Annotated in this window: 60 protein-coding genes (1 of these 60 running past the window's edge); 27 read left to right on the top strand and 33 right to left on the bottom strand. The window is 42.2% G+C overall.

The genetic code is table 11. The features are described from left to right. Positions 1-1,058, bottom strand: partial view of an oxygen-independent coproporphyrinogen III oxidase gene (gene hemN, locus H3V11_RS01445; protein WP_100125823.1) — the 5' portion only. 328 nt of this gene lie to the left of the window's left edge; 1,058 of the gene's 1,386 nt are visible here — the first part of the coding sequence; it begins with the start codon at positions 1,056-1,058; its stop codon lies beyond the left edge, outside the window. 263 nt (positions 1,059-1,321) lie between these two features. Between hemN and fnr the strand changes: the two genes are divergently transcribed. Continuing rightward, entirely contained in the window at positions 1,322-2,062 is a 741-nt protein-coding gene (gene fnr, locus H3V11_RS01440) for a fumarate/nitrate reduction transcriptional regulator Fnr (RefSeq protein ID WP_025331198.1), read from the top strand. 125 nt (positions 2,063-2,187) lie between these two features. On the opposite strand, the gene H3V11_RS01435 is transcribed toward fnr, so the two are convergent. The 5 genes from H3V11_RS01435 to H3V11_RS01415 form a co-directional block, all read right to left on the bottom strand. Beyond that, positions 2,188-2,970: a hypothetical protein gene (locus H3V11_RS01435; RefSeq protein ID WP_198223450.1), complete on the bottom strand. Its 783-nt coding sequence runs from the start codon at positions 2,968-2,970 to the stop codon at positions 2,188-2,190. 67 nt (positions 2,971-3,037) lie between these two features. Continuing rightward, complete coding sequence (locus tag H3V11_RS01430; protein WP_232335732.1) at positions 3,038-4,354, bottom strand: FAD-binding oxidoreductase; 1,317 nt, start codon at positions 4,352-4,354, stop codon at positions 3,038-3,040. Positions 4,355-4,432: 78 nt separating this feature from the next. Continuing rightward, positions 4,433-5,314: an ABC transporter permease subunit gene (locus tag H3V11_RS01425; protein WP_025331195.1), complete on the bottom strand. Its 882-nt coding sequence runs from the start codon at positions 5,312-5,314 to the stop codon at positions 4,433-4,435. After that, positions 5,307-6,275: an ABC transporter permease subunit gene (locus tag H3V11_RS01420; RefSeq protein WP_078475665.1), complete on the bottom strand. Its 969-nt coding sequence runs from the start codon at positions 6,273-6,275 to the stop codon at positions 5,307-5,309. The genes H3V11_RS01425 and H3V11_RS01420 overlap by 8 nt, the downstream gene beginning before the upstream one ends. A 19-nt stretch (positions 6,276-6,294) precedes the next feature. Continuing rightward, positions 6,295-7,425, bottom strand: coding sequence for an ABC transporter ATP-binding protein (locus H3V11_RS01415; RefSeq protein WP_198223449.1), 1,131 nt, complete (start codon positions 7,423-7,425; stop codon positions 6,295-6,297). A gap of 538 nt (positions 7,426-7,963) precedes the next feature. On the opposite strand from H3V11_RS01415, the gene coaBC reads away from it, so the two are divergent. Together coaBC and dut are read left to right on the top strand one after the other, a co-directional pair. Next, entirely contained in the window at positions 7,964-9,145 is a 1,182-nt protein-coding gene (coaBC, locus tag H3V11_RS01410) for a bifunctional phosphopantothenoylcysteine decarboxylase/phosphopantothenate--cysteine ligase CoaBC (RefSeq protein ID WP_198223448.1), read from the top strand. 82 nt (positions 9,146-9,227) lie between these two features. Further along, entirely contained in the window at positions 9,228-9,689 is a 462-nt protein-coding gene (gene dut, locus H3V11_RS01405; RefSeq protein ID WP_174830522.1) for a dUTP diphosphatase, read from the top strand. A gap of 145 nt (positions 9,690-9,834) precedes the next feature. Here dut and ppk1 read toward each other — a convergent pair whose 3' ends face one another. From ppk1 to aroQ, 9 genes are all read right to left on the bottom strand, one after another. Continuing rightward, positions 9,835-11,895 (bottom strand): polyphosphate kinase 1, encoded by a 2,061-nt coding sequence (ppk1, locus tag H3V11_RS01400; protein WP_198223447.1) that lies wholly within the window; start codon positions 11,893-11,895, stop codon positions 9,835-9,837. A gap of 86 nt (positions 11,896-11,981) precedes the next feature. After that, positions 11,982-12,596 (bottom strand): serine acetyltransferase, encoded by a 615-nt coding sequence (locus H3V11_RS01395; RefSeq protein WP_198208791.1) that lies wholly within the window; start codon positions 12,594-12,596, stop codon positions 11,982-11,984. Positions 12,597-12,602: 6 nt separating this feature from the next. Further along, the gene (locus H3V11_RS01390; protein ID WP_078475662.1) at positions 12,603-12,875 is read right to left on the bottom strand and encodes an oxidative damage protection protein; all 273 of its coding nucleotides are present in this window, start codon (positions 12,873-12,875) and stop codon (positions 12,603-12,605) included. 62 nt (positions 12,876-12,937) lie between these two features. Then, positions 12,938-14,275, bottom strand: a complete 1,338-nt coding sequence (argA, locus tag H3V11_RS01385; RefSeq protein ID WP_198223446.1) for an amino-acid N-acetyltransferase — start codon at positions 14,273-14,275, stop codon at positions 12,938-12,940. Further along, positions 14,272-15,072 carry a hypothetical protein gene (locus H3V11_RS01380; protein ID WP_198223445.1) on the bottom strand — a complete coding sequence of 267 codons (801 nt, stop codon included), beginning with the start codon at positions 15,070-15,072 and terminating at the stop codon, positions 14,272-14,274. The genes argA and H3V11_RS01380 overlap by 4 nt, the downstream gene beginning before the upstream one ends. Before the next feature lie 121 nt (positions 15,073-15,193). Further along, entirely contained in the window at positions 15,194-16,090 is an 897-nt protein-coding gene (gene prmA / locus H3V11_RS01375) for a 50S ribosomal protein L11 methyltransferase (RefSeq protein WP_198223444.1), read from the bottom strand. Positions 16,091-16,181: 91 nt separating this feature from the next. Continuing rightward, the gene (gene accC, locus H3V11_RS01370; protein ID WP_025331184.1) at positions 16,182-17,540 is read right to left on the bottom strand and encodes an acetyl-CoA carboxylase biotin carboxylase subunit; all 1,359 of its coding nucleotides are present in this window, start codon (positions 17,538-17,540) and stop codon (positions 16,182-16,184) included. Positions 17,541-17,585: 45 nt separating this feature from the next. Beyond that, positions 17,586-18,047 carry an acetyl-CoA carboxylase biotin carboxyl carrier protein gene (gene accB / locus H3V11_RS01365; protein ID WP_078475658.1) on the bottom strand — a complete coding sequence of 154 codons (462 nt, stop codon included), beginning with the start codon at positions 18,045-18,047 and terminating at the stop codon, positions 17,586-17,588. A 41-nt stretch (positions 18,048-18,088) separates the two neighbouring features. Next, the gene (gene aroQ / locus H3V11_RS01360; RefSeq protein ID WP_025331182.1) at positions 18,089-18,547 is read right to left on the bottom strand and encodes a type II 3-dehydroquinate dehydratase; all 459 of its coding nucleotides are present in this window, start codon (positions 18,545-18,547) and stop codon (positions 18,089-18,091) included. Between the two features lie 253 nt (positions 18,548-18,800). On the opposite strand from aroQ, the gene queA reads away from it, so the two are divergent. The 6 genes from queA to pntB all read left to right on the top strand — a co-directional run bounded on the left by queA (position 18,801) and on the right by pntB (position 25,166). Beyond that, positions 18,801-19,847 (top strand): tRNA preQ1(34) S-adenosylmethionine ribosyltransferase-isomerase QueA, encoded by a 1,047-nt coding sequence (gene queA / locus H3V11_RS01355; RefSeq protein WP_198223443.1) that lies wholly within the window; start codon positions 18,801-18,803, stop codon positions 19,845-19,847. Positions 19,848-19,864: 17 nt separating this feature from the next. Continuing rightward, complete coding sequence (gene gloA / locus H3V11_RS01350) at positions 19,865-20,251, top strand: lactoylglutathione lyase (protein WP_078475657.1); 387 nt, start codon at positions 19,865-19,867, stop codon at positions 20,249-20,251. A 239-nt stretch (positions 20,252-20,490) separates the two neighbouring features. Continuing rightward, positions 20,491-20,808: a quaternary ammonium compound efflux SMR transporter SugE gene (sugE, locus tag H3V11_RS01345; protein ID WP_025331179.1), complete on the top strand. Its 318-nt coding sequence runs from the start codon at positions 20,491-20,493 to the stop codon at positions 20,806-20,808. A 142-nt stretch (positions 20,809-20,950) separates the two neighbouring features. Next, entirely contained in the window at positions 20,951-21,892 is a 942-nt protein-coding gene (locus H3V11_RS01340) for a siderophore ABC transporter substrate-binding protein (RefSeq protein WP_198223442.1), read from the top strand. Positions 21,893-22,238: 346 nt separating this feature from the next. After that, entirely contained in the window at positions 22,239-23,774 is a 1,536-nt protein-coding gene (locus tag H3V11_RS01335) for a Re/Si-specific NAD(P)(+) transhydrogenase subunit alpha (protein WP_198223441.1), read from the top strand. 12 nt (positions 23,775-23,786) lie between these two features. Next, positions 23,787-25,166: a Re/Si-specific NAD(P)(+) transhydrogenase subunit beta gene (gene pntB / locus H3V11_RS01330; RefSeq protein WP_198223440.1), complete on the top strand. Its 1,380-nt coding sequence runs from the start codon at positions 23,787-23,789 to the stop codon at positions 25,164-25,166. Between the two features lie 212 nt (positions 25,167-25,378). Here pntB and mog read toward each other — a convergent pair whose 3' ends face one another. Next, entirely contained in the window at positions 25,379-25,954 is a 576-nt protein-coding gene (gene mog / locus H3V11_RS01325; RefSeq protein ID WP_025331175.1) for a molybdopterin adenylyltransferase, read from the bottom strand. A gap of 71 nt (positions 25,955-26,025) precedes the next feature. Here mog and moaC point away from each other — a divergent pair, with 71 nt between their 5' ends. After that, on the top strand, positions 26,026-26,511 hold the full coding sequence (moaC, locus tag H3V11_RS01320; RefSeq protein ID WP_198223439.1) for a cyclic pyranopterin monophosphate synthase MoaC: 486 nt from the start codon (positions 26,026-26,028) through the stop codon (positions 26,509-26,511). Positions 26,512-27,786: 1,275 nt separating this feature from the next. Further along, on the top strand, positions 27,787-28,548 hold the full coding sequence (locus H3V11_RS01315; RefSeq protein ID WP_198223438.1) for a S24 family peptidase: 762 nt from the start codon (positions 27,787-27,789) through the stop codon (positions 28,546-28,548). Between the two features lie 223 nt (positions 28,549-28,771). Here the strand turns inward: H3V11_RS01315 and H3V11_RS01310 are convergent, their stop codons facing one another. After that, a complete protein-coding gene (locus H3V11_RS01310; RefSeq protein ID WP_037391531.1) occupies positions 28,772-29,044 on the bottom strand; it encodes a DksA/TraR family C4-type zinc finger protein in 273 nt (90 codons plus the stop codon). A 449-nt stretch (positions 29,045-29,493) separates the two neighbouring features. Here H3V11_RS01310 and H3V11_RS01305 point away from each other — a divergent pair, with 449 nt between their 5' ends. Further along, positions 29,494-29,823, top strand: a complete 330-nt coding sequence (locus tag H3V11_RS01305) for a four-helix bundle copper-binding protein (RefSeq protein WP_025331171.1) — start codon at positions 29,494-29,496, stop codon at positions 29,821-29,823. A gap of 186 nt (positions 29,824-30,009) precedes the next feature. Here the strand turns inward: H3V11_RS01305 and dapB are convergent, their stop codons facing one another. Both dapB and H3V11_RS01295 read right to left on the bottom strand, forming a co-directional pair. Further along, positions 30,010-30,822: a 4-hydroxy-tetrahydrodipicolinate reductase gene (dapB, locus tag H3V11_RS01300; RefSeq protein WP_025331170.1), complete on the bottom strand. Its 813-nt coding sequence runs from the start codon at positions 30,820-30,822 to the stop codon at positions 30,010-30,012. Positions 30,823-30,825: 3 nt separating this feature from the next. After that, positions 30,826-31,185, bottom strand: a complete 360-nt coding sequence (locus tag H3V11_RS01295; RefSeq protein WP_025331169.1) for an outer membrane protein assembly factor BamE — start codon at positions 31,183-31,185, stop codon at positions 30,826-30,828. 129 nt (positions 31,186-31,314) lie between these two features. On the opposite strand from H3V11_RS01295, the gene fur reads away from it, so the two are divergent. The 3 genes from fur to dapD are packed head-to-tail and all read left to right on the top strand — an operon-like array spanning position 31,315 to position 33,394. Then, positions 31,315-31,749, top strand: a complete 435-nt coding sequence (gene fur, locus H3V11_RS01290; RefSeq protein ID WP_025331168.1) for a ferric iron uptake transcriptional regulator — start codon at positions 31,315-31,317, stop codon at positions 31,747-31,749. Positions 31,750-31,778: 29 nt separating this feature from the next. Next, positions 31,779-32,552, top strand: coding sequence for a leucyl/phenylalanyl-tRNA--protein transferase (aat, locus tag H3V11_RS01285; RefSeq protein ID WP_198223437.1), 774 nt, complete (start codon positions 31,779-31,781; stop codon positions 32,550-32,552). A gap of 23 nt (positions 32,553-32,575) precedes the next feature. Next, complete coding sequence (dapD, locus tag H3V11_RS01280; protein WP_084547880.1) at positions 32,576-33,394, top strand: 2,3,4,5-tetrahydropyridine-2,6-dicarboxylate N-succinyltransferase; 819 nt, start codon at positions 32,576-32,578, stop codon at positions 33,392-33,394. A gap of 73 nt (positions 33,395-33,467) precedes the next feature. Here dapD and H3V11_RS01275 read toward each other — a convergent pair whose 3' ends face one another. The 3 genes from H3V11_RS01275 to H3V11_RS01265 all read right to left on the bottom strand — a co-directional run bounded on the left by H3V11_RS01275 (position 33,468) and on the right by H3V11_RS01265 (position 34,569). After that, positions 33,468-33,755, bottom strand: a complete 288-nt coding sequence (locus H3V11_RS01275; protein WP_084553029.1) for a hypothetical protein — start codon at positions 33,753-33,755, stop codon at positions 33,468-33,470. After that, positions 33,752-34,168, bottom strand: coding sequence for a phage holin family protein (locus H3V11_RS01270; protein ID WP_025331164.1), 417 nt, complete (start codon positions 34,166-34,168; stop codon positions 33,752-33,754). The genes H3V11_RS01275 and H3V11_RS01270 overlap by 4 nt, the downstream gene beginning before the upstream one ends. 86 nt (positions 34,169-34,254) lie before the next feature. Continuing rightward, entirely contained in the window at positions 34,255-34,569 is a 315-nt protein-coding gene (locus tag H3V11_RS01265; RefSeq protein WP_025331163.1) for a YqjD family protein, read from the bottom strand. 222 nt (positions 34,570-34,791) lie between these two features. Between H3V11_RS01265 and H3V11_RS01260 the strand changes: the two genes are divergently transcribed. The 5 genes from H3V11_RS01260 (at position 34,792) to H3V11_RS01240 (ending at position 38,520) form a co-directional block, all read left to right on the top strand. Next, positions 34,792-35,655 carry a phosphoribosylaminoimidazolesuccinocarboxamide synthase gene (locus H3V11_RS01260; RefSeq protein ID WP_198223676.1) on the top strand — a complete coding sequence of 288 codons (864 nt, stop codon included), beginning with the start codon at positions 34,792-34,794 and terminating at the stop codon, positions 35,653-35,655. 577 nt (positions 35,656-36,232) lie between these two features. Beyond that, positions 36,233-37,030: a polyamine aminopropyltransferase gene (locus H3V11_RS01255; protein ID WP_198223436.1), complete on the top strand. Its 798-nt coding sequence runs from the start codon at positions 36,233-36,235 to the stop codon at positions 37,028-37,030. 64 nt (positions 37,031-37,094) lie between these two features. Next, positions 37,095-37,430: a ferredoxin gene (locus H3V11_RS01250; RefSeq protein ID WP_110414424.1), complete on the top strand. Its 336-nt coding sequence runs from the start codon at positions 37,095-37,097 to the stop codon at positions 37,428-37,430. A gap of 5 nt (positions 37,431-37,435) precedes the next feature. Further along, complete coding sequence (locus H3V11_RS01245) at positions 37,436-38,071, top strand: alpha/beta hydrolase (RefSeq protein WP_198223435.1); 636 nt, start codon at positions 37,436-37,438, stop codon at positions 38,069-38,071. A gap of 266 nt (positions 38,072-38,337) precedes the next feature. Continuing rightward, positions 38,338-38,520: a hypothetical protein gene (locus H3V11_RS01240; protein ID WP_025331158.1), complete on the top strand. Its 183-nt coding sequence runs from the start codon at positions 38,338-38,340 to the stop codon at positions 38,518-38,520. Between the two features lie 141 nt (positions 38,521-38,661). On the opposite strand, the gene purM is transcribed toward H3V11_RS01240, so the two are convergent. The 5 genes from purM to rpsP all read right to left on the bottom strand — a co-directional run bounded on the left by purM (position 38,662) and on the right by rpsP (position 41,982). Next, complete coding sequence (gene purM / locus H3V11_RS01235; RefSeq protein ID WP_198223434.1) at positions 38,662-39,696, bottom strand: phosphoribosylformylglycinamidine cyclo-ligase; 1,035 nt, start codon at positions 39,694-39,696, stop codon at positions 38,662-38,664. Positions 39,697-40,079: 383 nt separating this feature from the next. Continuing rightward, positions 40,080-40,445, bottom strand: coding sequence for a 50S ribosomal protein L19 (gene rplS / locus H3V11_RS01230; RefSeq protein ID WP_025331156.1), 366 nt, complete (start codon positions 40,443-40,445; stop codon positions 40,080-40,082). A 13-nt stretch (positions 40,446-40,458) separates the two neighbouring features. Beyond that, positions 40,459-41,205: a tRNA (guanosine(37)-N1)-methyltransferase TrmD gene (gene trmD / locus H3V11_RS01225; RefSeq protein WP_025331155.1), complete on the bottom strand. Its 747-nt coding sequence runs from the start codon at positions 41,203-41,205 to the stop codon at positions 40,459-40,461. Beyond that, entirely contained in the window at positions 41,205-41,717 is a 513-nt protein-coding gene (rimM, locus tag H3V11_RS01220) for a ribosome maturation factor RimM (protein ID WP_078475139.1), read from the bottom strand. Before rimM ends, trmD begins: the two co-directional genes overlap by 1 nt. Positions 41,718-41,733: 16 nt before the next feature. Beyond that, positions 41,734-41,982, bottom strand: coding sequence for a 30S ribosomal protein S16 (gene rpsP, locus H3V11_RS01215; RefSeq protein WP_025331153.1), 249 nt, complete (start codon positions 41,980-41,982; stop codon positions 41,734-41,736). Positions 41,983-42,387: 405 nt separating this feature from the next. Between rpsP and H3V11_RS01210 the strand changes: the two genes are divergently transcribed. The 5 genes from H3V11_RS01210 to groL all read left to right on the top strand — a co-directional run bounded on the left by H3V11_RS01210 (position 42,388) and on the right by groL (position 47,799). Then, positions 42,388-43,347 (top strand): acetyl-CoA carboxylase carboxyltransferase subunit alpha, encoded by a 960-nt coding sequence (locus H3V11_RS01210; protein WP_025331152.1) that lies wholly within the window; start codon positions 42,388-42,390, stop codon positions 43,345-43,347. Continuing rightward, a complete protein-coding gene (gene tilS, locus H3V11_RS01205) occupies positions 43,325-44,638 on the top strand; it encodes a tRNA lysidine(34) synthetase TilS (protein WP_198186286.1) in 1,314 nt (437 codons plus the stop codon). The genes H3V11_RS01210 and tilS overlap by 23 nt, the downstream gene beginning before the upstream one ends. Before the next feature lie 80 nt (positions 44,639-44,718). Beyond that, positions 44,719-45,315: a sigma-70 family RNA polymerase sigma factor gene (locus H3V11_RS01200; RefSeq protein ID WP_025331150.1), complete on the top strand. Its 597-nt coding sequence runs from the start codon at positions 44,719-44,721 to the stop codon at positions 45,313-45,315. 497 nt (positions 45,316-45,812) lie between these two features. Next, positions 45,813-46,100 (top strand): co-chaperone GroES, encoded by a 288-nt coding sequence (gene groES / locus H3V11_RS01195; RefSeq protein WP_025331149.1) that lies wholly within the window; start codon positions 45,813-45,815, stop codon positions 46,098-46,100. 61 nt (positions 46,101-46,161) lie between these two features. Next, positions 46,162-47,799 (top strand): chaperonin GroEL, encoded by a 1,638-nt coding sequence (groL, locus tag H3V11_RS01190; protein ID WP_198223433.1) that lies wholly within the window; start codon positions 46,162-46,164, stop codon positions 47,797-47,799. Positions 47,800-48,422: 623 nt separating this feature from the next. Here groL and H3V11_RS01185 read toward each other — a convergent pair. Beyond that, positions 48,423-49,691 carry an MFS transporter gene (locus H3V11_RS01185; RefSeq protein WP_198223432.1) on the bottom strand — a complete coding sequence of 423 codons (1,269 nt, stop codon included), beginning with the start codon at positions 49,689-49,691 and terminating at the stop codon, positions 48,423-48,425. A 139-nt stretch (positions 49,692-49,830) separates the two neighbouring features. Between H3V11_RS01185 and H3V11_RS01180 the strand changes: the two genes are divergently transcribed. Then, complete coding sequence (locus H3V11_RS01180) at positions 49,831-50,712, top strand: LysR family transcriptional regulator (RefSeq protein WP_198223431.1); 882 nt, start codon at positions 49,831-49,833, stop codon at positions 50,710-50,712. Between the two features lie 51 nt (positions 50,713-50,763). On the opposite strand, the gene H3V11_RS01175 is transcribed toward H3V11_RS01180, so the two are convergent. From H3V11_RS01175 to H3V11_RS01165, 3 genes are all read right to left on the bottom strand, one after another. Further along, positions 50,764-52,293, bottom strand: a complete 1,530-nt coding sequence (locus tag H3V11_RS01175) for a class I adenylate-forming enzyme family protein (protein ID WP_198223430.1) — start codon at positions 52,291-52,293, stop codon at positions 50,764-50,766. After that, positions 52,293-53,120, bottom strand: coding sequence for an SDR family NAD(P)-dependent oxidoreductase (locus H3V11_RS01170; protein WP_100116085.1), 828 nt, complete (start codon positions 53,118-53,120; stop codon positions 52,293-52,295). Before H3V11_RS01170 ends, H3V11_RS01175 begins: the two co-directional genes overlap by 1 nt. Before the next feature lie 309 nt (positions 53,121-53,429). Next, on the bottom strand, positions 53,430-53,891 hold the full coding sequence (locus H3V11_RS01165) for a hypothetical protein (protein ID WP_025331143.1): 462 nt from the start codon (positions 53,889-53,891) through the stop codon (positions 53,430-53,432). 651 nt (positions 53,892-54,542) lie between these two features. On the opposite strand from H3V11_RS01165, the gene H3V11_RS01160 reads away from it, so the two are divergent. Continuing rightward, positions 54,543-54,707: a hypothetical protein gene (locus H3V11_RS01160; protein ID WP_198223429.1), complete on the top strand. Its 165-nt coding sequence runs from the start codon at positions 54,543-54,545 to the stop codon at positions 54,705-54,707. A gap of 624 nt (positions 54,708-55,331) precedes the next feature. Here H3V11_RS01160 and rnhA read toward each other — a convergent pair. Next, the gene (gene rnhA, locus H3V11_RS01155; RefSeq protein WP_078475184.1) at positions 55,332-55,766 is read right to left on the bottom strand and encodes a ribonuclease HI; all 435 of its coding nucleotides are present in this window, start codon (positions 55,764-55,766) and stop codon (positions 55,332-55,334) included. A gap of 31 nt (positions 55,767-55,797) precedes the next feature. Then, positions 55,798-57,204 (bottom strand): FAD-binding oxidoreductase, encoded by a 1,407-nt coding sequence (locus H3V11_RS01150; protein WP_198223428.1) that lies wholly within the window; start codon positions 57,202-57,204, stop codon positions 55,798-55,800. Between the last annotated feature and the right edge of the window lie 95 nt (positions 57,205-57,299).

Genomic DNA, 57,299 nt, shown 5'->3' with positions numbered 1-57,299 from the left:
GCCTGATAGTAGGCAGACAGTTCTTTTTCATTCTGGCTGTAGATATTGTTGATTTTGCCGATGCTGGATACGCCGATGGCGATTAAGTCACAGTCTGCATGGGTTGAATAACCCTGAAAATTGCGTTGCAGGCGGCCTTCAGATAAGGCAATGGCCAGTTCGTCATCAGGTTTGGCAAAATGATCCATGCCGATGAAGATATAGCCCTGCTGTAACAGATATTGAACGGTGTTTTGCAGAATATCCAGTTTAACACTGCTGTTGGGTACGGCTGATGTATCAATACGCCGCTGTGGTTTGAACAGATGTGGCAGATGTGCATAGTGATACATGGCAATGCGATCCGGCTGCAGAGTCAGTACGTGATCCAGTGTGCAGCGCATAGAGGCTTCAGTCTGGTGCGGTAAGCCATAGATTAAGTCGACACTGACAGAGTGAAAACCATTAGCTCTGGCTGCCTCAATAACTGTCCGGGTTTCAGCTTCGCTCTGGATGCGGTTAACGGCCTGTTGTACCGCCGGATTGAAATCCTGAATACCGACGCTCATCCGGTTAAAACCGAGTCTGCCCAGATGAGCTACAGTTTCAGCTGTCACTTTACGCGGGTCGATTTCAATTGAATATTCACCCTGTTCTGACAGGGTAAAGTAGCGGCTGATACTGGCAAAGATATGACTGAGCTGGTCATCATTCAGAAAGGTTGGTGTACCGCCGCCGAAATGTAATTGTGCCAGCAGCGGTTTACTCTGCCAGTTTTTTGCCAGCAGTGCCATTTCTTTATCCAGATACCGGATATATATATCGGCACGGCTGGTATCTTTGGTAATAATTTTATTACAGCCGCAATAGTAACAGATGGTATTACAGAAAGGCACATGTACGTACAGGGAGACTGGTTTGTCACCAATATTTTGCTGTAAAGCAGTTTGTAACTGAGTTGCGGTGAATGAAGTATTAAAACGGTCTGCTGTAGGGTAGGAAGTATAACGCGGGCCGGAAGACGGTAAGGAAGCAATAAGGGTACGGTCGAATTCTATGTTGATGCGTGGTGTGTTCATTGGATAATGATGGTTATTCTTGTGTTGGTCTGGTGAAATAGATAGGAGTGATAACTATTTATGGTAGAATACATCCGGCAGTAAAGTAAAGCAGTGAAAACATAATAAGCCAATTTTTTTATTAAATCAGGGTCTGAAGGAAATTCAATTCACTTTGTCTATAACAATACTATATTGGATAGTTTTTAAAAAATTGATTTATATCAATATGTTTTTTATATGATGTTCTGGGCAAAGTGTAATCAGTAATTATTAAATATATTATGATTAGATTGTATAAACAGGGTGAAATAGTACAGAAATTATGCGAAAAATGTTCTTTGCATATTCTCTGTATGCCGGTAATGCTTAAAGAGCGGGAACTAACCGATTTAGGAGCGATTATTCGTCAGAGTCGTCGTTTAAAAAAAGGGGAGTATCTGTTTCGTGCCGGTGAACCGTTTGATGCAATATTTGCCATACGAACCGGTTTTTTTAAAACCATGGTTAATAGCCGGGACGGACGAGATCAGGTAACTGGTTTTTTTATGTCAGGTGAATTGTTGGGGCTGGACGGTATTTGTCATAATGTTCATGGCTGTGATGCAGTAGCTCTGGAAGATAGTGAGGTATGTGAGCTACCATTCACTAATATGGAAGATGCCGGTAATATTTTGCCTTCATTACAAATACATTTTTATCGTCTGATGAGTCAGGAAATTCTGCGTACTCAGGAGCTGATGCTGATGCTGGGTAATATGCGTGCAGAAGAGCGTCTGGCTGCGTTTCTGGTGAATTTATCTCATCGTCTGAGTTTTCGTGGTTTTGCTGCAAATGATTTTATTTTGCGTATGTCACGTGAAGAAATTGGCAGCTATCTGGGGCTAAAGCTGGAAACAGTAAGCCGTACTTTGTCTAAATTTCAGCATGAAGGCTGGATAAAAGTTGAGCACAAGCATATTCAGTTATTAGAACCATGGATGTTGCAGAAAATGGTGATGCATTGTCAGCGGGCTGCAAGCTGAATTCAGTTAATGCTTAAAAAAGCTGTAGCATGTTATTGTTGCTACAGCTTTTTTGCTTGATGAGAAAAATTATTTTATATACCTGAATTTGCAATATCGATCATGATTGTGTTAGCCGGGCTGTTTCAGGCATATCCGGCCATCGCGGCAAGCTTAAGTGTATCTTTACCATAAAATTTAGCCTTTAGATGACGCATCCAGCGGATTTTATGTAAGCTTTTGTTGACAATACTACTTACTTCATCAGGTTGATTATGCAGTACGCTATGCCATAATTCTTTAGCCTGAATAGTTACGCCGAATTCCTGCATTAAACGTGCACCTGAGTGCAGATAGCATAGCCAGTCGCGGGAATGGCATTGCGTTAATGTCATCGCGGATAAAGGATCATCTTCGAAATCGATAAAGCCTATGCTGTTCTGATTAATGTAAATCATATTGCGCGCAAAAGTTTCACTCAGGTATTGCTTGCGTTTATGTACATCTTCGATGGCGTTAAGACCAAGCTGCCAGCGTTGCAACAGAAGTTCAGGCTGATGCTTACAGTGTTTCCATTCTTTTTCCAGATTGTGATCGCCAATATGACTAATCATCAGTGCATCCGGTTGTTGCGCCAGAATGGCAGGAACCCGCACTCCTGCTGAGGTCAGAGCCCGCAGACGGGATGCTTCGGTTTGCAGTGCAGGTATTCCACCCAAATTGGGTACAGGTTGCAGCATGTGAATACCACTTATTTTCTGAGCTATTTTTAATAAGTGATAGCGCCAGGCACTATTGCGTGCACCAGCTTGCCGTACCCATACTTTTTCGCCGTTAGTCAGTATATGGCTTTGCATCAGGCCGGTTTGTATGAGCAGGCACTGTTGTAATGCATGCTGATAAAAGGCAGAAGAGTCGGAAGCGGTCATGAAGCCTGTTGCTTGAATTCAAAAACGGGTATTGATTGTACTATAGTTAAGTTTATAACTCTTAAAATTAAGGTAATAAATCTTTTAGACGGTAATAACCTGTTCCTGCCCATTGTATGGGCAGGCGCAGTAAACTGCCACCGGGAAAGTTGTGATGTATAATTTTTTCAAACATGCACAGGCGGCTGTCATCGCCGCTGATTGCCTCAGCAATAATTTGCCCGCCCATACCGGCAGCAGCCACGCCATGTCCTGAAAATCCTTGTAAAAAATAGAGTTGCGGGTTAAGACGCCCGAAATGGGGCAGGCGGTTCATGCTGATATCAACCAGACCACCCCAGGCATAATCAATTTCTGCATCAGCCAGTTGTGGAAATACTTTAAGCATGTCACGGCGCATACTCTGAATGAGTTGCAGCCGGCCGGGTTCACGACCGGAATAATTGACTTTTCCGCCGAATAACAGACGTTTGTCTGCACTCAGGCGATAATAATCAAGTACAAAACGGGTATCACATACTGCCATGTTATTTTTGATAAGTTGCTGAGCACGTTTCCCAAGCGGCTGGGTGGCAATCATGTATGTACCTACCGGCAGGATTTTGGCTTCGAGTGCCTTTATAGGTGCCTGCCGGAGGCTGCGGGTAAAGGCATTGACGGCAATCACGAGGTTTTTGGCAATGATATTTCCGTTTGGTGTGGTAATCCGGTATCCGTGCTGCCACGTTTTCAGCGAAAGCATAGGGGAATGTTCAAACAGCAATGCTCCGGCACGGGCAGCTGCACGAGCCAGTCCAAGTAAGTAGTTTAGTGGATGTAAATGTCCGGCCTGATGGTCAAAAATCGCGCCGGTATAGCGTTCGCTGGCCAGTTGCTGTTGCAGCTGGTTTGAATTCCATACTTCATAATCATGAAAATGGTAGTGTTCGACAGCTTCTTTCACCCATTCAGTTAAGGCACGCAGCTGGCGCGGCCGGATGGCTGCATGAGCGTAACCGCGTTGCCAGTCACAGCTGATTTGGTAGGTTTGAATCTGTTGTTCAATCAGAGTGACAGCTTCACGGCTCCACTGCCAGAGTGTTTGTGCGTTTTTCAGTCCGATCATGCCGGCCATATTGCTCATTTCTGCAGCGTAACCATAAATGACCTGACCGCCGTTACGGCCGGAGGCGCCATAACCGATTCGGGCGGCTTCGATAAGTGCTACACTATGCTGCTGTTGTGCCAATGGCAATGCAGTACCGATTCCGCTCAGTCCGCCACCAATGATGCAGGTTTCAACTTCAACAGTACCTGTTAAACTTGGATAGTGGCTGTGGTCATTACAGCTGGCTGTATAGTAGCTGTCAATGCGTTCTGTATCTGGTGGCATGTGTGTAGACATAGTTACAATGATTAAACTGATTAGGAAGATGAAAAATTGGCAGCTAACCGAAATCAGATAGCTGCCATGTATGCATTTTTATTTGTTAGCCTCAAGTAACTGGCTCTGTCGATAGGCTTCTGCCATTTCCCGTTCACGTCGGGTATTTTGCCGCATCATGAAGTAATTAATACCTATAACCAATGTACCTACCAGTGCAATGATGATGGTGGCCAGTACATTCATTTGCGGATCCAGCCCCAGTTTGATTTTTGAAAATATAATCATTGGTAAAGTGGAAGAACCCGGACCGGACAGGAATGATGTAATGACTAAATCATCCAGCGACAGCGTAATGGACAGCAGAAAGCCGGATGCAATAGCCGGAGCAATTGAAGGCAGTGTAATCAGAAAAAATACCTTTAATGGCCTCGCACCAAGATCCTTGGCTGCTTCTTCCAGTGACTGATTAAGTTCAGACAAACGTGAGCGGATAATAACAGTTACATAGGCCATACACAGGGTGGTATGACCAAGCCAGATAGTAAAAAAGCCGCGTTCAAAATACAGAAAGCTAAAAACACTGTTTTGCAGCAATATCTGTACCTGAATAATTAACAGCAGCATGGACAAACCGGTAATGATGTCCGGCATAACCATTGGTGCAGAAACCATACCGGCAAACAAGGTATTACCACGGAAACGTTTGATGCGGGCTAGTGCATAGCCGGCAAGTGTTCCCAGAATGACTGCGGCTGCCGCCGAGCACAGAGCAATGCGTACTGAAAGCCACGCAGCATCAAGTATCTGTTCATTCTGTAATAATTTACTGTACCACTGAGTGGAAAAACCTCCCCAGACAGTGACCAGTCGCGAATTGTTGAATGAGTAGATAATCAGGACAACCAAGGGTATATACAGAAATGCCAGCCCCAGAAACAGCATTACTCTGAGAAACCAGGATGATATGTTTTTATGCATGGCTGGCTCCTTCTTCAATTTCCCGGTTTTCATAACGATGGAACAAGGTAATCGGAATCACCAGTAACAGCACCATAATAACAGCAACTGCTGACGCCAGCGGCCAGTTATTCTGATCGAAGAAAGCCTGCCACAGTACTTTACCAATCATCAGATTTTTTGGTCCGCCTATCAGTTCGGGTATCACAAACTCACCAACTGCCGGAATAAAGACCAGCATCGAACCGGAGATAATCCCGGCTTTGGATAGTGGCAGAGTAATGGAAACAAACGCTTTAATAGGACCGGCACCGAGATCGGCAGCGGCTTCCAGCAGGCGGTTGTCCAGTTTTACCAGCTGAGTGTACAGAGGCAGAATCATAAAGGGCAGATAGGTATATACCATAACCAGATTCAGTGAGAATGAGTTGTATAGCATATTCATCGGGTTGTTGATGAGTCCCCATTTGATCAGATAAGTATTAATAATACCGTTATGGCCGAGCAGGCTCATCCATGCATATACGCGCAGCAGAAATGATGTCCAGAAAGGCAGCATAATGGTAAGCAGCAGACCGTTACGGATTTTTTCCGGTGCCCGGGCGATGGCATAGGCTATCGGATAACCCGCCAGCAAACAGATAAGTGTCGTAGTGAAAGCTGTTTTAATTGATAACCAGTAAGTCAGCAGGTAAATATTATCGCCTAGATTGCCAATAAACATTTGTCCGAGAGAATGCCAGAAATCATTGAAAATGTCGGCATAATTCTGGTAGCTGACCAGAATATTTACCCGTCCCATTTCAGCATCTACATGATACAGCGGAGTATAGGGCGGGATAGCAATATCCTGTTCGGCAAAGCTGATTTTAAGTACGATAAAAAACGGGATAAGGAAAAGTACCAGTAGCCAGATATAAGGGATGCCGACAACCAGTCCCTGTGTCGGGCGCAAGCCTTTGAGGCGGTTAAACCAGTTCATGTTTAAGCTCCCGCGCCAATTAATAGGTCAGAGGACTGACCTGATTATCCGGCCAGCTGATGTAAACTTTTTCTTCCCAGGTGGGCATAGGAATGCTGTATTGTTCCCAGTATGAGGATAACACCTGACTTTTAATAATTTTGCCGGAAGGCAGCTGGATATGAAAAATACCAAAACTGCCCAGATAAGCAATTTCTTTGACAATTCCGGCTGACCAGTTATATTCCTGCTGAGGTTGCTCGCGATAGATGTTGATATCTTCAGGACGAATAGACAGCCAGATTTTCTGATCTTCCGGTCCGCTGATACCGTGACCAAGATAAACCAGTTGCTGCATTTCGGGGCAGTGAATAATGGTATGGTCGGCACCGTCTTCAGTTACTTTGCCTTCCAGAATATTGGTTTCGCCCATGAATTCAGCTGTAAAGCGGCTATTTGGATAGTCGTAAATATCAGAAGGTGTGCCAACCTGTTGCAACTGTCCGTCAGACATGATGGCAATACGTGAAGCCATTGTCATGGCTTCTTCCTGATCATGGGTAACCATAATACAGGTAGCGCCTACTTTTTCCAGAGTATTCACCAGTTCCAGCTGGGTTTGCTGACGCAGTTTTTTGTCTAAGGCGCCCAGAGGTTCATCCAGTAACAGCAATTTAGGTCGTTTTGCCAGACTGCGTGCCAGCGCAACGCGTTGCTGCTGACCACCGGAAAGCTGGTGTGGTTTGCGTTTGGCGTATTTGCTCATTTGTACCAGACGCAGCATTTCTTCCACCCGCGCACTGATTTCATCTTTGGGCAGTTTGTCCTGCTTTAGTCCGAAAGCGATGTTTTGTTCGACCGTCATATGCGGAAACAGGGCATAGCTCTGAAACATCATATTGATAGGGCGGTCGTAGGGTTGCAGTTTAGTAATATCTTCACCATCAAGGATAATCTGTCCCTGAGTTGGTGTTTCCATACCGGCGAGCATGCGTAATAAAGTCGATTTACCGCTGCCGGAGCTGCCGAGCAAGGCGAATATTTCGTTTTTTTTGATGGTCAGATTAATATGGTCTACAGCGTAATTATCGCCATAGGTCTTGACGATGTCTTTAATCTGTAAGTAATGTGCTGGATCGGCACCTAGTCTGGTGATTGCGTTTTCGCTCATAATTAAAGGTTACTCCAGAAAAATCGTTCCAGCCAATGCTCGGCATATGGATGTTTACTGTAATGTTTAAAGAACGGTGCAAAAACGATTCTGCTCCTGCTTTAGGGGACGCATTGTATGCAAGCATTTAGTATGGGGCAATGAAATTTAAGTGTTAATACGTTTAAATTCTCCACTTAGAGTATAACTTTGTATGTAAACAGGGATTTAGCGGTACTTTTTAAATTGAATAAAATTTTGTTAGGATTGAGCTAAAGTACGGTCTGACAGAGAACATGCTGTCTGGCAGGCTGAATATTGCCTAGTGTATCATGTAATTATTGGCTGCTATATTCATTTAAATCTGATCTACTCAGCGGTTGTATCTGATAATGAGATTGTACTGATTTCAATTATAAAATGTGAATGTGAGTATAAATGGATTATGCAAAAAATTTTCCTTATAATCAAATAGTTTGTTTTATTTTTTCTGACTGGGTTAAATGAAAATTCGGTAGATGTCTGTTAACGGCCGGTCATGACGATGGATGTATAAGTAATGAAGAAAAAGGTGTTATTGGGTATTTGTGGTGGTATTGCTGCATATAAATGTTGTGAACTGGTGCGATTGCTTAAAAAAGCAGGACATCAGGTTAATGTTGTGATGACACAGGCAGCTACTGATTTTGTCAGTCCCACTACTTTTCAGGCACTGAGCGGAGAACCGGTATTACTGGATACACATGATGCTGCCGGCGGCAACGGGATGGCTCATATCAATCTGAGTCGTCAGGCAGATGTGATGCTGATTGCACCGGCTTCTGCCAATACGCTGGCGAAAATAGCGCACGGAATGGCTGATAATCTGCTGACAACTCTGGTAGCAGCCCGTACCTGTCCGCTGGCTGTTGCGCCGGCAATGAATGTACAGATGTGGAATAATCCGGCTAATCAGCGCAATCTGGCTTTATTACGTCAGGATCAGATAAAAATACTCGGACCGGCAGTTGGTGAGCAGGCTTGTGGCGAAACTGGCAGCGGACGGATGCTGGAAGTGGCTGAACTGGCGGAATTGCTGGCAGATGTCTGGACACTGCCGGTGCTGGCTGGTAAACGGGTACTGATTACGACAGGGGCAACCTTTGAAGCCATTGATCCGGTACGCGGTATTACCAATATTTCCAGCGGACAGATGGGTATGGCTCTGGCGCGTGCCTGTCGTGCGGCCGGAGCAAGTGTATCTTTGGTATACGGACAGATTAATACCTCAATGGCAGCAGGGCTGGCTTATTCTGAACAGGCTGTCAGCGCAGATTCTATGCTGAATGCAGTCGAGCGTTTATTGCCACAGCAGGATGTGTTTATTTCTGTAGCAGCAGTGGCTGATTACAAAGTAAAAAACCGCAGTGTGCAAAAACTGAAAAAACAGCCGGGGCAGGCTGTTCCTGTAATCGAACTGACTGAAAATGCCGATATACTGGCAACCGTAGCCAGCCGGCCGGATGCTCCTTTCTGTGTTGGCTTTGCTGCAGAAAGTGAGCATGTTCTGGAACATGCGCGTGTTAAACGGCTGAAAAAAGGTGTACCGTTACTGGTAGCCAATGATGTGAGTCAGGCTATGGGTAAAACGACCAATCAGGTAATTTTACTTGATGACGAGCAGGAAACGGCTTTACCGCAAATGAGTAAAGCGGATACGGCTGCGGCTATTGTTGAACGGCTGGCACAATTATTGCCGTGACAGTAAAAGGCTGTTACTGATGTGTTATAAGGGCGTGCTGTCCTGATATTTTTAATGATCTATTATTTAAAGACTGGTTTTTATGAGTGCTTCTGAGTTATCTGTACAAATTAAAATATTACATCCGTCAATGGCAGAACAATTACCTGAATATGCGACGATTGGTTCGGCCGGGCTGGATTTACGTGCCTGTATTGAAGCACCGGTTACTTTGCAGCCGGGAGAAAGCTTTCTGCTACCGACCGGACTGGCCATACATCTGGCTGATCCGGGATATGCAGCTCTGATATTGCCGCGTTCCGGTCTGGGGCATAAACATGGGATTGTACTGGGTAATCTGGTTGGTTTAATTGATTCGGATTATCAGGGAGAATTAAAAGTATCGTTGTGGAATCGCAGTCATGAAGCGTATGTGATTGAACCTCTGGCACGGATTGCTCAGATGATTATTGTGCCGGTTATGCAGGCAGCTTTTACCGTGGTTGATGAATTTGCGCAAACCAGCCGCGGAGAAGGCGGTTTTGGTAGTACCGGACATCAGTAATTTTTATGTATTCAAACGAAAAGCAAGGTATCCGGATGGATAACCTTGCTTTTTTTGCCATGGCACTGGCTAAAACTGCTTACTACACAATTAATTCAGCATTCTGACCGGCCATTCGGTAGTTTTAGGTTTGAAACCAGTATTATTACTGGCGATAACGCTCAATAAGCATATTCTGCATATTGGTTATTGACTCTTTCTCTGCTGGTTTAATGCGCTCATACTGGCCATCCGGCTGCATCAGCCATGCACACTGATTATCAGCCAGCGCAAGCATCAGAGTTTCCTTGATTATACGTTGTTTTAGCTCAGGTGTTTCAATCGGTGTACAAATTTCTACACGACGGAACAGATTTCGCCCCATCCAGTCGGCGCTGGATATCCATAGTTTAGAATCACCGCCATTTTCAAAATAAAATACTCGCGCATGTTCCAGCAGCCGGCCGACTATAGAACGTACACGGATATTTTCTGATAAGCCTTTAACACCCGGACGCAGCACACATATTCCGCGTACTATCAGCTCAATTTGTACACCGGCCTGGCTGGCTGTATATAGGGCATCGACAATAGAAGGCTCAACCAGTGCGTTCATTTTAGCAATAATACGAGCTGTTTTGCCGGCTTTTGCCTGCTCAATTTCGTTATTAATGCTGTTGAGAAGCATTTTGTGCAGAGTAAACGGGCTTTGTGCTATTTTATGCAGATTATTGGGTTGTCCCAGACCGGTGATTTCCATAAATACGGTATTAACATCCACGCTGATATCCTGATTGCAGGTCATCAGACCCAGATCAGTATAAATACGGCTGGTGCCCTGATGATAATTACCCGTACTGACATGAGCGTAGCGTTTCAGCCTGCCGTCTTCACGACGGACTATCAGTGCCATTTTGGCATGAACTTTATAACCGAAGACTCCGTATACGACATGGGCACCGGCAGCTTCAAGCTGACCTGCCCAGTTCAGATTGGTTTCTTCATCAAAACGGGCCATCAGTTCAACCACCACAGTAACCTGTTTGCCTGTCAGTGCTGCTTTCATCAGTGCTTTTACCAGGTCAGAGTTACTGCCAGTGCGGTAAATGGTCATTTTTATCGCAATAACCTGAGGGTCATCAGCCGCCTGCTGAATCAGACGAACTGTAGGTTCGAAAGACTGATAGGGATGATAGAGTAAGATATCGCGCTGGCTGATGATGCTGAACATATCGCGATTTTTATTCAGAATGGCCGGTGTGCCGGGAATAAATGGCGGAAATTTTAAATCATTGCGTTCAACCATATCCGGTACGGCCATCAGTCGTACCAGATTTACCGGACCGTTTACCCGGTACAATTCATCGCGTCCCAGATGAAAATGGCTAAGCAGGAAATCGTAAACGTGTGCCGGACAATTATCGGCTACTTCCAGCCGGACACCATCTCCATATTGTCTTCCCTGTAATTCACCAGCAATTGCCGTGCGCAGATTTTCCAGATCTTCTTCATCAACACTTAGGTCACTGTCGCGGGTAAGGCGAAACTGATAGCAGCCTTTAACGCTCATTCCGGTGAAGAGTGTATGCACATGAGCATGCAGGATTGACGACAGAAATACAAAACCATCATGCCCGTCACATAATTCTTTAGGCATTTTCAGTACTCTTGGCAAAATACGCGGAGCCTGAACGATGGCCATGCCGCCGGTACGCCCAAAAGCATCTTTACCTTCCAGTTCTACTGCAAAATTCAGTGATTTATTCAGTAAGCGCGGAAAAGGGTGCGAAGGATCGAGTCCGATAGGGGTCAGAATAGGTAACAATTCATGCCGGAAGTAATCAGCCACCCACTGGCGTTGTGCCTCACTCCATTCACTGCGCGGATAAAAAGATATGCCTTCACTACGCAGTGCCGGAATCAGCTCATCGTTAAACAATCTGTATTGCTCGGCAATAATGGCGTGAGCTTCTTCGGTTACATTGGCAATGACTGTATCCGGTAGTTCGCCATTGGCCAGAGGAATATGTGGCGAAAGTTCACGGGTACGCCGCAGCCATGCCATCCGTACTTCAAAAAATTCATCCAGATTGGAAGAAACGATACATAAAAACCGTAAACGTTCGAGTAAGGGCACCTGTACATCCTGCGCCTGTGCCAGAACGCGACGATTGAAAGCCAGCAGGCTAAGTTCACGGCAAAGTAGATGTGGCTGAATTTCGGACATTGGCTATACCTGTAACTGTCATTAAGGGTAAGAATTTGTCAGTCTGGTGTTAATGTTACTAACATTGGCACTGTTTTGCTGGCAGGTCAAGCTTCATTTGTATTTTCTGGCGGCCAGCGGTTGTGGATATATTGTCCCGGGTTCTGGTAGTTCAGTACTTTAGCGTAATTGCCGGCAGCAGTGGCATTTGCCGGAATATTTTTAGTCACAACACTGCCGGCGCCAATAGTGGCATTGTCACCAATCTGTACATTTTCAATCAGATTACAGTTGGGTCCGATGTAGACGTTATTACCGATACAGGCTGCGGGTCCGTTGTTAGCGCCAATTACTGTGTAGGGAGAAAGATTGACATTGTTACCCAGTCGGGCACTGCTATTGATAATCAGCGGGCCGCCATGACCAATGTACAAACCATAACCCACTGCTGTGCGCGGGCTGATAATGATGCCGCTGCGGCGTTTTTGCCATGCATACATGGGATAGGCAAGTTTGCGCCATATTCCCGGTACGGAGGCCAGCCTGAGCCAGAAAGTAAAGCGGAAACCCCGGTTGAACAGATAATGACGAATAAAACTAGACCAGTCTGTACGGCCGCTATAACGAAACAAATCACTTTTAATAAGCTGGATAACCATAAAACAGTGCAAAAATGTCGGGAAAATAAAAGGCTGTTCGTCTCTGTGAAATCGAACAGCCATTAGTTTTTATTCCTGAGGCGGTGTATAACCACTGATTTGGTCGGCACCCTCGCCGAAGAAATAATTTTCCATTTGCTGAGTAATGTACTGACGGGCGCGGGGGTCGGCCAGACTAAGGCGGTTTTCATTAATAATCATGGTTTGATAACGTAACCAGCCATCCCATGCTTCCTGTGATACGTTATCGTATATGCGTTTACCCAGTTCATTGGGAAATGGCGGAAATTTTAATCCGGGCGCTTCTTTGCCCAGTTTAACGCAATGCACCATATGGCTCATGTGTTTTCCTTCGTGTCATTCAGGGAAAAATACAGATTGTAAAATATTTTGCAGGAGTTGGTTTAAAGCTGGCGGCAAAATATTTTCGACTGGCGTTTGTTACTGGTGTACTGTTGCTGCCGCTCTGATGGTAATTGTTCCAGATGAGCACTGATAAATCCGCGTTCGACAAACCAGTCACCAGTATGTGTGCTCAGAGCAAACAGTTCTTTTAGCTGTAATTGCTGTGCCTGTTTAATAACATGAGTCAGCAGCAGTTCTCCGTAGCCGCGGGCGCGGGCATTCGGTGAAACAATCAGACAGGCCAGCTCACCGGCATTTGCTTCAGGATAAACATGTAAAGCGACACAGCCATAGACATAACAATCCTGCTCCAGCACAGAAAATTCATGAATATGGTTTTCCATGTACTCACTGTCACGCGGTAATAAAATACCGGCGGCTTCCAGTGGCGCAATCAGTTGCAGGATATCACCGATATCTTTATTGGCAGCCGGCCGGATACGCATAAAGGGCGCTTTAGCCATGGCTGTGCCGCTGCCTTCACGGGTAAATAATTCCTGTAACAGGCTGCCATCCTGCAGACCGGATAGTACATGCACCCGCTGAACACCGTGTTCAAGTACATGTGCTGCTGTCTGTAACAGCTCTGTCTGGCGTCTGCTTCCGGTGTTTTGTGCCAGCAGACTGGCAATTTCAACACAGTTCAGTTCACTGATGGTTTGTTGCTGTTCATCCAGTAAACCCTGCTGTGTGCCCAGAAAGATGAGTTTTTCTGCGCTGATGGCTTCTGCCACAGCTTGGGCAACTTCATTTACCTGCAAACGATATGACTGACCGCTAAGCGAATGGCCGATCGGGCTAATTAATACCAGCTGATTGTGAGTCAGACGCTCTTCGATAGCGGCCGAATCTACTTTGCGAACACAGCCGCTGTAGCCCATATCTGTTCCGTTAATTACGCCCAGAGGCTTGGCGCGCAGGAAATTGCCGGCAGCAATACGCAGGTTCGGAGTGCTGTGCTCCATAACCTGTGTAGGTATCATAGATAGAGCTGCTTCCAGATTGAAGCGTGCAATTCCGCTGGCCTGTTTGACTAATTCCAGAGCAGCATTATCCGTAACCGGATTTTCATCTATGCTGATTGCAGTATCACTGCCGGCTATGGCCTGAATATACTGGCTGCACCCGTGAATAAGAACCAGCCTCATACCGAGGCTGGTTAATAAAAGTATATCGGCGGCCAGTGCTGCGAGTTTGTCGCTTACCAGAACATGGCTACTGATTGCTAAAACAAGCGTTTTACCATTCAGATGGTGGATATAGGGTGAAGCCTGACGAAAATCGTGAACAAACTGGTTACTTTTAAAAATTTCTTGATTACCTGCATGAATGTTCATTTTACTGCCATTAAATAAAATAACTGCATCATCAGTACAGTTAACGCAACAATGGTTGCCAGAGTCCAGTTAAATTCTTTGGACAGTTTATCCTGCTGATGATGTAAAAATTCGGTTTTGGCATGGATGGCATCGGTTTTTTCGATTGCATCATTAAGGAGTAATGGTACATCTGCCTGATTTGGATTGTCATTAGGCAGTAAGGTAAAAACAAGATTATTCAGGTTATTCACATTACTGTTCATGGAGATGCTGGTGGTGTTTTCTTCAGGCACATGGACTGGTGTATTGACTATTGGCGGAGCTTCTTTTACCTGCTCTGCTACAGGTGGCGGGTTGCGCAGTAATTCACTGCTGGCCAGCTGCGGCTGCGGCGCAGACGAGTGTTCCGGTTCCGGTTCAATTACCGTTGGCACGCGGATTTCAACTTTATTAGCTACTTGATTTAATAAAGTATTCAGATTCGGTCTTTTATCAATAACCGCAGTATTTTTTGGTGTTGGTGCACTGGTAAATATCTGACTCTGGGCATTTCTGCTGTTGGTCTGATTTAAATTCAGAGCATTTTGCAGTAAATCCATTACTTCACTGGCACTGGGTACCTGTTGTCCGGATGCAGCCGTATTATATTTGCTTCCGACCGGCGGGGTGACATTTTTATTCGTACGGATTTTGGATACAACAGTAAATCTGTGCCGGCATTGTTCACACACAACACGTCCTCCGTCACGTGGCGGTGTTGCTACGATATTTTCTGCATGGCATTTAGGACAAATAACAGTAATTGTTTTAGACATGATTTTTCTGCAAACCAAAGAGTTAAAAAGGAGGCAATTAAGTACTGTCAGAAGCGGATAGCCGTGTTAGCGCATTAGTATGTCATGCCGGTATTTTCAGATAAATAGCAGAACCGGACAATTATGCTCTTTTACGGCCACTAATACATACCCACCCGTCCAGTGTTTTAGGTGAGTTCAAATCAAACCACTGACGATATATTCCACTGAGCTCTTCTGTTTGTTCTGCCAGAATACCTGACAGGACAATTTCACCACCGGTACGGGTACGTTCTGCCAGCATTTGAGCCAGCATGCGTAACGGATTAGCCAGAATATTTGCAACAACGACGTCAAATTTCTGACCGGCTGGCAAATTATCCGGAAGATAAAATTCAGCACTGACCTGATTTTGTGCAGCATTATCCTGACTGGCACGGATTGCCTGCGGATCAATGTCTACACCACAGGCACGGCCGACACCCAGTTTCAGTGCGGCAATCGTCAGAATACCTGAACCACAGCCATAATCCAGCAGAGTTTCACCGCTGCGCACATGCTTATCCAGCCATTGCAGACACAGCCGGGTAGTGGGGTGACTCCCGGTACCGAAAGCCAGTCCCGGATCCAGTTGCAGATTGATGACCCCCGGTTCAGTTGGCTGGTTATGCCATGATGGCGTAATCCATAAGCGCGAAGAAATCTGAATCGGGTCGAACTGAGACTGGGTCAGCCGTACCCAGTCCTGCTCAGGAATGGTTTCAAGATAGTACTGTGGTTTGGCAATCGCACATTCCTGTGCCGCTGCAGAGACAACGGAATCAATATCAGTATTTTCATCAAACAGTGCCACAATGTTACTTTGCTGCCACACCTGTTCAGTGGGCATATCAGGTTCGCCGAAAATCGGCTGTTCATTATCATTGCCTGCATTGGCATCTTCAATGGCTGTACTTAATGCGCCGTTTTCAATCAGTGCATCGGAGAGCTTATCCACCTGATCTTGTGTAACTGTAATAACAACTTGTTGGTAGTGCATGGCTTTTTTACCGTAACTGGATGTTTTATAAAACTTCAGGCAGCCACCGCGGCTGCCTGCAAACAAAAGCGCAATGTATGCTTATTGTAAATTATTTTTGTGATTCTTTGTGTTTTTGTAACCATTGTTCAAGATAATGAATACTTTCACCACCATGAATGAAACCCGGATCAGCAAAAATATCACGGTGCAGGTTGGTATTGGTTTTAATACCGGTGATGGCCAGCTCCTGCAGGGCAACACGCATTTTGGCGATAGCTTCATTACGATCACGCCCGTGGGTACACACCTTACCAATCATGCTATCGTAATAAGGAGGTACGGTATAGCCCTGATAAATATGGCTGTCAATGCGTACTCCGTTACCACCTGGCTGGTGGCAGCTGGTAATCAGCCCGGGGCTGGGAACAAAAGTATACGGGTCTTCGGCATTAATCCGGCATTCAAAAGCATGTCCTTGTAAACGGATATCTGCCTGAGTGTAGGATAGAGGCAGACCGGAAGCTACACGGATTTGCTCCTGCACAATATCCACACCGGTAATCAGCTCAGTAATAGCATGCTCAACCTGTACACGGGTATTCATTTCAATGAAGAAGAACTCACCATCTTCATACAGAAATTCAAATGTACCTGCACCACGGTAGCCGATGCGCTGACATGCAGCCACACACGCGCTACCAATACGTTCGCGTTCTTCCGCAGTGATAAATGGCGCCGGTGCTTCTTCAATGACTTTCTGATGGCGGCGCTGCATAGAGCAGTCACGCTCACCCAGATAAATGGCATTGCCATGTTCATCACACAGTACCTGAATTTCAATATGGCGCGGTTTTTGCAGATAGCGCTCCATATACACGGCAGGATTACCAAAAGCAGCACCGGCTTCAGTACGGGTCATTTCTACTGCGGCCAGTAAATCCTCAGCCTTTTCAACTACGCGCATACCGCGACCGCCGCCGCCGCCTGATGCTTTAATAATGACCGGATAGCCTACCGCAGCACCGATTTTTTCAATTTCCTGCGGATCTTCCGGTAATGCACCATCTGAACCGGGTACACAGGGAACACCGGCAGCCTGCATTGCCTTTTTCGCAGAAACTTTGTCGCCCATCTGACGTATGGTTTCCGGACGCGGACCGATAAAAACGAAACCGGACTGCTCCACCTGTTCTGCAAAACCATCATTTTCTGCCAGAAATCCATAACCAGGGTGAATGGCATCAGCATCAGTAACTTCAGCAGCGGAAATCAGAGCAGGGATATTTAGGTAACTTTGGGCGGAACTGGCCGGACCAATACAAACAGATTCATCAGCCAGCTTAACGTGCAGAGCATCACTGTCGGCTTCTGAATGCACAGCCACGGTTGCAATACCCATTTCATGGCAGGCGCGCAGAATGCGCAGCGCAATTTCGCCACGATTGGCAATAAGAACTTTTTTTAACATGAGGCAGTACCTTGTAAAAAAGGGGAGTTATGACTGATATTAAGATTACTCAATAATAAACAGCGGTTCACCAAACTCCACAGGCTGCCCGTTGGATACGAGAATTTCTTTGACCACACCACTGTGATCAGCTTCAATTTCATTCATCAGTTTCATGGCTTCGATGATACACAGAGTGTCGCCGGCATTAACGGTTTGCCCCACTTCAACAAACGGTGCAGAAGTCGGACTTGCTGCCCGGTAAAAAGTTCCGACCATCGGTGATTTCATCGCTTTGCTCAGATCAGGACCGGCTGCCGGTACTGCTGCTGCCGGAGCAGCTTCTGCCGGAGCAGCTGCTGGTGCAGCCATAACAGCCGGCTGTTGCTGTACTGGTGCAGAATATACTGGCTGAGCAGCAGTAGTGCGGGTAATGCGTACCTTTTCCTCACCTTCGGTCACTTCGATTTCAGCAATGCCTGACTCTTCTACCAGATCAATGAGTTTTTTAAGTTTACGTAAATCCATATTATGAACCCTTGTGTGATTGGACCTGATCGCAATAGGTATTAGTGTTGGCGATCTGTCTCTTGAATGTATTCAATTGCACGGTGTAACGCTGCCTCGTAACCATATACGCCCAGACCACAGATTACCCCCATGGCAATATCGGACAGATAGGAATGGCGCCGGAAAGCTTCGCGTGCATGTACATTTGAAATGTGTATCTCAATAAATGGTTTGCCGGCAGCTGCAAAAGCATCACGAATGGCTACGCTGGTATGAGTAAATGCACCCGGATTAATAATAATAAACCGGGTATCATCAGTTAATGCAGCCTGAATGCGTTCTGTCAGAACATGTTCGGCATTGCTTTGCAGTGTTTCCAGCGTTAGGCCTGCAGCTTGTGCCTGTACAAGCAGTTTCTGATTAATGTCTGCCAGTGTGGTATGGCCATATATATGCGGCTCCCGTAACCCTAGAAGATTCAGATTGGGGCCGTTTAAAACCAGAATTGAGGCACTCATAAATTAATTGTTTATCGCAAAATTGCGCCATTTTTGCCGAAAATGCGCGCAAATGTCCAGTATTTTCGTAAAAATTCACTATATAAACTACAACTGTTTTCCCGTATAACAGTCTGGCAGCCTTATTTTGCGTGCTTAATAAACTGATAAGCCGGATATTTAAACTGTGGCTGATAAGGGTAATATGCTACTGCTTCGCAGTCTGTGCAAGCCGGCTTATAATACGTCTTTTGCCTTTTTCGGGCACATATACATGCATATTAATGATTTTGATTTTGATTTGCCACCGGAACTGATTGCCCAACATCCTCCGGCTGAGCGCGGCAGTAGCCGTCTGCTGGTGGCTTTGCCCGGGCAGTCTCCGGCAGACAGTGAATTTATCCGGCTGGCAGATTATGTGGCAGCCGGTGATGTTCTGGTATTTAACAATACCCGTGTAATGAAAGCCCGTCTTTTTGGCCGTAAAGCCAGTGGCGGTCAGATTGAAGCATTGATTGAACGAGTGCTGGATAACCATACTGCTCTGGCGCATGTGCGTTCGTCTAAATCGCCCAAACCGGGTACAGAACTGATTTTCGAAGGCGGATTGCATGCACAGATGCAGGCACGACAAGGTGAGTTATTTGTACTGCATTTTTCCGGCGACAAAACTGTATGGGAGCTACTGGAAGCGCACGGCCATTTGCCATTGCCACCATACATTACCCGTTCGGCTAATCATGACGATGATGAGCGCTATCAGACGATTTATGCTAAATATGAAGGAGCAGTAGCTGCCCCTACCGCCGGTTTGCACTTTACCGATACTATTTTGCAACAATTGCGAGATAAAGGCGTACACCTGACCGAAGTAACTTTACATGTGGGTGCAGGCACCTTTCAGCCGGTGCGGGTAGAAAATATTGCCGAACATCATATGCATAGTGAGTGGTATGACGTGAGTGAAGAAGTTGTAGCAGAGATTGAAGCGGCACAGGCGCGAGGAAATAAAATCTGGGCGGTAGGCACAACAGCAGTTCGCGCACTGGAGTCTGCAGCACGCAGCGGAAAATTACAGGCAGGACAGGGCGATACCAATATTTTTATTACGCCGGGCTATGAGTTTAAGGTAATTGACCGCATGATTACCAATTTTCACCTGCCTAAATCAACTTTACTCATGCTGGTAAGCGCATTTAGCGGTTATGATGAAATTCGTGCCATTTACCAGCATGCCATTGGTGCCGGCTACCGCTTTTTCAGTTATGGCGATGCCATGCTGCTGGGTAATCTGGCAAAAACAAAAACAAAAACAGAATAAGATATAAGGAACATAACATGAGAATGTTGCATACTATGCTGCGAGTAGGTGATTTGGATAAATCACTGGCGTTTTATCAGGATGTGCTCGGTATGAAACTGCTGCGGCGGGAAGATTTTCCCGGCGGACGTTTTACTCTGGCTTTTGTCGGCTATGGTGAAGAATCTGACAGTACCGTACTGGAATTAACCTATAACTGGGATACGCATACTTATGATCTAGGTACAGGATACGGACATATTGCTATTGAGGTAGATGATGCTTATGCTGCCTGTGATGCTGTGCGCGCTAAAGGCTGTCGTGTAACCCGTGAGGCCGGACCCATGCAGCACGGCACTACTGTCATCGCATTTGTGGAAGATCCTGATGGCTATAAAATTGAATTCATTCAGAAGAAGAAATAAGTTCGCAGCATTATATTGATTATAACTGTGGCAGACTGAACTGTGATCAGTATCAATATCCTGACAGATGGTTTATAGCCATCTGTTTTTGTTCTAATGGAGTTTTGATTGCTTGACGCTGATTCAAACTGCCTATTATGATGCCATTATTCATATGCTTATTTATGCATCCGTTCGGGACGACCCGGCCGGTAGATTCTCACGCAGGACGGCCTGCATCAGCCTTAACAGGAATCATTATGGCCTGGGTGTCATTATTGCTGGCCGGCATACTTGAAATAGTCTGGGCAATTGGTCTTAAGTATTCACAGAATTTTACTAAATTCACCCCGAGTATCATTACATTGGCTGCTCTGGTTGGCAGCTTTCTTCTGCTGGCACAGTCCATGCGTTCATTGCCGGTAGGTACAGCTTATGCAGTCTGGACTGGTATTGGCGCTGTTGGAGCAACCATTGTCGGTATCATTGCTTTTAAAGAACCGGCTGGTGCCATGCGTCTGATTAGCCTGACACTGATTATTGCCGGTATTATTGGCCTGAAACTGGGCGCACACTAAATTCATGCTGTCCGGCAAGTTATAACATCCGCTTATTAAATTTATATTAAGCCGGATTGTATTACAAAGCTGGACATTTATATTAAATAATGATAATAATTATCATTATTTAATAATTTAAAATTCAAGGGGTAATTCAGTTATGAAAAAAATAATAACATTGGCTGTGGCATCGGCTCTGATGATGGGGTTAAGTGCCTGTCAAAGCACTGCACCGTCAATTAACCTTACTCAGGCTGGCGAAGAAATTAAGATACCGGTACAACCGCAAAAAATTGTTGTGATGGATTTCGGTGCTTTAGATACGCTGGATGCGCTGGGTGCCGGCAACCGAGTTATTGCTGCGCCGGTAAGTAATATTCCGGCTTATCTGCAACAATATCATAATGCACAGGTACAGGATTCAGGCAAAATGAAGGAGCCGGATATTACCGGTATTAAAGCTGCCAGTCCGGATCTGATAATCATGAGCGGAAGGCAGAATAATTTCTATAAAGATTTAAGTGCCATTGCACCTACACTCAATTACTCAGTTAATGCCGGTGAAAATTATTATTCTGCGGTCAAGAATCAGATCAGATTGCTGGGGAAAATTGCCGGCAAAGAAGTACTGGCGCAGGAGCAGTTGAATGCACTGGATTTAAAAATGGATGCAGCCCGTCAGCTCGCGCAGCAATCCGGTAAAAAAGCCATCGTGGTATTACATAATGATGGAAATGTGATGCTGATGAATCAGGGTAGCTATGCTGCGCTGATATTCGATGAATTACATGTAAAACGGGCTGTAAATGCCAATGATCTGCCTGTACCGGATAAAGCTGAAAATGGCCGGCCGGCACGTATAATGGTTGATAATCAGTTTATTGCTCAATATCATCCGGATATTATTTACGTTGTTGACCGCAGTAAAGCAATAGGCAATACACCGATGCGCAGCGATTATTTTGATAATAAAGTTATGCAGAATGCAGGTACGCAAATCGTTAATCTTAGTGCTGACTTGTGGTATTTATCCGGCAATGGGCTGGAAAGTCTGAATCGTCAGATTGATGAAGTTATCCGGCCGCTGAACAGCATGAATTAAATTTTGTTCTTGTCACATTATAGCCAGCCGTTATTACTAATGGCTGGCTTTTTTATTGAAAACAGATAATAGCCTATCCTGATAATAAACATTATTGATAAAGACATATTATATGTAAATGTAATTGTTAAATTTTTTAAATAAGACACAAATAATGACCTGAATAAAGGTTTTATTGCTGTGTTTTCGATAATATAGTGGTTGTAAACAACAAAAAATATTATCTTCTGATAGTTATGGGTTAGGCAGGCAGTCTATACTGATTAACTCAGAGCAAATATATCAGAGCAGACAAATATTTACAGTTAAAACTATTTTACGGCACCTTCCTCGGAAAGGAATAAGAATGAAGATAGGTATTCCACGCGAATCTCTTGCCGGTGAAACCAGAGTAGCGGCTACGCCGAAAACCGTTACCCAGCTAATTAAATTGGGGCATGAAGTTGTTATTGAGCATGATGCTGGTAAGGCCGCCAGCTTGTCTGACGGTTTGTATCAGGAAGCAGGCGCAACAGTGGCCGATGCAGGCACTGTCTGGCAGTGTCCGCTAATATTTAAGGTAAATGCACCGAATAAAGAAGAAATTGCCGCCATGCAGTCCGGCACGATACTGGTCAGCTTTATCATGCCGGCGCAGCAGCCAGAGCTGGTACAGCAGTTACAGGCGAAAAAAATTACCGTACTGGCAATGGACATGGTACCGCGGATTTCACGTGCACAGGCAATGGATGCATTGTCGTCAATGGCTAATATCAGTGGCTATCGGGCGGTAATTGAAGCTGCTGAAAACTTTGGCCGTTTCTTTACCGGCCAGATTACTGCTGCCGGTAAAGTTCCTCCGGCAGAAGTGCTGGTGATAGGTGCAGGGGTGGCTGGTCTGGCCGCTATTGGTACAGCCCGTCAGCTTGGTGCCGTGGTTAATGCATTCGATACCCGCCCTGAAGTTGCTGACCAGATTGAGTCTATGGGTGGTAACTTTCTGCAACTGGACTATCAGGAAGAAGAAAGCAGTAGTGGTGACGGCTATGCTAAAACCATGAGTGCTGCTTATATTGAAGCAGAAATGAAACTGTTTGCCGAACAGGCCAGACAAGTTGACATTATTATTACAACTGCTGCGATTCCAGGAAAACCTGCTCCCAAACTGATTACCCGGGAGATGGTAGACAGTATGCGTGAAGGTTCGGTGATCGTGGATCTGGCCGCTGCTACCGGCGGTAACTGCGAATATACCGAACCCGGTAAAATTATTACTACAGCCAATGGGGTGAAAATAATTGGTTATACCGATATGGCTAACCGTCTGGCCGGCCAGTCTTCACAGCTTTATGGCACAAATCTGGTTAATCTGGCACGCCTGCTTACACCGAATAAGGATGGTGAACTGGCATTAAACTTCGAAGATGTGATTATCCGTAACATGACTGTTACTCATGAAGGCAACAGCATGTATCCGCCACCACCGATTCAGGTATCCGCCGCGCCAAAAGCAGAACCGAAAGTTGCAGCTCCGGCTCCCGTTGCGACGGCACAGCCGGCATCAGCAAACAAAAAAATCATCTGGGCAGCAATTGCAGTCATACTGATGTTGTGGATAGGTGCGGTTGCTCCGGTGGCTTTTCTGAATCACTTCATGGTATTTGTACTTGCCTGTGTAGTGGGTTACTTTGTGGTATGGAACGTGAACCACGCCTTGCATACCCCGTTAATGTCAGTAACTAATGCCATATCAGGCATTATTGTAGTAGGTGCATTGCTGCAAATCGGGCAGGGACATGGTTTCGTATCGTTGCTGGCCTTTGTTGCAGTAGCGATAGTCAGCGTTAATATCTTCGGTGGCTTTGCTGTTACCCGCCGTATGCTCAATATGTTTCGTAAATAAGGGGGAAACGGTATGTCTCAAGGTATCGTAACTGCTGCATACATCGTTGCTGCAGTATTGTTTATTCTGAGTCTGGCCGGACTCTCACAGCAGGAAAGTGCCAGACGTGGCTGTTATATGGGCATGGCAGGTATGGCTATTGCGCTGATTGCTACGGTTTTCAGTGAAAATGCGCACGGTCTGGGCTGGGTGATTATTGCCATGGTTATTGGTGGTGCAGTGGGTCTGCAACAGGCTAAGAAAGTGGAAATGACCCAGATGCCGGAGCTGATTGCTATGCTGCACAGCTTTGTCGGATTAGCTGCTGTACTGGTGGGTTTCAACAGCTACATCGACCCTCATGATGTAGACTCAGATATGTTCACCATCCATCTGGTTGAAGTATTTCTGGGAGTATTTATTGGTGCAGTAACCTTTAGTGGTTCATTAGTAGCATGGGGAAAACTGAATGGTAAGATTGCCAGCAGCCCCCTGCAACTGCCACACCGGCACCTGCTCAATCTGGGCGCACTGGTATTGTCATTTTTACTGATGCTGTGGTTCGTAGGTGTTGGCGGTTCCGGTTTTGCTCTGATTGTCATGACTCTGATTGCACTGGTATTCGGTTATCATCTGGTCGCTTCGATTGGCGGAGCTGATATGCCGGTAGTCATTTCCATGCTGAATTCTTATTCAGGCTGGGCTGCCGCCGCTGCCGGTTTTATGCTTGATAACGATTTACTGATTGTTACCGGTGCATTAGTCGGTTCGTCCGGTGCGATTTTGTCATATATCATGTGTCAGGCAATGAATCGCAAATTTCTGTCTGTAATTGGCGGTGGTTTCGGTTCAGCGCCGGTAGCTGCAAACAGTGACAATGTACCAGCCGGCGAAGTTCAGGAAATTAAACCGGAGCAGGTAGCAGATACACTGAAAAATGCACATAGCGTCATTATTACGCCTGGATACGGTATGGCGGTGGCTCATGCACAAAATGCAGTGGCCAGTATTACCGCCAAACTGCGCCAGCAAGGTATTAATGTCCGCTTTGGGATTCATCCGGTAGCCGGACGCCTGCCCGGACATATGAATGTATTACTGGCTGAAGCAAAAGTACCTTATGATATTGTACTGGAAATGGACGAAATCAATGATGATCTCAGCGATACTGATGTAGTACTGGTGATTGGTGCCAATGATACGGTCAATCCGGCAGCAGTAACCGATCCGAATAGTCCTATTGCCGGTATGCCGGTATTGCATGTCTGGGAAGCCAAAAACGTGATTGTATTTAAACGTTCAATGCAATCCGGTTATGCAGGCGTAGATAATCCACTGTTTTATGAAGAAAATGTCAGAATGTGTTTTGGTGATGCCAAAGCTACCCTGGATGAAGTGGATAAAAATATTTAACAGTGAAAAAACAGTCTGGTCATTTACCAGACTGTTTTTTATAAAGCTCAATAAATAAAAATTTTAAGAAATTCAAAATAAATCTGGATATTATCCTATCTGCTAAAGATTACAGAATGTTATTTATTGAATAAAGAATCACACCTTTCCATTTTCCACCAATCAAATCCATTGCCAAATTAATTGGTCTGTGAATATCAGGCATTATCCAATCAGCGCTTGGGTAATACTACCGGACAAAAATCGGAATCTGTACGGATAAGCGGCCCGCCAACGGCATCTACTGCAATAGGTATTGAAGCAAAAATACCCGGTATCAGGGTTTTCCCCTGTTCATCTTTTACGCCCCCCAGCGTTTCTGCAATTGCAGATGGTTTACCGGGTAAATTCAGAATAAGACTATTGCCACGCAGTACCCCTACCTGACGCGATAAAATAGCTGTAGGAGTGAAATGCAGACTAATTTGCCGCATTAATTCACCAAAGCCCGGAATTACCCGGTCGGCTACTGCCAGCGTTGCTTCCGGAGTTACATCGCGTAAATAGGGTCCGGTGCCGCCGGTAGTCAGAATCAGAGGGCAGGCATCTTCGTCGGCAAGCTGAGTCAGAATACTTTCAATCAGTGGCTGTTCATCCGGAATCAGGTGCTCAACAAATTCCAGAGGATTCAATACCGCACGCTGTAACCATTTTTTCAGTTCAGGCAAACCCTGATCCGTGTAGACGCCAGTAGAAGCCCGGTCACTGATAGAAACCAGACCAATTTTTAATAAAGACAGTGTATCCATTTTCAGAGCTCATCCAGCATTACAAAGACAATTATTGTAATATAGACCCTTTAGCCTGTCAGTGAAGCAAGATGAATTCAGACGAGTTAACTCATTTTAATAACCGTGGCGAAGCTCATATGGTAGATGTGGGAGCCAAACCGCACAGTAAGCGCATTGCCATTGCAACCGGTATTATCAGTGTCAATGAAACTGCATTTAATAAAATACGCAATGGTGACAGTAAAAAAGGGGATGTACTCGGTATTGCACGGATTGCCGCAATACAGGCATCTAAACAAACCAGTAATTTAATACCTTTATGTCATCCGATAGCACTTACCCGGGTTAATGTTGATTTCAGTCTTGATGATGAAAAACGCAGTATTACTATTTGTGTACAAACAGAAAATACGGGGCAGACCGGAGTTGAAATGGAAGCATTAACTGCTGCCAGTGTCGGACTGCTTACTATTTATGATATGCTCAAGGCAGTAGATCGCAGTATGATTATCAGCAATATCTGTCTGCAACACAAAGAGGGCGGTGAGTCCGGTACCTGGCATCGCCAGTCCTGATACTGCTAAAATAAATATAAACGAATAGTCACTGAAAAATAAAATAGTTGCCTGAGCAATTTAGTCTTAGAAATATTCTGTCAGTGACTTTAAATAAGCAAAGTTACTAATAATAAAATAGCTATGGTAATAAACTGTACTCAAACCGTCTATAACATTGAAGATAAATTGTCTTAGATCCTATTCTGCTACAGATGGATTGCATCAGTATTATCATTAAATCCAGCAAAGCCAATCTGTAAGTCACCTAAATTAATTCTCTGCTATTTGAAAGCTTCGCCTGTCTTCTCGTATCTAATTTAATTATTATTAAATACAAAGCGTGTTGATTAAACAGAACGCTGAATAAAAAATTTCCGCTTATCTGAATCTTCAAATTTATACTGATAATGAGTTAATCGTTTGATTTCACTATTATTTATCTATGCATTTGTAGGTTGTAACTTGATTTATAGTTACACATTAAAAAATTAATATAAAAAATGAAGTGTTAACTTTATATATACTTTTTAGTTATAATAAAAAAATTTAATAGTATAATTAAAATCAATGAAAAATAAATGAATTTGCTGTTTTTGTTTACAAATTAATTTTCCAAAAAAATTTTGAAAGTTTTATTTGTATATTAAAGAAAATTTTAGTGTTGGAAATATATAACTAGAAATATAAATATAAATTTACTAATTGAAATTTATTTAAAAATTAATCAAAAATTAAGATTTAAAGGGTTTTTATGGAGGTTTATTTTAAGAGTATTTATTTTGAAATAATAGTAAAATACTATATGTTTAACAAAAAATTCACATATAATGACTTGAAAAATATTGCTTTAGGTTAAACAATTGTTTCAGAAAATGTGATATTTTATTTTATTTGATCAATTTTTTTATACAAAAAAAGTACAAAGACACGAAGTCACCCATTTTCTGGCATTTCCTTGCTCATGACAAAATGGTATTATTCATTCAGTGCCAAGCAAGCAAAGTGAATGTTTAGCCAATGTACGTTATTTAATATTAAATGCAATACTGTAAGTTAATAGTATAGCATAAACGTTAAAAATTTAACGTTAAATTTAATTATATTAAAGTAATTAGTTAATGCTCCTAATATATTTACATACTAAATTATATAGTAAAAGTTATATTTTGCAAGTTTTAATTTAAAGAATGTACCAAAATGTTGCTTTTTTATAATTTTAAAATTGTAAATTATTGTTTGCAAATATATTTTAAATTTGACCTTACATATTTTTTATTTGAAGGTAATTCCCATATGGAAAATTTTAACGTCGGCTTTGCCTCTAGAATGCAGGAAGTAGTAGATATTCTGAAAAGTGTTTCTGAATTAGCAAGAAGAGTAGGGGTTGCTTATCCGACTGCATCTAAATGGGTAAAACATGGTGCGGAACCAGGTGCCGAAAATTTAATTAAAATAGCTGATGCTGCACAGGTAAGTCTATTATGGTTAGCAAAAGGTCAAGGACCTAAATTTGAAAAGGACAGAGAAAATAATCATAAAGATTGCTATGCAACGCTGTCCAATCCTTTATCTGTGAATACCGGTGCTCACCTCAGTGAAAGCAGTTGTGATTATGCCGGCCGCTCAAATGAAATATATGCCGGAGATTATGCATTTATTCCAGAGTATTCTTTGCAGAATTCATATGAAGTCAATGCCAGTGAGAGTAATGCTTTATGCACATTTGCATTTAATCGTATCTGGCTGAAAAATAACTTGAATGTAGATCCGCAAAAACTGAGTACCTTTATTATCAAAGATGACAGTATGTCCGGAATACTTAATCACGGAGATCATGTACTGATTAATCATGATAAAAAAGAAGGTGGTGATGGTCTGTATGTATTGCGTATAGGAAATAATATACAGGTTAAGCGTACACAGCTGAAACCGAATAATCAATTACTGGTTACTTCTGCTAATAAAGAATACGAAGCATTTACTATTGATCTGAATAATCCTGAGGAAAATTTTGAAATCATTGGTAAAGTAGAATGGTACTGCAGAAAAATCTGATTGGTACTGATAATTCCGGCATTGAAATGCGGTGCTATTGTCTGACTCAATTTATATGGCGGTATTAATACAGAAACAGATCATCACCGGTAAAAAACTCTGTAAGAGGATTAAAACAGACAAACTGCTTTATTTTTACTTTTAATATCCATTGCTATTTATTTTGTTCAATCAAATATACAAAATTGGCAAATGTATTTTCATTGTGTTATTTATACTGAATTTAGCGTAACTGACTGTCTTTGCTGCCACGCCGGTTATATAAACTGAATGTTTTCTGCATTTCCTTATCCCGTTCGGCCTGACAGTGAACACAAAAACGAACGCCCTGAATAGCCTGACGACGCCCGATAGGAATTGCTTCGCCACATTCTTCACAAAATTCTGCGCTTTCATCTGCGATATCTATTTGCTGGCGAACATGATTGATGGCATCTGCTATTGTGCTTTCAATCTGCTGATTTACCGCATCATCTGATGCCCAGCCGCTGGCCATAATAAACTCCTTCAAAATAATAGATTATTAATATGGAGTTATATTGTATTATTTCAATATATTACTGATTAATTTAGATATTTATTGATAATGTAAAGAGGGGGCGAATCTGGATTACTGGATTTTTATGATCAAACATAAAGTTAATCATTGAAACGGTTTTAATATTTTACTTTGAAAGTAATCAATCTGCTTTATGAATGGCTAATCAGAAAATAAAAATTTATATTCTGAAATTATTTTTCTATTATATTTTGCTTACTTACGTGAATAAACAATTTTCACCTGTTATTTGGCATATGAAATACAGATTCGGATAAAACTTAAATTAATCTATCTAAATCATAATTTTATTTACCTGTAAATGGATTGCAATATGCGCTATGGTTTTATAGACTGATTTTGATTTCTCTTGTTAAATCAAAATATTGCTGAATAGGATATCAACCATGGATGCCCAGAAATTTAAAGAATGTATAGAAGCCTGTAACCGCTGTATTGCTTTATGCCAATATTGTTCTACTGCCTGTCTGCAGGAAGATGATGTCAAAATGATGGCTAAGTGTATTCATCTGGATATGCAATGTGCGGCTATGTGCACACTTGCTGTTAATTTTATGTGCATGAACAGTGCTTTTATCGTACAGGTGTGTCAGCTGTGTGCTGAAGTTTGCCGTGCCTGTGCTCAGGAATGTGGTCGTTTTAAAATGGATCACTGTCAGCGCTGCGCTGAAGCTTGTAATGCCTGCGCGGATAAATGTATGGCTATGGCTGCATAAATAATGAAGTATGTATTGCAAAATTTTTTAAGCCATTGTTTCTGTCAATGGCTTTTTTTATGGTTGTTATGTTATGTTATTGAAAATATAATTAATTCTATACCGTTTTTAGTTTTAAAATGTCTAAAATAAACAGGGTTAGCCAGATAAATAGCTAACCCTGTTTACTGTGTTTGTCAGATAACTTTATTTCAGACCAAGTACATCCTGCATATCAAACAGACCATGTGGGTGCTGACGCAGCCACACTGCCGCCCGGACAGCACCATTAGCGAAAGTAGCACGGCTGGAGGCTTTATGGCTGATTTCTACGCGTTCACCATCAGTAGCAAACAATGCCGTATGTTCGCCGACAATGTCACCGGCGCGGATAGTTGAAAAGCCGATTGTCTGCGGGTCACGCGCTCCGGTATGTCCTTCGCGCCCGTAAACGGCACAGGTTTTTAAATCACGACCTAGTGCATCGGCAATTACTTCTCCCATGCGCAGAGCAGTACCAGAAGGAGCATCAACTTTATGGCGATGATGAGCTTCGATAATTTCAATATCGTAGCCTTCATTTAATACTCGGGCAGCGGTATTAAGCAGAGCAAAGGTCAGGTTGACACCTACACTGAAATTAGGGGCAAATACAATGCCAATTTTTTCAGCGGCTGAGGCAATGCGTTGTTTGCCTGTTTCATCGAAACCGGTCGTGCCGATAACATCATTGACACCAAGCCGTTCACAGATAGCCAGATTATTCAGTGTGGATTCCGGCTTGCTGAAATCTATCAATACATCGGTATTGTCCAGTACTTTTTCCGGGTCGTGACAAATACTAACACCCAGCTCAAGACCGATAGCAAACCCGGCATCAAGACCGATAGCAGGGGAAGCATCGTGTTCCAGGGCACCGCTCAGAACACAGTCCTGGCGCTGACTGATGCTTTGAATAAGAGCTCTGCCCATACGCCCGTTGGCACCGGCTACAGCAATTCTTAAACGTGATGTAGACATGTTTTACTCCGTTACAGGTACAGGCTGAGCAGTTAAAGCATCACCTTCGGCATGTATCAGTTTTCCGTTGGCATCAAAGTAAAGAGTCAGCTTCTTCTCTTCCTGAATTTCATTGGCACGGGTTATAACAAACAGATAATCCCAGCGGTTGGCATGAAACGGATCACGGAGTAAAGGAGTGCCAAGCAGCATTTGTACTTGTTCACGGCTCATACCGGGCTGTAAAGAGTTCACAACATTCTGGTCCAGCTCGTTACCCTGAATAATTTTCAGTTTGTACGACGGAATTTGTGTCAGTTTTGCTGTGGAGCATGCGCTCAGGCCTAGAACGGCCACTGCCAGCAGGCAGTATATTTTTTTCATACTGATACCTCTGATCCGGGACGAAACAGTTAGCAATGGCGATGGCGACATTGTATGACACCCAGTGGGCAATTGCCTTAAAAGTGCGTATTATAGCGAGTATTATTACTTAGTGGTGAAATAAGCATCATGAATAGCAATGTAGCTCAATTAAAAGATAACGGTTTAAAGGTTACTGGCCCCAGACTGAAGATTCTGGAGCTATTTGAAGCCCAGCCTGAACTGCATATGAGTGCAGAAGATGTATACCGGCGCCTGCTTGATGAAGGCGTGGAAATCGGTGTGGCCACCATTTATCGTGTGCTTACTCAGTTTGAACAGGCCAATATTCTGTTACGCCATCATTTTGAAACCGGTAAAGCCGTATATGAATTAAATCGCGGCGGTCATCATGATCATCTTGTATGCATTAAATGCGGTAAGGTAACTGAATTTTGCAGTGAAGAAATTGAAAAGCTGCAAAAAAAGATTGCTGATGATAATGGCTACCGTATTGTAGACCATGCTTTATATATGTATGGTGTATGCACTGAGTGCCAGCAGTTTGACAATAAATATCTCTGAAACTGAAATAAAGGGCAGGATATTCAAGTATGAATCAGCCTGAATACCGCTTACGTGTTCCGGTTCTGAGCAGGAATAATCTGGATTTTCCAGATATTGAAACTGCACAGCAACAACGTGACGGATTGGTGGCTGTTGGCGGCGATTTATCTCCTGCCCGAATACTGGCTGCATACCGGCAGGGTGTTTTCCCTTGGTATTCACCTTATGAGCCTATTATGTGGTGGTCTTTTGCGCAGCGGATGGTACTATTTCCGGCAGAGCTGAAAGTCAGTCGTTCTCTGGCGAAAAATCTGCGCAATAAGCCTTATGCCGTGACCATGAACTATGCTTTCCGGCAGGTGATTGCCAACTGCGCCCAAACGCCGCGCCCCGGGCAGAACGGTACATGGCTGAGCGCAGAAATGCAGCAGGCTTACTATTCGTTACATCAGCAGCAGTATGCTCGTTCATTTGAATGCTGGTATCGGGATAAAGATGGCAATACGATTCTGGCTGGAGGCTTATACGGCGTGCTGATCGGGCAGATATTCTATGGTGAATCCATGTTTGCTCATGCTTCGGATGCTTCCAAAATAGCTTTTGTGCATGCCGTGCATTATTTGCAGCAACAGGGCGTAACGCTGATAGATTGTCAGGTTTACACTGACTACTTAGCCAGCTTTGGTGCCCGTAAAATTCCTTATGCTGAATTTGCAGCTTGTCTGCATGAGTTTAATCCACGTTCACTGGCACAGCCAGACTCTTTCAAATCACAGATACTGGCAGATAATGGTGTTATACCCTTGATAATCCGGAACTGAATTATTGATTATAGGAATATTGTATGTCTTTACAACAAGTAATTGAAACTGCTTTTGAAAACCGCGCGGAAATTACTCCGGCTTCTGTAACTGCCGAAGTAAAGGAAGCTGTAGCTGAAACTTTACAGCAACTGGACAGCGGACATCTGCGTGTGGCTGAAAAACAGGGTAATCAGTGGCTGGTAAATGAATGGGCCAAAAAAGCAGTATTGCTGTCTTTCCGGATTAGTGACAATGTACTGGCAGATGATGCAGTCAATCGCTATTTTGATAAAGTACCTACTAAATTTGCCAACTGGACTGGCGCAGATTTTCAGCAGGCAGGCTTCCGTGCAGTTCCGGGTGCAGTAGTACGTGCCGGCAGTCATATTGGTAAAAATGTAGTACTGATGCCTTCATTTGTTAATATTGGTGCATTTGTTGATGAAGGTACGATGGTTGATACTTGGGCAACGGTAGGTTCCTGTGCTCAGATTGGTAAACATGTTCACCTGAGTGGCGGGGTAGGCATAGGTGGTGTACTGGAACCTTTACAGGCAGCACCAACAATTATTGAAGATAACTGTTTTATCGGCGCCCGTTCTGAAATTGTTGAAGGGGTAATTGTCGAAGAGGGCAGTGTAATTTCGATGGGTGTATTTATTGGTCAGTCTACTAAAATTTATGACCGTGAAAGCGGTGAAATCAGTTATGGCCGGGTACCAGCCGGTTCTGTTGTGGTTTCAGGCAGTCTTCCGGCAAAAGATGGCAGCCATAGTCTGTATTGTGCAGTAATTGTCAAAAAAGTAGATGCCAAAACCCGTGCTAAAACCAGTGTTAATGATTTGCTGCGTGGAATCTAAGTTCATTCAGGTTTTATAAATAAAAGCCTCTTACTTGCTGATAAGAGGCTTTATCTTTATTATCTGTTGTATTTTAACGTATATTGCGGCTAATTTTATTGGCTATCAGAGTAGCCGCGGTTATTACTGCACCCACCAGCAGCTTGTTGCGCCAGCGTTTGGGTTTGTTTGCCAGCTTAAGTGCCAAACCTCCTGCCGGAATTTTATCCACAATATTCAGCGAGCGCTGCCATAAACGTGATTTATGGGTATTATCGCCATTCCTGAGCTGCTCTGCGAGTAATTTTAATCTCGTACCTTGTGCCTGTATGTCCAGCAATTCGCGTTGTTGTGCGATATTCAACTTATCGGATTTACTCATGGTCGTCTGTGTTCTCCATTGGCTTCATGCTTGCCGGTGTGTCTGAGATAGCTTAGATCTTCACTCATTGCATCCAGTGTTTTTGTCATAAACTGGCTTTGCTTGCGTAACAATTTAATAATCAATATAGTCAGAAGCAGAATCAAAAGTAAAAACAGAATGGCAAGACCAAAAAATACCCATACTTTAGCCTGAGGGGAAAGTACAGTATTCAGACCGAATAATAAACTAATAAATCCCAGAAAAAACATTACTCCGGCAAGTACAACAAGTACCATCAGTACAATAATACTTTGCAGCTGGGCAATCGCATCCAGGCGCAGCATACGTAAGCGAATCCACAATAACTCAGTGCCATAAGTCAGCCAGATTTTCAGCTGGCGCAGGTCACGACCAAGATTGCCTATACTCATGGTATATTATCCGTTAAAAAGTAAATTATATTCAGGCAACCGATCGTCAGACCAGATTGCCTGAATGAACTTATGCCGTAAGTTGTTTAGTGTCTGCAACGTCCCAGCAACACACCGGCAAGAAAGCCGACTGCGGCAGCAACACCCATAGCATAGTATGGTTGTTCATGTACCAGCTCATCAGTGCGTTCAGCTGTAGCACGGGCTTTTTCTGCCAGTGTACTTTCGATATCGCACAGTTTGGATTTGGTATTGCTTAGTTTTTTACGAAACTGATCTTTCAATGCTTTAGCCTGATCAGACCCGTTGTCGCCGGCGTTTTCATATAAATCTTCAACTTCATCCAGTACAGAACGTACTTCTTTCATTAAATCTTTTTTTTGTGAATCAAAATCAGCCATGGCAATTCTCCTTCCAATTGGCGTGGAATTTATCTACGATTTAACATCAGCAACCGGCTTAACCCTTGCAGTACGGCAAACAGACTGTCTGTTGTATTGCAATATCGGTTAAAATAATCATTGGCTGCTAACATTTGTTGCACAATGATTACCTTAGCACAAGGTTATTGATTTGCACAGGTATATTATATTGGCGATTAACCGCTTGAATAGAGGTAGATGATGACTGAGCTGGCGCTGGAAAAAATATATTCGGGTAAAGTACGCGATTTGTATGCAATTGACGAGAAACGCATGCTGATGGTAGCTACAGACCGCTTATCGGCTTTTGATGTAATTTTACCTGAACCTATAACAGGAAAAGGCGAAATTCTTACCCAGATATCCAATTTCTGGTTTAAAAAACTGCAACATATTATGCCTAACCATTTTACTGGTGAAACAGTTTATGATGTGCTGCCACGCCAGCAGGCTGAGAAAATTGCCAAACGGGCAGTTGTGGTAAAAAAATTAAGCCCGTTGAAAATAGAAGCTATTGTTCGCGGTTATCTTTCTGGCAGTGGCTGGCGTGATTACCAGCAAACCGGAGCTGTTTGCGGAATTAAATTGCCAGCGGGATTACGGGAAGCTGAACAATTACCTGAGGTGATTTTTACTCCTTCGAGTAAAGCCGCTGTAGGCGACCATGATGAAAATATCAGTTTGTCACAATGTGCTTCTCTGCTGGGAGAAGAACTGACAGAGCAGGTAAGTGCTAAGGCGATTAAGCTATATTCAGAAGCCGCGGATTATGCTCGCAGTAAAGGCATCATTATTGCCGATACCAAATTTGAATTCGGTTTGGATGAGAATGGTGTTTTGACGCTTATGGATGAAGTGCTTACCCCGGATTCCAGCCGTTTTTGGTCTGTAGACAGCTATCAGGTTGGTAGCAATCCGCCTTCATTCGATAAACAGTTTATCCGTGACTGGCTGGTAGAGTCCGGTTGGAATAAACAACCACCGGCACCACATATACCGACAGACATAATTGCCAAAACACTGGCTAAATATGAAGAAGCCCTGCATCTGATTGCCGGAGCATAAAATATTATGAATGGCAGGCAAGCGGTCCTGCCAGTATCATCCTATGTATATCAGCTCATACTTTTTCCGACAGGAATATTGAGTAGTGGGGATGGTTTGCCTGCTTTTATTGCTGATTTAGAGCACTATTATCTGATTGTGCTTTGCTTGTGATTTTGCTGATAACAGCACTAATCAGTCTATTGACCTTATTCTGTATCTGTACTTGTTAAATCTTACAACACAGATAGTTATTAAATTACCCCTTGGATATTTTACAAATCTCATGATAGATAGTTTGTGATTCAGCAATACAAATGGAAACACCGGATTTATAGGTTGCAGTACCAGAAAATTGATTCAATAAACCATTTGCTATCTAAAGTGACATAATACTTTATAAAACAAAAAAATCTGTTATAACTATATAATACACCACCAACTGGCCTCACTATATTTGCTGTTTATTCCAGTCTTATCAGTGAGGCTAATATTATTTTAAACGGTTTATTGCTAATCTGATATTGAATATTATCAGACTGCATATTAGCCATCCGGCCAATTGCTACTTTATTGTTATCTGATGACGGAAATTACTATGCCACAACACCCCTATCGTCGTTTACGTCCTGCGCACTATGAGTTACCCGAAGTAGGCATATCCGAATCAGGCAATATACGTTCACTCCATCTGGGTACGTCTACTATACAAAGTTCTATGAATGTCGATGATCCGGCAGAACTGGTGCTATCGTATAGCCGGGCTATGATGGCATGGTTATTGTTTGCCGACAGCATGCCCCGGCATATTACCCAAATAGGTTTGGGCGGTGGTTCATTTGCACGCTGGATAGAAGCTTACCTGCCTGATACCTGTCAGACTGCTGTCGATATCAACCCTCAGGTTATCAGTATTGCCCGCAGTATGTTTGAGCTGCCATTTGAGGGCGAAAAATTTGAAATTATTGAAGACGACGGTGCCGAATACATCAAGATATTACGGGGAAATACAGATATCATTCTGGTTGATGGCTTTGATGGTGAGCAGATTATTGACAGTCTGGTTGCTGAACCTTTTTTTGAGGATTGCCGTCAGGCACTGAGTGAGCATGGTATCTTTGTTACTAACTGGTGGCAGGGTGACAAGCGGTTTCAGACTTTTGTACGCCGGTTGCGTAGTGTATTTGACAACAGAGTACTAATGGTGCCGGCTGAAACTCATGGCAATATTGCCGTACTGGCCTTTCAGCAGCTGCCTTCAGTACGTGACTGGGATAAACTGAAAAAACGGGCTGCACAGCGTGCAATTGAATTTAATCTGGATTTGCCCGCTATGCTGGCTTCAATTAAAGCTCAGCAATCACACAGCAATCGTGTGCTGACATTTAATGATTAAATATTTCATACTGGCAAAATGGATATTGCCGGTGTGAACAGAAACAAAGAATAAAGGAAAACCCGTGAGTTATTATGCTAAACATCTTTTTGTCTGCACCAATCGCCGAGATAATCCGTGTCGCCAGAGCTGTGGAGACGATGATGTTGGTGCAGATGCAGTTGATTATCTCAAAGGTCATGCTAAGGCCATGGGGCTGATGGGAGTAGGTAAGCTGCGTATCAGTAGTGCCGGCTGTCTTGGCCGGTGTGATGAAGGGCCGGTTATGGTGCTTTATCCGCAGGGGCGCTGGTATACCTATGTAGACGAAAGTGACCTGCAGGAAATATTGGATGAAGAACTGGCAAACGATCGTGTTGTTACCCGATTGTTAGTGGATAAACCTGAAAGTAATGAGTAAATCTGATGCTGAAGCAACAACCGAACATCTGGATTAACGGGCCGGCAGGGCGGCTTGAAACTATTTATTTACCCGCGCAGGGTACTGCTTGTGGTGTGGCTGTAATTAATCATCCTAATCCTTTACAAGGCGGGCTGAATACCAATAAAGTGGTACAGACAGCAGCAAAAGCACTTACAGGAATGGGTTTTCACTGTTATCTGCCTAATTTGCGTGGCGTTGGTAATAGCGAAGGAGAGCATGATTATGGTCGCGGTGAAGTGGCGGACTGCCTTGCCGTGGTTGACTTTGCCCGTGCTCAGCATCCGGAAGTTAGTAAACTGGTATTATCCGGTTTTTCTTTTGGTGGCTATGTAGCCTTGTTCAGCGCGCTTACAGCAAGGCCGGATGCCTTATTGCTGATGGGTCCGGCTATAGGTATGTATACTATCGATGCACCCAGTGCCTATAATCCTGCTACTACATTACTGATTCATGGTGAAAAAGATGAAGTGGTACCGTTGCAGAACAGTCTGAACTGGGCTGAAGGGCAGGACTTGCCCATATTGGTTGTACCCGGTTCCGGCCATTTTTTTCATGGCAAACTGATTTTACTGCGTCAATGGATTGAAAGGCTACTTCCTGCATTATTGACGAAATAAACGATGATATGCCTTTTGCCGGCAATCAACTGATGTTGGCAAAAGGCTATATTTAATTATTACAGTTTTTAAAAAATATAAGCTATTATTATTTCAACTAACTGATTCTATTATTTTCTTAATAATCAATCTTCATAAATAGATTTTAATATTTAATATATACATGTTTGATTAAAATCAAATATTAATATATGCATAAATTGCATTTAATTTTAATATTTAATTATAATAAATTTACTTATTAAAGATAAATAACAGGAGAAGCAATGAAAAATTGGGTTTTAGCTTTTAGTGCTGCTATTTTTATGTTTAGTGTATTTAACCCAGCTAATGCCAGAGGTCGTGAACCATGTTCTGGTAAAAAAGGGGGTATTTCCCATTGTGCCGGTACGAAATTTGTATGTAATGATGGCAGTTACAGCGCTTCTAAGAAAATTTGCAGGCGTTAATATATCATTTGTAATATATATTATGACATAGTAAATAGGCAGCCAGACGTGGCTGCCTGTATTTATAAGTTTATAGTATTACTAAGAAAATATTCTTAACCTGAAAATTTATAAATTTAAGTCGGTTATCAAAATTATCCTTTAATTTATCTGGGTTTGATGTTCGTCACCCTGACGAGTACGAATACGACCTATCTGATAAACGGTTTCGCCTTGTTGCTGTAAAAATTTCTGTATAACATCTGCATCTTCTGCACTCACCACCAAAACCATACCAATACCGCAATTAAAAGTGCGGTACATTTCCTGAGTTTCTACATTTCCAGCTTGTTGCAGCCATTGAAAAAGTTTGGGTAATGACCATGATTGAGAATTAATGGCGGCCACTGTGTTTTCAGGAAGAATGCGGGGTACATTTTCACTGATACCGCCACCGGTAATATGAGCCATACCTTTGATGGTAAATTGTTTTAGTGCCGCCAGAATAGGTTTTACATAAAGCCGGGTCGGTGCAATGATTGCCTGGCGCAATGTTTTACCCTGATTAAATTCAGCGTCAAGCTCCGGCTGGGTGCGTTCGATAATTTTACGAACCAGTGAATAGCCATTGGAGTGAATACCGTTTGAAGCCAGACCTAATACAATATCACCTGCAACAATGCTGCGTCCGTTAATTACCTGTTCTTTTTCTACAACGCCAACTGCAAATCCGGCCAGATCATATTCGCCATCGGGATACATGCCCGGCATTTCTGCAGTTTCACCACCAATCAGTGCACATCCGGACTGTTCGCACCCGGCTGCAATGCCTTTAATAACAGCGGCGGCACGTTCAACATCTAGTTTGCCGCAGGCAAAATAATCCAGAAAGAATAATGGTTCTGCCCCTTGCACCAGAATATCATTGACACTCATGGCTACCAGATCAATGCCTACAGTGTCGTGCTGATCCCATTCAAAGGCCAGTTTCAGTTTGGTACCTACACCATCGGTACCAGAAACCAGTACCGGATGGCGATATTTCTGGCTGATTTCAACCAGAGCACCAAATCCGCCCAGATCACCCAATACTTCAGGCCGCATGGTACGCTTAGCAAATGGTTTAATTCTTTCAACCAAAGAATCGCCAGCATTAATATCAACACCGGCATCACGATAACTCAGGGACTGGCTCATTTGGTGTGTTTCCTTTGGGTAAGACAAAGCAAGTTAAATTAGGATGGAGTAAACCAAAAACCGGATAATTTTAACATTTTTCACCTTTTGCCGGTGTGTAAATTATTAGAGTTTGTGAACAAGAGGATAGGCGTGGCTGGCATTCACAGATTTCGATTATTTCTGTCAGAGAAATTAATTTTTAAAAATTCAATTATCTATTCAATATTTTTTATATAACACTATTTCAATAAGTATTTATTGATTATTTCATGCTATTTACAAGCTCTGATATTTTCTGTTTTACCAGTTTGACCGAAAACATAAAGAAAAAGGCCGAATCTGATGATTCGGCCTGAGTATTAGCTCTGCCGCAGGCAGCTAATAGTAATTGTAAATACTGCTTAGGCTTTACGAGCCGGCAGTTTTTCACGGATGCGGGCAGCTTTACCGGTTAAGCCACGCAGGTAGTACAGTTTGGCACGACGTACATCACCACGACGTTTAACTTCGATTTTTTCAACGGCTGGAGAATATAACTGGAATGTACGTTCTACACCTTCACCGCTGGAAATTTTACGAACGATGAAGTTACTGTTCAGACCACGGTTACGACGGGCGATTACAATGCCTTCATAGGCCTGTAAACGGGTACGGCTACCTTCAGTAACACGTACAGAAACAACCACGGTATCACCTGGTGCAAAAGCCGGAATTTCTTTATTCAGGCGAGCGATTTCTTCTTGCTCTAATTGTTGAATTAAGTTCATATTAAGCTTCCTATTATAATGGGATATCCCGTTCCTCTTGTCTGATCGTCTGCAAGAGTCTGGATTCCTCTGGGGTTAATTCACGATCGGCCAGTAAATCCGGACGACGTGTCAGTGTGCGCCTGAGCGCCTGAGTTAATCGCCACTGTGCGATTAAAGCATGATTACCACTACGTAAAACGTCGGGAACTGTCTGCTGACGAAATTCTACCGGACGGGTGTAGTGTGGGCAATCAAGTAAACCATTGGCAAATGAGTCTTCTACTGCTGAGCGTGTATCGCCAAGTGTGCCGGGTAACAAACGGATTACTGCATCCATTAACATCATTGCCGGCAATTCACCGCCGGAAACCACAAAGTCACCAATACTGATTTCGGTTACTTCGTTGCTGGTCAGGATGCGTTCATCAATACCTTCATAACGGCCGCACAGTACAATCAAAGCCTTTTCTCTAGCCAGATTTGCTGTCTGTGCATGATTCAGTGGCTTGCCCTGCGGACTCATATAAATCAGCCGTCCTTCGGGACAAGTCTGTCTGGCTGTATCAATGGCTGCCTGTAAGGGCGGAGCCATCATAATCATTCCCGGGCCACCACCAAACGGCCGGTCATCAATATAACCCAATGGGTTATCAGCGAACTGGCGCGGATTAATGGTAGCAAATTCCCATATACCTTTTTGTAATGCACGACCGGTTACGCCACTGCCGGTAAGGGCGGTAAACATTTCCGGAAACAGGGTAATGGCCTGAATGTGCATCAGTAATCACTGCCCCAGTCAACAACAATTTGCTGTTGAGGCAAGTTAACTTCATCAATGTACTGTGAGACAAAGGGAATCAGTTTACGGCCAAAAGCACCATCTACTACCAGTACGTCATGCGCACCGGTTTGCATTAATGAACTGACAGTTCCCAGATTTTCCTGTGTACGGTTATGTACCTGCATTCCGATCAGGTCTGTCCAGTAATACTCATTGTCATCGGTTTCGGCAAAGCTGGCGCGGTCTATTTCGATGGTAAAGCCGCGCAGTAATGCTGCGCTGTCACGATCGGTTATGCCGTCAAATCTTACCTGTAATTCATCGCCGCTGATTTTACTTTCGGCTATGCTTACAGTTTTAATCTGGCCATCTTTACTCAGCTGCCATTGCGGATAGTCGAGCAGACTATCGGTATATTCAGTATCAGAATGGACTTTCACCCAGCCTTTTACTCCGAACACACCTTTTATATAGCCCATTGCTACCCATTGTGGCTGTGTACTATTCATTTGCTTTACTGCTAAATCAGGCCGCAGCCTTTTGTTCTTTAACCAGCTTGGCAACAGCTTCGCTTAATTGCGCGCCCTGACCAATCCAGTGGTTCAGACGGTCTGCGCTCAGACGTACGCGTTCCTGTTTCTCATTGGCAACAGGATTGTAAAAACCAACGCGTTCGATAAAGCGGCCGTCACGACGGTTGTGAGAGTCTGCTACGACAATGTTATAGAAAGGACGGTGTTTAGAACCACCGCGAGCCAAACGGATAACTACCATAGTGTATTCCTTAGTGAAAAAATCGAAGTAATTTTATTCTGCCAAGATAACAGAAAATCGCTAATTTTAGTGGGTAATTCCTAGTCTTGGCAAGCTGTTAATGCATATTTGTTGCGTATATAGTGTTTCGAATCTGCTTGTTATCGGATGTTTATTTAATTAGCATTGCTGCTGAGGCATGTGGTTTAAGTTGTTGCTATATCTGTTTAAATTGATAGAAAACGCTAAAATGTGATTCGGATGCGCAAGTGGCTGTAGAGATGTTTTTTTATAATTATATTTTATAAATCATATTGTTATTATTATAATTTATAATTGTGCTATCAGGTTTTTATTAATAAGGGCTGCATAGCTTCATTTCTTCGCGTATCATAGCTGATACATGTTTTTGCGGATATTTTAACAATGAAACAGATTTTTTTGGATTTTGAACAACCTATAGCTGAACTGGTACAGAAAATTGATGAATTGCGCTTTGTACAGGATGAATCAGCTGTGGATATATCCGAAGAAATCGCGCGCCTGAAAAAGAAAAGCGACGATTTAACCAAAAATCTTTTTGCCAAACTGACGCCGGTGCAAATTTCGCAGGTATCCCGTCACGCACAGCGTCCGTATACCTTAGATTATATTGATGCTCTGTGTACAGATTTTGAAGAATTGCACGGGGATCGTGCGTTTGCTGACGATGCCGCCATTGTTGGCGGTTTGGCACGCTTTAATGGTGAAAGCGTAATGGTTATTGGTCATCAGAAAGGCCGTGATACCAAGGAAAAAATTCGCCGTAATTTTGGGATGCCTAAGCCCGAAGGATACCGTAAAGCTCTGCGTCTGATGAAGCTGGCAGAAAAATTTCAAATTCCTTTGCTAACCTTTATTGATACACCGGGAGCTTATCCGGGCATCGGAGCGGAAGAAAGAGGACAGTCTGAAGCCATCGGCCGTAATTTATACGAGCTGGCACGGCTGCGTGTACCGGTTATCTGTACAGTGATTGGTGAAGGCGGTTCCGGCGGGGCTCTGGCAATCGCTGTAGGTGATTACATCAATATGCTGCAGTTTTCGACTTATTCAGTGATTTCACCTGAAGGCTGTGCATCTATTCTATGGAAAACGGCTGAAAAAGCTCCGGAAGCTGCTCAGGCTCTGGGGATTACTGCCAAACGCCTGCATGATTTGAAATTAATTGATACTGTGATTGAGGAACCTCTGGGAGGAGCACATCGTAATTATCCGGAAATTATGCAACGGGTAAAATCGGTGCTAACCCGTCAGCTGCAAGATGCTAAAGGCAAACAGTTGTCGACATTGCTAAGCCGGCGTTTTGATCGTCTGATGAGCTATGGTCAGTTCAGCGGTAAGTAAATTATGTGAGAGTATTGCACAACAATGGTCAGCCTCTATGGCTGACCGTTGTATTTTGGCAGTAGGTCTCAGCGGCGGGTTGGATTCAGTGGTATTGTTACACGCGCTGACTCAGTTGCGTGATAGTCTGCCGATACAGATATCTGCAATTCATGTGCATCATGGTTTAAGCAGATATGCGGATGAGTGGGCTGCATTTTGTGAGCAATTATGCGCATTGTGGTCAGTTCCGCTGCAACTGGTCAGAGTAGATGTGCGTGCGGCCGGAGAGGGATTGGAAGCCGCTGCGCGTAAAGCACGTTATCAGGTTTATGCTGATAGTGAAGCTGATGCAGTAGTATTGGCGCATCACAGAAATGACCAAATTGAAACCTTTTTTTTGGGGGCTCTGCGCGGTGGCGGTTTACGTTCGCTTTCAGCTATGCCGGCGATACGTTCATTAACTGAAAATACTGTTATCTGGCGTCCGCTATTGCATTTTTCCCGGCAACAGCTCAAGGCATATGCAGATGCCGCAGGACTTGGGCATATTGAAGATGACAGTAATAGTAATTGTGCCTATTTACGCAACTGGCTGCGTCTGGACGGTTTGCCATACTGGCGCACACATCTGCCACACCTGGATACCCAGATAGAAGCGGCAGTAGAACGTTTACAGGATGAACTGTCCTTATTAAATGAAATAGCTGAAGCTGACTGGACTATGCTGCATGCACAGCAAAGGGGGTTTCAGATACCTTTATGGCGTAATTTAAGTGAATCACGCCGTCGGCAGCAATTGCGTTTATTTACGCAAAAGCATTGTTTGGGAATGTCTACGTCTGCGGCTCTAACAGAATTTGCACGACAGTTGATGGAAGGCAAAACCGGTGCACAATGGGCTTTACCGCATGCACGTGTGGTCTATTATGATTCCAGATTATGGATTGATAAGTATGATGTAAGCGGGCAGTGGCACTGGTATGGATTGTTACCGGTATCCAGTCAGAAACTGGTTACTGCCCGTTATCTGCAATGGAACCGGCATCCTTTTGGTTTGGCGGAAACTGATGCTGCGTGGATAGTGCGTCAGGCAGATAATGAAGATACTATTGTTCTGAGAGGAGGAAGAAAAAAAGTTAGAAAATTATTACAAGAAAGGAAGATCCCTCCTTTTATGCGTGCTGTCTGGCCGGTTTTATGTGACTCAGACAATCAGTGTGTCGCTGTTATTAATGTTGCTGTTGATATTGACAGAGGTATAACTGACGGATGGATGCCAATTATGGAGGACTTGCCTCTAAGGCTGTAAAACTTTAAGGCAGATACTAGATTTATCGCAGATTCAGCTGCTGATTGATGCAACAACAATAATGACTAGAGGATAACAAAATGCATGATGATTCTACCCGGCAGGTGGAAGAGCAGGTGTTGGTGCGAAGGGCTCAGCAGGGTGATGCTCAGATTTTTAGTTTGCTGGTCAGAAAGTATCAGCGTCGTTTAAAACACTTTCTGCGTCGTTTTACTCATGATGAGCAAACGACGCTGGATGTGGTACAGGAAACATTTCTTAAAGCTTATAAAGCTATGCCGCAATTTCGTGCCGGAAGTCAGTTTTATACGTGGCTTTGCTGTATCGGTATGAATACGGCTAAGTCTATGGCTGCTGTTTACGGACGTGAACCGCAAATGATTACTGAGATTATGGATGAGGACGGAGATGAAACTGATGTACTGGAACATTTGTCAGATTATCAGACTCCGGAGGATTTGTTACTTAATCGTGAGCTGATTGATGCTGTTGATGAAGCAATTAATCAATTGCCAGCCAATCTGCGTCAGCCGATTATTTTATCAGAGATAAATGGTCTGACCTATGAAGAAATCGCTCAGGAATTAGGCTGTCCGGTAGGTACAGTGCGTTCACGTATTGCACGTGCCCGCGAAACGTTATCAGCTCAGATTGATACCAGATTTGAAAGAAAATAAGCCCCTCTGTAAATTGAAATTCTGATTTTCAGAATTTGGTAAAATAATTCTGGTAATTAAGTTAATCAGCATTATTTGGCATTTCACCGTTTATATTTTAATCTGGTATATATACTTAATATTATGCAAAAAACTGTTTATCTGTAATTAGCAGATAAACGATCTTTTTTCTTGATGTGTTACCTGTGTCCGGAATCTGTCCGGCGGGCTGAGGTAATATATTTGCTCTGTCTCAAATTAATTTATCGGGTCGAACTGGGATGCGGGAGATTTGCTTGTAATTGCAGCTATCTGTCTGTAATGACTAAGATAATTTGTCAAATTTGCTAAGTATTTGTAAGAGTGAGGAAAAAAATTATTTCACTTACTCTTGAATTGCAGCAAGCCAGCCTTACTTTAAGTAGCGAATAAATTTATATTTACGTCCCGCTGAAAATGCGGGTTTGTATTAACCAACTTTGCTGTGCCTCAGGCACTAAAGATGTGGAGAAGATAATATGACTATTCGTCCTTTGAATGACCGCGTTGTCGTAAAACGTCTGGAAGCTGAAGAAAAAACTGCTTCTGGTATTGTGTTACCTGGTTCTGCTGCTGAAAAACCTGATATGGGTGAAATAATTGCCGTAGGTAATGGCAAACTGCTGAAAAACGGTGACCGTCAGAAACTGGATGTTAAAGTTGGCGATAAAGTAATTTTCGGAAAATACAGTGGCCAGACTGTTAAAGTAGACGGTGAAGAGTTGCTGGTAATGCGCGAAGAAGATATTTTCGGTATCGTTGAATAAATTATTTATCCAGAAATTTAATTTTATTGCGTAATTAATTATTAAAGATTAGGAGTTGCAAATGGCAGCAAAAGACGTGAAATTCTCTGATGAAGCCCGTCAGAAAATGGTTGCTGGTGTCAATGTATTGGCTGAAGCAGTAAAAGTAACTTTAGGCCCTAAAGGTCGTAACGTGCTGCTGGATCGTGCCTTTGGCGGAACGCACATCACTAAAGACGGTGTGTCTGTTGCTAAAGAAGTAGAATTGAAAGACAAATTCGAAAATATGGGCGCACAGCTGGTTAAAGAAGTGGCTTCTAAAACCAATGACGTGGCTGGTGACGGTACCACTACTGCAACTGTTCTGGCTCAGGCTATAGTTACTGAAGGCATGAAATACGTTACTGCTGGTATGAATCCGATGGATTTGAAACGCGGTATCGATAAAGCTGTTGAAGCTGTTATTGCTGAACTGAAAAATATTTCTAAACCGGTTCCGGAAAAGTCTAAAGAAATTTCTCAGGTTGCTTCTATTTCTGCTAATGCAGATGAATCTATCGGTGAAATCATTGCCAAAGCCATGAATGAAGTGGGTAAAGAAGGCGTAATCACTGTTGAAGACGGCAAATCACTGGAAAATGAAGTAGAAGTTGTTAAAGGTATGCAGTTTGACCGTGGCTACCTGTCTCCTTACTTTGTTACTGATGTAGAAAAACAGATTGCCGGTCTGGACAGCCCGTATATTTTGCTGTTTGATAAAAAAATCTCTAACATCCGCGATTTGCTGCCTGTTCTGGAACAAGTGGCAAAAACCAGCCGTCCGTTGCTGATTATTGCTGAGGATGTTGAAGGTGAAGCTCTGGCTACTCTGGTAGTAAACAACATTCGCGGTATCCTGAAAACTGTTGCTGTTAAAGCTCCGGGCTTTGGTGACCGTCGTAAAGCCATGTTGCAGGATATTGCTATCCTGACCGGTGGTACTGTTATTGCTGAAGAAGTTGGTCTGTCTCTGGAAAAAGCCACTCTGGAAGATTTAGGTCAGGCTAAACGTGTAGAAGTTGGTAAAGAAAATACTACTGTGATTGACGGACTGGGTGACAAGGCTGCTGTTGAAGCACGTGTTGCTGAAATCCGCAAACATATTGAAGTGGCTACCAGCGACTACGATAAAGAAAAATTGCAGGAACGCGTGGCTAAATTGGCCGGCGGTGTGGCAGTAATTAAAGTTGGTGCTGCTACTGAAGTTGAAATGAAAGAGAAAAAAGATCGCGTGGATGACGCCCTGCATGCTACCCGTGCTGCGGTAGAAGAAGGTGTGGTAGCCGGTGGTGGTGTTGCCCTGCTGCGTGCCCGTGCTGTGATTAAAGACCTGAAAGGTGCTAATGCCGATCAGGAAGCCGGGGTGAAAATCGTACTGAAAGCAGTTGAAGCACCATTACGCCAGATTGTTGCCAATGCTGGTGATGAACCAAGCGTTGTAGTCAACAATGTGTTGAATGGTTCTGGTAACTATGGCTATAACGCTGGTACCGGTGAGTATGGTGATATGCTGGAAATGGGTGTACTGGATCCGGCTAAAGTTACCCGCACTGCTTTGCAGCATGCTGCTTCTATCGCTGGTCTGATGCTGACTACTGACTGCATGATTACTGAATTACCGGAAGATAAACCTGCTGCTCCTGATATGGGTGGCATGGGTGGCATGGGCGGCATGATGTAATAGTCGTGTCTGGCTAACTAGTCAACATATAGCTAATAGTGAGCATAACGGGTGTTATGCTCACTATTTTTATATTGAATGGTTTAACTATAATAATGGCCAGATGCTTCAGATTTTATAACCCATATATCAGACAAAGTAACCATTCTTTTGCTGTTAAATGTGTTGAGGATGATATTGTGTAAAAGTACAGTATTAACCAAATTTCTTTTGTTAGTAATTGCTTATTATTAATTTTTTCAATGTGTTAACTATGCTTTAGTTCAAAGCAGACTTATAAACTTTATACCTTTTATTGTAGCTATTAGTTTTTTATGTCTGTGGAAAATATCTTTATTTCTATTTGATTTTTCAATAAATCTTAGTCAATAAGAACGTTATATAGCTGAAATATTGTTAAATGAAAATTTAATCAATGTTTCAGCTCATATCATAAAATGACAAATTATCATGATGTGAAAAATGAAATTTCAAATCTAACAAACTGTTTAGCTATTTTCAAAATAATCTTCATAAATCAATTCAAAATTAGATAGATTAGATTTATCGGTAAAATCACCAACCAAAATTCAGTCTGTTTTATGCAGAGTAAAGCAGGGTGGTACATTCCTATGAATAAAAAATTATTTTTCAGATGATGGATTCTCAAATAAGAAATAGCTTATTGCGCAAATAACAGCCATGACTGCCCAAACGCCAACCCAGGAGAATTGATGTAATAGCCATGGAATTATGGCTGGAGTTGCAAACAGAATGAAAAATACTACTGTATTAGCCATGGCTAATACAGTTGCAACACTCTTTTGTCCGGCAACTGTAGCCAGTTCGGTATATCCGATTCCATGCCAGGAAGAAATTGATATACCAGATATAAGAATAATGAAACTAACAAAGTAGGCAAAATGATGTATATTGAGTTTATATGAAAAATAAGTAAATACGGTAAGGGCTGAGAATAAGATGAATGAAAGGGCTGTAACCGCTTTCAGAAAAAATTTTCTATTTCCCCTTTTATCTGTATAAAAGCCACTACCGATACGTGTTGGTATTGAACTAATTTGTATGAAAAATAGTAGAATACTGATATATCCAATACTTAATCCGGCAAAATCGTGCAAGAAAAGCATTGAAAATGTCATCAATGCAAACTGTGGTGCACATAAAATACCTACAGCTAATACAATGCGCCACACTTTCAATGATTTCATTGGCTGAGTTGATTTATTTTTGAGTGATTGTGTTATATCCGGTGTTTTGCGTTCACTCTCACTATCCGGATCAATAATCCATAGATAGCTGAATAATGCAGCCAGAATACAAATAAATGCCGATATAAATAGTGTGGTCGAGAATCCATAATGAATTGATATATAAGGGTAGAATAATGCTCCTAATGCATAACCAAGTGGTACAGCTGCCTGCCTTACACTCATTGCTAAGCCGCGTTGCTGTGGTTTAAACCATTGTATGATCGCTTTGCCACTGGAACCATTTACACTGCTCCCAAAAAGACCGACGACTAGTAAACCGGCACATAAAATGATACTTATTGAAGTGTGTGATGATATTTTTGCAAAATAAGCCAGGGTGAAAAGAGCTATGGCAGTTGTGGACAATCCTGTAATTAATATCGGTCGATCTCCGAAGCGATCGGTGGCAATTCCCCAGGGTAATTCACTTACAGCAATTCCAAAACCTACAATGCCCATTAAAAGCCCTAATACAGATGTTGGGATATGGTAATCATTACGTAGAATAATGGAGGCTGCAGGTACGCCGCCGATAACAAAGGTAAAGCATGTATTAGCGAATGCACCTGTAAATAAAACTTTCCATTTATGGTTATCAGAAAAAATATTTTTATCCGGCAATTTGTTTGAATTTAAAGACATTGATGAACTCCTTTTTTCCAGAAAATAATAGCTAAAATTTTTTATATCTGTAAAACAGGATTTTTTGATTTATTTATAACGGAAAATCCGATATATTAAAGAAATCTAATGACACTAATTAATGAAGACTGATTACACTATGGAAAAATTTGATTTAGAAATTCTTCACACATTTGTTGTCATTATAGAAATGGGCAGCTATACAAAAGCTTCGAATATTTTATTTAAATCTCAATCGGCTATCAGTGAACAAATCCAAAAGCTTGAGGTATTTTGCGATGCACAACTGCTACATCGTGGCAGATACGGCGCGAAACCGACAGCTATTGGTGAAAAAATGTATAAGCATGCAAAAAAGATATTATCTTTAAATGATAATATCATAAATGATATTAGAAACCATGATTCGGTATATGAGCTGACACTTTCAATTACAGATTATTTTATGCCTGCCACGATAGCATCTGTATTAAGAGGACTACGTGACCAATGTCAGAATATTCAATTTAATGTCTCAATTCAGAGCAGTTCAAAAATGCTTCTTGAACATACTCTGGAACAATATGATATTGCTTTATTTATTCATTTAAACGGGCAGCGATTACCCGATAATGATAATTTTATGGTTGTAGGGCATGAACCGCTCTGCTGGGCTGGTTCGAAAGATCTTAGTATAACCGGATCTGATCCGCTGCCAATTATAACTTTGCCAAAAGGCTGCTTATTACAAAAATTAGCTATAGATAAATTAGAAAATAATAAAATATTTTATAATTTATCTCATTATGCTTCCAGTGTTATTGGTATGCAGTCTGCTATTGAGGCTCAATTAGGCATAGGCTGCCTGAACAGATCGTCAATGTCTAAGAAATTTATCGATTACACCGATATCCTGAAACTTCCGGCATTACCAGATATTGATTATATTATGTATTATAAATCGGAGAAAAATCCTTTTATAAATACGATAAAAGGATTAGTTGAGCGGGTAACAAGCAATGATAATGCTTTTGAAAAATAAAAATTTTTAAAAAATACTATTATGCTAATCAGTACTGGTGTTTTCGCTAACTCAGATCTTAGATAATTCATAATATCGATTGATAAGTTGTTTTCTGTCAACTTTGCCAATATGAGTCATGGGCAATTCGTCAATGATATATATTTTTTTAGGCATCTGGTAACGTGCAATTTGTGGTTTTAACCAGTCTATTAAAGTATCTTCGGTTTGTTCAGTATGCGCTGCTAATACCACAAATGCCACTAATCTCTGTCCGAATTCCTCATCATTAACACTAATAACGGCTAAGTCGTTAATGTCAGGATGGTTAACTAAGCATTGTTCGAGTTCGAATGGGTAAACATTTTCACCACCTGAAACTATCATGTCATCAGCCCGACCATTTAGATAGTAATTATTTGTACTGTCTTTTTGAACTATATCACCAGTAGCAGTCCAGTTTTTGCCCTGAGTGGACCACGCACATTTGATATAGAGTTCACCTTTTATCGCATCCTCTATGCCATTGTTCATTAATTTGGCTGATAATCCTTTAACAGGCTTACCTAGAGTTGATGGGTGAGTGATCAAATCATCCGGCGTTGCAATCAGGCATATTCCAGCTTCCGATGTGCCATATAAGTTAAATAACACTTTACCAAGTTGATTAATTGTTCGTTGAACCAGTGTGACAGCAATTGGTGCGCCGCCGGTGATGATGCATCTTAAACTACGTAACTGCGTTACAGAATAATTCATCATTCGACTGAGCATTAAGGGAACGAGGGTGATAACTTCAATGTTATGTTTGTTAATAAGTTGACAAACTTTGGCGGTATCAAAGCGTTTATTGATAAATATAGTGGCACCTAATAGTACCGACATACACAATGTCGCAATACCAAAACCATGGTAAATCGGTGTTGCTATATAGATTCTGTTATATTTGCTCAGGTTTAATTTCATCAACAATTGATAAAAAGGACTGATAAAATTTTGTGCTTTACTATTGCGTCCTGCCATTTTAAAACGTCCTGTTGTACCACTGGTTAACACAGTAAGTTTATTAAAATGGGTAACTTTAAGATTGCCGGAATAGGGTGGCATCTTATCCTTTAAGAGCGAGTAAATGGAAATTTGCTCCGGATGATCTGTTGGTAATGATTTGACATCAATTAAGATAGGAATTTGAGGATCATGTATGATCCAATCAAATTTTACCGCATCTTGTATATTTTGTAATTGCTTGGCTGATAGTTCTGTATTGAGTAAGTAAATATCTGCACCTAGGCGGGCAATAGCAAAGAGAGTTTGAATCATAATAGTATGATTACTTGCCATTATGGCTATTTTTTGATGCGGTTTTATGTCACAATGCGCTGCTAATTTTTTGGCTAAATGCTGTGACTGCGTATAAAGTGTACGATAATTTATGCAATTGTCATTTTCATTAATGGCAATTTGGTCTGGGCTCAGTTTCTGACGTACATAGAGCAATGCCATTAAATTCATTCCAACCGAACGAAAACTCATTAATAAATAAAAAATTCCTTTAAAAGTCAAAAGTTTAATGGTGTATAGCGCTTTGATTGTTTTTATCATCATTTTCTCTTAATGTAATAACAATTTAATTTAAACCAGATGCCATTAAACAGGACGCTGGCCAATTGCACTATCATCGCCCACCATGGTTTATATTGGCGTTTTTGTGTTTGTAATAAATAACTTATAATTGTAGCAGCTTGCTTTGGCTGTAATGCAGGTAAGTTCTGATAAGCTTTGGTCGGCTCGATCATCCTTGTTTTTACTAAAGGTAAATATGCTGTCGATACTTTGATTTGCCGGTTTTGTAATTCAGGCATTGCTGAACGCAGCCATTGATCGAATGCCGTTTTTGAGGCTTGATATGCTGACCAATTCACCGCTGGCGCAAACAACACATTGACAGCCGAAACGTTAATAATATGTCCTTTACTTTGCTGTAATTTGGGGATAAGTGCAAGGCATAATTGTACCGGAGTCAGGTAGTTTAATTTTATGGTTCGTTCAAAATCATGCTGCCGGTCTAACGATTGCATGACCGGGCGACAAATCGATTTACCGGCATTATTAATAAATATATCAACAGGTAAATTTTGTATATATTTTATGAATCCATCAAGTTGTTCCTGATCACGCAAATCAGCTGCATAAATGTCAACTTTAGCTTTGCTCATAGTGAGCCGTTGCTTTAATTCGCGCAGTTTATCAACTGTGCGCGCAACCAATATTAAGTTGCAATCAATATCGGCTAAAAGATAACAAAGCGACTCTCCAATGCCATAACTGGCGCCTGTTATAATGATAGTTTTATGTTTTAACCGCTGCGTTAAACGGCGGATATTAGGTTTATGTACATAAAACAGCAAAAAGTTAAGCAGTTTAATCAAAGCAACGGATTTCAATTGTAAATAATATGAACAGCAGCATGAAGGTAGCAATTAATAAATCAATAGGTTATTTATTTTTGTTACGTCATCATTTTAATTTCATATGTTAAGTAATTAGTCTGGTTAAATCCTGTCCTTAGCATGGATCAATAAAGCAGGCAATCATCATGACGGAATAAATAGCGGGAATGTAAATCATCCTAGAATATCATATATTCCAAAAAGATAAACAAACCTTGCCAAAGATAGGATAAAAAATTAATGCTACAAGTTTAATTGAAAACTTTATAGATTTAGTAAATGAAAAAGTTATATGCCTATAATATAGAATGAACCATACTTTTGTATAGTTACATCAATCCAGGCTATAAAATCGATAATCATCTGAGAAAGCAAAGGTTTGGATTTAGAAAACTTGTGAGCCGTTTCTTTTAAATAATCGTCTTCCAGCATACAGACAAAACGAAAATCAAATAAATCACTTTTAAGTTCTTTTAAATTCTGGGCTTGATCAACTCTGGTCTTAAGCCTTAATAGTGCCGGTTTTATAAGTAGCCATTGTTCTGTATTAACTTCGGTGATTCCCCAATGCCCATATTCACCGTATTTAGGAACATACTCGTATATAATGCCCTCAATAAAGCTGAACGCTCCTTCTGTCAGGTATTTAGATGTAGTACTGTAGACGGCTTTTTTATTAGGGGGTATGGCGAATTCAAAAATAAGCCCGCCTATGTTCTTATAATATGATTGTAAATTAAAATTAATCATGCACACACCATTATATTTCTCAAATGAGATTAAAACTGTATTAAATACAGGTACACTGAATATATTTTTAATTCAATTAATATATTATTTTAAATGGAAATTTGATTTATTTTAAAAAATTCAACTAGATACTGAGTTATATTTTAGGTGAAAAATTAGGTATTTTATACATGTATTTATAGATTAATTATAAATAATCATTGCAATCGTGTTATTGTGTTTTCAATAATATTGGAATATTTTAGCATGGAATAAAAAAAAAGGTTTAATTAAATTAATCTGTTTTTTCCATAAAATTTCTTCGAGCCCACATCTACCGGCTTAGGCTGAGTTTTAAATTTTTCTAAGCCGATACAAAACTTATCAAACAATATGCTTCTAGGCATGATAGCACTATTATGGTAGCTGAGAAGTGGGTAAGTGATAATAATTTCTAAAGAAATTAAAGCTTTATTCAACTAGTTCTATGCCAAGGACAATTGATTAATAAAATACCAAATTTATTTTTAAATTCCTATTGAAAATATAAGAAAAGATATTATATAAAAATTGTATTCATATATTATTGAAATGTAAAATATGGATATATAGTGATAATTTATATTTAAATTATTAATTAATTATGTTTCGATTAAATAGAAAGGACATATTATGTCAGAACCTCATTCTCCTTATTATTATATAAAAGGTGGTGATACTTATCATTGGGAAAAAAGTTGTTCTAATAATCATTACCATCCTAATAATGATAAATGGGTTAAGGTGGATAATAAACCAACTGGTAAAGAACAATGTAATGAATGTAAAGCGAAATAGTAATTGTTTGGTTAAATAATAAATTGAGTTTAAAATTTCTCTGTATGGAATAAGGTTGATATGGATTGGAATATTATGTGGAATATGATTTGGTAATCATCTCTATTACTCATTATGATTTAACGCTCAATTTAGCATTGCATAGCCTGATATCTTAGGAATCAGGCTTTGTTTTTTAATAAATTAATATATTTCTACTTAATAGATCGATTGATAAATATAACAATAATTTAGTTTCAATCTTGAATGATAATAATATAAGATATGTTAGTATTGTTTCCTGGTTGTTTATTATATTATTGAATTTATTTATTTTTTTGCTATAGCTATGATGGACATTAATGATTATTTTCAATATTAATTTGTAGCAAAATTTTGGTCAGAGTAGAATGTTTTCAGTTAAATAGAAATATTATCTGAATATTTATTAAATGGTTAATTTAATTAAATTAATCTGTTTTTCCAGAAAATTTCTTCGAGCCCATATCTGCCGGTTTAGGCTGAGTATTAAATTCTTCTAAGCCGATACCAAAACTTATCAAACAATATGCTTCTAGGCATGATAGCACTATTATGGTAGCTGAGAAGTGGGTAGGTGATAATAATTTATACAAAATTAAAGCTTTATTTAACCAGTTCTACACCGCGATTAGCCAGTTCATCAGCCTTTTCATTTCCCGGATGTCCGGCATGGCCTTTAACCCAGTGCCAGTGTACCTGATGCTTACTTACTTCGCTGTCCAGTGCCTGCCACAGTTCAGCATTTTTTACCGGCTGTTTTGAGGCAGTTTTCCAGCCGCGTGCTTTCCAGTTATGAATCCATTCCTGCATGCCGTTTTTAACATATTGTGAATCTGTGTAGATGTTAACAATACACGGGCGTTTTAATGCTGCAAGTCCTTGAATTACAGCTGTGAGCTCCATACGGTTATTGGTGGTATTAGCCTCACCGCCGAAAAGCTCTTTACTGTGGCTGCCGGATTGTAAAAAAGCCCCCCAGCCACCCACGCCGGGATTGCCTTTGCAGGCGCCGTCGGTATACAGAGTAACTTCACTCATATTCATAGTTGATTTAAAAATGCTTACTATATCACGTATGCACAGGTAAAACTTTTCCGGGATTCAGGATACCTTCGGGGTCGAGGTTATGCTTTTGTGCCTGCATCCATTTGATTTCTGCATTACTGCGAACACGTGGTAGCCATTGATTTTTTAACTGACCGATGCCATGTTCGGCAGCTATACTGCCATGGTAATTTAATACCTGTTCATATACGACTTTATTGATGTTTTCTTCATATTGATAAACATCATTATTCATAATATCAGCAATAAAAACGTTGTAATGCAGACTGCCATCACCGAGATGGCCGAATAAAATGGTCTTGGTTTGCGGAAAGGTTTTAATCAGTTGTTGCTGGCAGTTTTCGACAAAGTCAGCAACATGTTCAATCGGAACGACAATATCATGCTTAATACTGGCTCCGAGACTGCGTTGTGCCGCAGATATGTTTTCACGCAAACTCCATAAATGCTGACGTTCTGTTTCAGACTGAGCAATAACTGTATTAAGCCAGTTACCTTGTTCCAGTACGCTGATTAAGGGGTCGGTTAAATTTTGTGCCGGCAGGCTATCGCTCAGTTCTACCAGAATATGCCAGCTCGCATGAGTTGGTTCGCGTAACTGTCTATAGCTGGCTGACAAACTCAGAGCCGCCTGACTGATCAGTTCAAAGCTGGACAGGCGCTCGGCAAAGTGATTTTTCAGTGCGGCTAACAGACTGGTGGCAGAGTGAATATTGTCTACGCCAATCCATGCTGTTAAGACACTTTGCGGCGGAGCAAACAGTTTTAGTGTGGCAGCGGTAATAATCGCCAGTGTGCCTTCACTGCCAATGATTTGCTGACGCATTTCATAGCCACTGGTGTTTTTATGCAGTGGATACAGGTGACTGACCAGTTCGCCATCGGACAGGACATATTCCAGACCCAGTACCAGATCACGCATTGTGCCATAACGCACTACATTCAGACCGCCGGCATTACAGGCAATATTTCCGCCTATCTGACAGGAGCCTTCACTGGCCAGACTCAGGGGAAAATAGCGATTGGCAGTTTGAGCGATTTTCTGTACTTCAGCGAGTATCATGCCGGCTTCTACGGTAATGGTGTTGTCAGCCAGATTGAGTTTGCGCATGCGGTTAAGTTTACTTAACGACAGGATAATTCCTTTACCGGCAACAGAAGCATGCGGTGTAGCACCGCCACACAAGCCGGTATTTCCGCCTTGCGGAGTAACAGGAATATGCTGCTGATGGCAATAGCGCATAATTTCCTGTACAGCGCTGACAGTATGCGGTTGTAATACTGCAAAAGCCTGTCCATGATAACGGCCGCGCTGGTCGGTACAAAATGGTTCGATAAGCTGATTGTCAGTGAGGATTTCATCAGGCGTAAGGATTTGCTGAAACCGGGCTAGATGAATGGTGTGAGGCATGGCAGTTAACCCTGTAGACACAATAAGCTGATTGTACGGTAATTGAAAATTGCGGGGCGGTAAATATACGCTATCGCAGAACGTTTACAGTACAA

The organism is Snodgrassella sp. W8158, assembly GCF_016100435.1.
Lineage (GTDB): Bacteria > Pseudomonadota > Gammaproteobacteria > Burkholderiales > Neisseriaceae > Snodgrassella > Snodgrassella alvi.
Note: the sequence above shows the minus strand (reverse complement) of the source record. Positions and strands in the feature narration are given on the sequence as shown.

Excerpts from the sequence above, each read along its gene's own strand:
- fnr (WP_025331198.1), top strand. The coding sequence starts at position 1,322 with ATGATTAGATTGTATAAACAGGGTGAAATAGTACAGAAATTATGCGAA.
- H3V11_RS01265 (WP_025331163.1), bottom strand. The coding sequence starts at position 34,569 with ATGGCTGATTTTGATTCACAAAAAAAAGATTTAATGAAAGAAGTACGT.
- H3V11_RS01395 (WP_198208791.1), bottom strand. The coding sequence starts at position 12,596 with ATGGCTGTTCGATTTCACAGAGACGAACAGCCTTTTATTTTCCCGACA.
- dapB (WP_025331170.1), bottom strand. The coding sequence starts at position 30,822 with ATGTCTACATCACGTTTAAGAATTGCTGTAGCCGGTGCCAACGGGCGT.
- H3V11_RS01315 (WP_198223438.1), top strand. The coding sequence starts at position 27,787 with ATGGAAAATTTTAACGTCGGCTTTGCCTCTAGAATGCAGGAAGTAGTA.
- moaC (WP_198223439.1), top strand. The coding sequence starts at position 26,026 with ATGAATTCAGACGAGTTAACTCATTTTAATAACCGTGGCGAAGCTCAT.
- H3V11_RS01175 (WP_198223430.1), bottom strand. The coding sequence starts at position 52,293 with ATGATAAAAACAATCAAAGCGCTATACACCATTAAACTTTTGACTTTT.
- H3V11_RS01430 (WP_232335732.1), bottom strand. The coding sequence starts at position 4,354 with ATGTCTACACACATGCCACCAGATACAGAACGCATTGACAGCTACTAT.
- ppk1 (WP_198223447.1), bottom strand. The coding sequence starts at position 11,895 with ATGTCCGAAATTCAGCCACATCTACTTTGCCGTGAACTTAGCCTGCTG.
- trmD (WP_025331155.1), bottom strand. The coding sequence starts at position 41,205 with ATGCACATTCAGGCCATTACCCTGTTTCCGGAAATGTTTACCGCCCTT.
- H3V11_RS01390 (WP_078475662.1), bottom strand. The coding sequence starts at position 12,875 with ATGAGCCATATGGTGCATTGCGTTAAACTGGGCAAAGAAGCGCCCGGA.
- rplS (WP_025331156.1), bottom strand. The coding sequence starts at position 40,445 with ATGAACTTAATTCAACAATTAGAGCAAGAAGAAATCGCTCGCCTGAAT.
- pntB (WP_198223440.1), top strand. The coding sequence starts at position 23,787 with ATGTCTCAAGGTATCGTAACTGCTGCATACATCGTTGCTGCAGTATTG.
- argA (WP_198223446.1), bottom strand. The coding sequence starts at position 14,275 with ATGAACATTCATGCAGGTAATCAAGAAATTTTTAAAAGTAACCAGTTT.
- H3V11_RS01275 (WP_084553029.1), bottom strand. The coding sequence starts at position 33,755 with ATGAGTAAATCCGATAAGTTGAATATCGCACAACAACGCGAATTGCTG.
- H3V11_RS01180 (WP_198223431.1), top strand. The coding sequence starts at position 49,831 with ATGGAAAAATTTGATTTAGAAATTCTTCACACATTTGTTGTCATTATA.
- rnhA (WP_078475184.1), bottom strand. The coding sequence starts at position 55,766 with ATGAGTGAAGTTACTCTGTATACCGACGGCGCCTGCAAAGGCAATCCC.
- dut (WP_174830522.1), top strand. The coding sequence starts at position 9,228 with ATGAGTGCTTCTGAGTTATCTGTACAAATTAAAATATTACATCCGTCA.
- prmA (WP_198223444.1), bottom strand. The coding sequence starts at position 16,090 with ATGCACTACCAACAAGTTGTTATTACAGTTACACAAGATCAGGTGGAT.
- fur (WP_025331168.1), top strand. The coding sequence starts at position 31,315 with ATGAATAGCAATGTAGCTCAATTAAAAGATAACGGTTTAAAGGTTACT.
- tilS (WP_198186286.1), top strand. The coding sequence starts at position 43,325 with ATGGTCAGTTCAGCGGTAAGTAAATTATGTGAGAGTATTGCACAACAA.
- H3V11_RS01335 (WP_198223441.1), top strand. The coding sequence starts at position 22,239 with ATGAAGATAGGTATTCCACGCGAATCTCTTGCCGGTGAAACCAGAGTA.
- H3V11_RS01210 (WP_025331152.1), top strand. The coding sequence starts at position 42,388 with ATGAAACAGATTTTTTTGGATTTTGAACAACCTATAGCTGAACTGGTA.
- H3V11_RS01380 (WP_198223445.1), bottom strand. The coding sequence starts at position 15,072 with ATGTCTAAAACAATTACTGTTATTTGTCCTAAATGCCATGCAGAAAAT.
- accC (WP_025331184.1), bottom strand. The coding sequence starts at position 17,540 with ATGTTAAAAAAAGTTCTTATTGCCAATCGTGGCGAAATTGCGCTGCGC.
- H3V11_RS01260 (WP_198223676.1), top strand. The coding sequence starts at position 34,792 with ATGACTGAGCTGGCGCTGGAAAAAATATATTCGGGTAAAGTACGCGAT.
- mog (WP_025331175.1), bottom strand. The coding sequence starts at position 25,954 with ATGGATACACTGTCTTTATTAAAAATTGGTCTGGTTTCTATCAGTGAC.
- H3V11_RS01160 (WP_198223429.1), top strand. The coding sequence starts at position 54,543 with ATGTCAGAACCTCATTCTCCTTATTATTATATAAAAGGTGGTGATACT.
- H3V11_RS01415 (WP_198223449.1), bottom strand. The coding sequence starts at position 7,425 with ATGAGCGAAAACGCAATCACCAGACTAGGTGCCGATCCAGCACATTAC.
- rimM (WP_078475139.1), bottom strand. The coding sequence starts at position 41,717 with ATGAATAGTACACAGCCACAATGGGTAGCAATGGGCTATATAAAAGGT.
- H3V11_RS01150 (WP_198223428.1), bottom strand. The coding sequence starts at position 57,204 with ATGCCTCACACCATTCATCTAGCCCGGTTTCAGCAAATCCTTACGCCT.
- sugE (WP_025331179.1), top strand. The coding sequence starts at position 20,491 with ATGGCCTGGGTGTCATTATTGCTGGCCGGCATACTTGAAATAGTCTGG.
- H3V11_RS01240 (WP_025331158.1), top strand. The coding sequence starts at position 38,338 with ATGAAAAATTGGGTTTTAGCTTTTAGTGCTGCTATTTTTATGTTTAGT.
- H3V11_RS01435 (WP_198223450.1), bottom strand. The coding sequence starts at position 2,970 with ATGACCGCTTCCGACTCTTCTGCCTTTTATCAGCATGCATTACAACAG.
- H3V11_RS01165 (WP_025331143.1), bottom strand. The coding sequence starts at position 53,891 with ATGATTAATTTTAATTTACAATCATATTATAAGAACATAGGCGGGCTT.
- gloA (WP_078475657.1), top strand. The coding sequence starts at position 19,865 with ATGAGAATGTTGCATACTATGCTGCGAGTAGGTGATTTGGATAAATCA.
- H3V11_RS01310 (WP_037391531.1), bottom strand. The coding sequence starts at position 29,044 with ATGGCCAGCGGCTGGGCATCAGATGATGCGGTAAATCAGCAGATTGAA.
- H3V11_RS01340 (WP_198223442.1), top strand. The coding sequence starts at position 20,951 with ATGAAAAAAATAATAACATTGGCTGTGGCATCGGCTCTGATGATGGGG.
- H3V11_RS01245 (WP_198223435.1), top strand. The coding sequence starts at position 37,436 with ATGCTGAAGCAACAACCGAACATCTGGATTAACGGGCCGGCAGGGCGG.
- aat (WP_198223437.1), top strand. The coding sequence starts at position 31,779 with ATGAATCAGCCTGAATACCGCTTACGTGTTCCGGTTCTGAGCAGGAAT.
- H3V11_RS01305 (WP_025331171.1), top strand. The coding sequence starts at position 29,494 with ATGGATGCCCAGAAATTTAAAGAATGTATAGAAGCCTGTAACCGCTGT.
- queA (WP_198223443.1), top strand. The coding sequence starts at position 18,801 with ATGCATATTAATGATTTTGATTTTGATTTGCCACCGGAACTGATTGCC.
- groL (WP_198223433.1), top strand. The coding sequence starts at position 46,162 with ATGGCAGCAAAAGACGTGAAATTCTCTGATGAAGCCCGTCAGAAAATG.
- aroQ (WP_025331182.1), bottom strand. The coding sequence starts at position 18,547 with ATGAGTGCCTCAATTCTGGTTTTAAACGGCCCCAATCTGAATCTTCTA.
- dapD (WP_084547880.1), top strand. The coding sequence starts at position 32,576 with ATGTCTTTACAACAAGTAATTGAAACTGCTTTTGAAAACCGCGCGGAA.
- H3V11_RS01295 (WP_025331169.1), bottom strand. The coding sequence starts at position 31,185 with ATGAAAAAAATATACTGCCTGCTGGCAGTGGCCGTTCTAGGCCTGAGC.
- coaBC (WP_198223448.1), top strand. The coding sequence starts at position 7,964 with ATGAAGAAAAAGGTGTTATTGGGTATTTGTGGTGGTATTGCTGCATAT.
- H3V11_RS01425 (WP_025331195.1), bottom strand. The coding sequence starts at position 5,314 with ATGCATAAAAACATATCATCCTGGTTTCTCAGAGTAATGCTGTTTCTG.
- rpsP (WP_025331153.1), bottom strand. The coding sequence starts at position 41,982 with ATGGTAGTTATCCGTTTGGCTCGCGGTGGTTCTAAACACCGTCCTTTC.
- accB (WP_078475658.1), bottom strand. The coding sequence starts at position 18,047 with ATGGATTTACGTAAACTTAAAAAACTCATTGATCTGGTAGAAGAGTCA.
- H3V11_RS01420 (WP_078475665.1), bottom strand. The coding sequence starts at position 6,275 with ATGAACTGGTTTAACCGCCTCAAAGGCTTGCGCCCGACACAGGGACTG.
- H3V11_RS01200 (WP_025331150.1), top strand. The coding sequence starts at position 44,719 with ATGCATGATGATTCTACCCGGCAGGTGGAAGAGCAGGTGTTGGTGCGA.
- purM (WP_198223434.1), bottom strand. The coding sequence starts at position 39,696 with ATGAGCCAGTCCCTGAGTTATCGTGATGCCGGTGTTGATATTAATGCT.
- H3V11_RS01255 (WP_198223436.1), top strand. The coding sequence starts at position 36,233 with ATGCCACAACACCCCTATCGTCGTTTACGTCCTGCGCACTATGAGTTA.
- H3V11_RS01185 (WP_198223432.1), bottom strand. The coding sequence starts at position 49,691 with ATGTCTTTAAATTCAAACAAATTGCCGGATAAAAATATTTTTTCTGAT.
- H3V11_RS01270 (WP_025331164.1), bottom strand. The coding sequence starts at position 34,168 with ATGAGTATAGGCAATCTTGGTCGTGACCTGCGCCAGCTGAAAATCTGG.
- groES (WP_025331149.1), top strand. The coding sequence starts at position 45,813 with ATGACTATTCGTCCTTTGAATGACCGCGTTGTCGTAAAACGTCTGGAA.